The sequence below is a fragment of the Streptomyces sp. NPDC001941 genome, from assembly GCF_040296945.1.
In the GTDB taxonomy this organism is placed as follows: Bacteria; Actinomycetota; Actinomycetes; order Streptomycetales; family Streptomycetaceae; genus Streptomyces.
In genome coordinates this window covers 1-55,667 of sequence record NZ_JBEOYE010000029.1, presented here as the reverse complement: position 1 = coordinate 55,667, position 55,667 = coordinate 1, and the positions used below count along the sequence as shown (strand labels likewise).

56 protein-coding genes (1 of these 56 running past the window's edge) are annotated in these 55,667 nt (G+C 73.3%); 30 read left to right on the top strand and 26 right to left on the bottom strand.

The genetic code is table 11. The features are described from left to right. Nucleotides 1–124 carry the 5' end (the start) of a class I SAM-dependent methyltransferase gene (locus tag ABT160_RS20645; RefSeq protein WP_351649141.1) on the bottom strand. Its footprint begins 584 nt before the window's first position, so 124 of the gene's 708 nt are visible here — the first part of the coding sequence; the start codon lies at nt 122–124; the stop codon falls past the left edge of the window. Between the two features lie 318 nt (nt 125–442). Between ABT160_RS20645 and ABT160_RS20640 the strand changes: the two genes are divergently transcribed. From ABT160_RS20640 to ABT160_RS20630, 3 genes are all read left to right on the top strand, one after another. Beyond that, a complete protein-coding gene (locus ABT160_RS20640; RefSeq protein WP_351649140.1) occupies nt 443–691 on the top strand; it encodes a DUF5133 domain-containing protein in 249 nt (82 codons plus the stop codon). Nucleotides 692–871: 180 nt separating this feature from the next. Further along, nucleotides 872–1,876, top strand: a complete 1,005-nt coding sequence (locus tag ABT160_RS20635; RefSeq protein ID WP_351649139.1) for a DMT family transporter — start codon at nt 872–874, stop codon at nt 1,874–1,876. 97 nt (nt 1,877–1,973) lie between these two features. Beyond that, complete coding sequence (locus tag ABT160_RS20630) at nt 1,974–3,032, top strand: YihY/virulence factor BrkB family protein (RefSeq protein WP_351649138.1); 1,059 nt, start codon at nt 1,974–1,976, stop codon at nt 3,030–3,032. An 81-nt stretch (nt 3,033–3,113) separates the two neighbouring features. Here ABT160_RS20630 and ABT160_RS20625 read toward each other — a convergent pair whose 3' ends face one another. The 5 genes from ABT160_RS20625 to ABT160_RS20605 form a co-directional block, all read right to left on the bottom strand. Next, the gene (locus tag ABT160_RS20625; protein WP_351649137.1) at nt 3,114–4,565 is read right to left on the bottom strand and encodes a cellulose binding domain-containing protein; all 1,452 of its coding nucleotides are present in this window, start codon (nt 4,563–4,565) and stop codon (nt 3,114–3,116) included. 116 nt (nt 4,566–4,681) lie between these two features. After that, nucleotides 4,682–6,232, bottom strand: coding sequence for a beta-N-acetylhexosaminidase (locus ABT160_RS20620; protein ID WP_351649136.1), 1,551 nt, complete (start codon nt 6,230–6,232; stop codon nt 4,682–4,684). Nucleotides 6,233–6,342: 110 nt separating this feature from the next. After that, nucleotides 6,343–7,194: a carbohydrate ABC transporter permease gene (locus ABT160_RS20615; RefSeq protein ID WP_502984273.1), complete on the bottom strand. Its 852-nt coding sequence runs from the start codon at nt 7,192–7,194 to the stop codon at nt 6,343–6,345. Further along, on the bottom strand, nt 7,191–8,171 hold the full coding sequence (locus ABT160_RS20610; protein ID WP_351649135.1) for a carbohydrate ABC transporter permease: 981 nt from the start codon (nt 8,169–8,171) through the stop codon (nt 7,191–7,193). The genes ABT160_RS20615 and ABT160_RS20610 overlap by 4 nt, the downstream gene beginning before the upstream one ends. A 138-nt stretch (nt 8,172–8,309) precedes the next feature. Next, complete coding sequence (locus ABT160_RS20605) at nt 8,310–9,578, bottom strand: extracellular solute-binding protein (RefSeq protein ID WP_351649134.1); 1,269 nt, start codon at nt 9,576–9,578, stop codon at nt 8,310–8,312. Nucleotides 9,579–9,890: 312 nt separating this feature from the next. On the opposite strand from ABT160_RS20605, the gene ABT160_RS20600 reads away from it, so the two are divergent. Continuing rightward, complete coding sequence (locus ABT160_RS20600) at nt 9,891–10,736, top strand: GntR family transcriptional regulator (protein WP_351649133.1); 846 nt, start codon at nt 9,891–9,893, stop codon at nt 10,734–10,736. A gap of 144 nt (nt 10,737–10,880) precedes the next feature. On the opposite strand, the gene ABT160_RS20595 is transcribed toward ABT160_RS20600, so the two are convergent. Both ABT160_RS20595 and ABT160_RS20590 read right to left on the bottom strand, forming a co-directional pair. After that, nucleotides 10,881–11,006, bottom strand: a complete 126-nt coding sequence (locus ABT160_RS20595) for a hypothetical protein (RefSeq protein WP_351649132.1) — start codon at nt 11,004–11,006, stop codon at nt 10,881–10,883. A gap of 113 nt (nt 11,007–11,119) precedes the next feature. Next, nucleotides 11,120–11,770 carry an HAD family hydrolase gene (locus ABT160_RS20590; RefSeq protein ID WP_351649131.1) on the bottom strand — a complete coding sequence of 217 codons (651 nt, stop codon included), beginning with the start codon at nt 11,768–11,770 and terminating at the stop codon, nt 11,120–11,122. A gap of 142 nt (nt 11,771–11,912) precedes the next feature. Here ABT160_RS20590 and ABT160_RS20585 point away from each other — a divergent pair, with 142 nt between their 5' ends. The 11 genes from ABT160_RS20585 to ABT160_RS20535 all read left to right on the top strand — a co-directional run bounded on the left by ABT160_RS20585 (nt 11,913) and on the right by ABT160_RS20535 (nt 24,485). Next, nucleotides 11,913–13,163, top strand: coding sequence for an erythromycin esterase family protein (locus ABT160_RS20585; RefSeq protein ID WP_351649130.1), 1,251 nt, complete (start codon nt 11,913–11,915; stop codon nt 13,161–13,163). Between the two features lie 199 nt (nt 13,164–13,362). Next, a complete protein-coding gene (locus ABT160_RS20580; protein ID WP_351649129.1) occupies nt 13,363–14,394 on the top strand; it encodes a 2,5-dihydroxypyridine 5,6-dioxygenase NicX family protein in 1,032 nt (343 codons plus the stop codon). A 63-nt stretch (nt 14,395–14,457) separates the two neighbouring features. Then, nucleotides 14,458–15,729, top strand: coding sequence for an FAD-dependent monooxygenase (locus ABT160_RS20575; protein ID WP_351649128.1), 1,272 nt, complete (start codon nt 14,458–14,460; stop codon nt 15,727–15,729). 123 nt (nt 15,730–15,852) lie between these two features. Beyond that, nucleotides 15,853–17,295: an MFS transporter gene (locus ABT160_RS20570; protein ID WP_351649127.1), complete on the top strand. Its 1,443-nt coding sequence runs from the start codon at nt 15,853–15,855 to the stop codon at nt 17,293–17,295. Then, complete coding sequence (locus tag ABT160_RS20565) at nt 17,292–18,152, top strand: FAD binding domain-containing protein (RefSeq protein WP_351649126.1); 861 nt, start codon at nt 17,292–17,294, stop codon at nt 18,150–18,152. Before ABT160_RS20570 ends, ABT160_RS20565 begins: the two co-directional genes overlap by 4 nt. Continuing rightward, nucleotides 18,149–20,539 carry a xanthine dehydrogenase family protein molybdopterin-binding subunit gene (locus tag ABT160_RS20560; protein ID WP_351649125.1) on the top strand — a complete coding sequence of 797 codons (2,391 nt, stop codon included), beginning with the start codon at nt 18,149–18,151 and terminating at the stop codon, nt 20,537–20,539. The genes ABT160_RS20565 and ABT160_RS20560 overlap by 4 nt, the downstream gene beginning before the upstream one ends. Then, nucleotides 20,536–21,150, top strand: a complete 615-nt coding sequence (locus tag ABT160_RS20555; RefSeq protein WP_351649124.1) for a (2Fe-2S)-binding protein — start codon at nt 20,536–20,538, stop codon at nt 21,148–21,150. Before ABT160_RS20560 ends, ABT160_RS20555 begins: the two co-directional genes overlap by 4 nt. Further along, a complete protein-coding gene (locus ABT160_RS20550) occupies nt 21,141–21,887 on the top strand; it encodes an SRPBCC family protein (protein WP_351649123.1) in 747 nt (248 codons plus the stop codon). The genes ABT160_RS20555 and ABT160_RS20550 overlap by 10 nt, the downstream gene beginning before the upstream one ends. Further along, on the top strand, nt 21,884–22,570 hold the full coding sequence (locus tag ABT160_RS20545) for an isochorismatase family protein (RefSeq protein WP_351649122.1): 687 nt from the start codon (nt 21,884–21,886) through the stop codon (nt 22,568–22,570). Before ABT160_RS20550 ends, ABT160_RS20545 begins: the two co-directional genes overlap by 4 nt. A 39-nt stretch (nt 22,571–22,609) precedes the next feature. Beyond that, nucleotides 22,610–23,461 carry an alpha/beta fold hydrolase gene (locus ABT160_RS20540; RefSeq protein WP_351649121.1) on the top strand — a complete coding sequence of 284 codons (852 nt, stop codon included), beginning with the start codon at nt 22,610–22,612 and terminating at the stop codon, nt 23,459–23,461. 163 nt (nt 23,462–23,624) lie between these two features. After that, the gene (locus ABT160_RS20535; RefSeq protein WP_351649120.1) at nt 23,625–24,485 is read left to right on the top strand and encodes a maleate cis-trans isomerase family protein; all 861 of its coding nucleotides are present in this window, start codon (nt 23,625–23,627) and stop codon (nt 24,483–24,485) included. Here the strand turns inward: ABT160_RS20535 and ABT160_RS20530 are convergent. From ABT160_RS20530 to ABT160_RS20520, 3 genes are all read right to left on the bottom strand, one after another. Continuing rightward, nucleotides 24,437–24,919, bottom strand: coding sequence for a MarR family winged helix-turn-helix transcriptional regulator (locus ABT160_RS20530; protein WP_351649118.1), 483 nt, complete (start codon nt 24,917–24,919; stop codon nt 24,437–24,439). The genes ABT160_RS20535 and ABT160_RS20530 overlap by 49 nt on opposite strands. A 143-nt stretch (nt 24,920–25,062) precedes the next feature. Continuing rightward, nucleotides 25,063–25,317, bottom strand: a complete 255-nt coding sequence (locus tag ABT160_RS20525) for a twin-arginine translocase TatA/TatE family subunit (RefSeq protein WP_351649117.1) — start codon at nt 25,315–25,317, stop codon at nt 25,063–25,065. 201 nt (nt 25,318–25,518) lie between these two features. Continuing rightward, nucleotides 25,519–26,067: a hypothetical protein gene (locus ABT160_RS20520; protein WP_351649116.1), complete on the bottom strand. Its 549-nt coding sequence runs from the start codon at nt 26,065–26,067 to the stop codon at nt 25,519–25,521. Between the two features lie 339 nt (nt 26,068–26,406). Between ABT160_RS20520 and ABT160_RS20515 the strand changes: the two genes are divergently transcribed. Together ABT160_RS20515 and ABT160_RS20510 are read left to right on the top strand one after the other, a co-directional pair. Further along, nucleotides 26,407–27,678 (top strand): serine hydrolase domain-containing protein, encoded by a 1,272-nt coding sequence (locus ABT160_RS20515; protein WP_351649115.1) that lies wholly within the window; start codon nt 26,407–26,409, stop codon nt 27,676–27,678. 357 nt (nt 27,679–28,035) lie between these two features. After that, on the top strand, nt 28,036–29,646 hold the full coding sequence (locus ABT160_RS20510) for an alpha/beta hydrolase (protein ID WP_351649114.1): 1,611 nt from the start codon (nt 28,036–28,038) through the stop codon (nt 29,644–29,646). 127 nt (nt 29,647–29,773) lie between these two features. On the opposite strand, the gene ABT160_RS20505 is transcribed toward ABT160_RS20510, so the two are convergent. Beyond that, the gene (locus ABT160_RS20505) at nt 29,774–30,760 is read right to left on the bottom strand and encodes an alpha/beta hydrolase family protein (RefSeq protein ID WP_351649113.1); all 987 of its coding nucleotides are present in this window, start codon (nt 30,758–30,760) and stop codon (nt 29,774–29,776) included. Between the two features lie 234 nt (nt 30,761–30,994). Here ABT160_RS20505 and ABT160_RS20500 point away from each other — a divergent pair, with 234 nt between their 5' ends. Then, entirely contained in the window at nt 30,995–31,594 is a 600-nt protein-coding gene (locus ABT160_RS20500) for a TetR/AcrR family transcriptional regulator (RefSeq protein ID WP_351649112.1), read from the top strand. A gap of 192 nt (nt 31,595–31,786) precedes the next feature. Beyond that, nucleotides 31,787–33,463, top strand: coding sequence for a phospholipase D-like domain-containing protein (locus ABT160_RS20495; RefSeq protein ID WP_351649111.1), 1,677 nt, complete (start codon nt 31,787–31,789; stop codon nt 33,461–33,463). A gap of 153 nt (nt 33,464–33,616) precedes the next feature. Here ABT160_RS20495 and ABT160_RS20490 read toward each other — a convergent pair whose 3' ends face one another. After that, nucleotides 33,617–33,982, bottom strand: a complete 366-nt coding sequence (locus tag ABT160_RS20490) for an ArsR/SmtB family transcription factor (protein WP_502984272.1) — start codon at nt 33,980–33,982, stop codon at nt 33,617–33,619. Between the two features lie 214 nt (nt 33,983–34,196). On the opposite strand from ABT160_RS20490, the gene ABT160_RS20485 reads away from it, so the two are divergent. Continuing rightward, a complete protein-coding gene (locus tag ABT160_RS20485; protein WP_351649110.1) occupies nt 34,197–35,270 on the top strand; it encodes a sporulation protein in 1,074 nt (357 codons plus the stop codon). A 69-nt stretch (nt 35,271–35,339) separates the two neighbouring features. Here the strand turns inward: ABT160_RS20485 and ABT160_RS20480 are convergent, their stop codons facing one another. Continuing rightward, nucleotides 35,340–36,011: a hypothetical protein gene (locus tag ABT160_RS20480; protein ID WP_351649109.1), complete on the bottom strand. Its 672-nt coding sequence runs from the start codon at nt 36,009–36,011 to the stop codon at nt 35,340–35,342. A gap of 194 nt (nt 36,012–36,205) precedes the next feature. On the opposite strand from ABT160_RS20480, the gene ABT160_RS20475 reads away from it, so the two are divergent. Then, nucleotides 36,206–37,024 carry a putative adhesin gene (locus ABT160_RS20475; RefSeq protein WP_351649108.1) on the top strand — a complete coding sequence of 273 codons (819 nt, stop codon included), beginning with the start codon at nt 36,206–36,208 and terminating at the stop codon, nt 37,022–37,024. Nucleotides 37,025–37,035: 11 nt separating this feature from the next. Here ABT160_RS20475 and ABT160_RS20470 read toward each other — a convergent pair whose 3' ends face one another. From ABT160_RS20470 to ABT160_RS20460, 3 genes are all read right to left on the bottom strand, one after another. Beyond that, nucleotides 37,036–37,398 carry a cyclic-phosphate processing receiver domain-containing protein gene (locus ABT160_RS20470; protein ID WP_351649107.1) on the bottom strand — a complete coding sequence of 121 codons (363 nt, stop codon included), beginning with the start codon at nt 37,396–37,398 and terminating at the stop codon, nt 37,036–37,038. Nucleotides 37,399–37,465: 67 nt separating this feature from the next. Next, nucleotides 37,466–37,957 carry a MarR family winged helix-turn-helix transcriptional regulator gene (locus ABT160_RS20465; RefSeq protein WP_351649106.1) on the bottom strand — a complete coding sequence of 164 codons (492 nt, stop codon included), beginning with the start codon at nt 37,955–37,957 and terminating at the stop codon, nt 37,466–37,468. Further along, nucleotides 37,954–38,544, bottom strand: coding sequence for a DJ-1/PfpI family protein (locus tag ABT160_RS20460; protein WP_351649104.1), 591 nt, complete (start codon nt 38,542–38,544; stop codon nt 37,954–37,956). Before ABT160_RS20460 ends, ABT160_RS20465 begins: the two co-directional genes overlap by 4 nt. Before the next feature lie 262 nt (nt 38,545–38,806). Here ABT160_RS20460 and ABT160_RS20455 point away from each other — a divergent pair, with 262 nt between their 5' ends. Continuing rightward, nucleotides 38,807–39,478 (top strand): lysophospholipid acyltransferase family protein, encoded by a 672-nt coding sequence (locus ABT160_RS20455; RefSeq protein WP_351649103.1) that lies wholly within the window; start codon nt 38,807–38,809, stop codon nt 39,476–39,478. A 37-nt stretch (nt 39,479–39,515) separates the two neighbouring features. Beyond that, nucleotides 39,516–39,962 (top strand): hypothetical protein, encoded by a 447-nt coding sequence (locus ABT160_RS20450; protein ID WP_351649102.1) that lies wholly within the window; start codon nt 39,516–39,518, stop codon nt 39,960–39,962. An 81-nt stretch (nt 39,963–40,043) separates the two neighbouring features. Here ABT160_RS20450 and ABT160_RS20445 read toward each other — a convergent pair whose 3' ends face one another. Further along, on the bottom strand, nt 40,044–40,448 hold the full coding sequence (locus tag ABT160_RS20445) for a hypothetical protein (protein ID WP_351649101.1): 405 nt from the start codon (nt 40,446–40,448) through the stop codon (nt 40,044–40,046). A gap of 88 nt (nt 40,449–40,536) precedes the next feature. Continuing rightward, complete coding sequence (locus tag ABT160_RS20440) at nt 40,537–40,830, bottom strand: hypothetical protein (RefSeq protein WP_351649100.1); 294 nt, start codon at nt 40,828–40,830, stop codon at nt 40,537–40,539. 312 nt (nt 40,831–41,142) lie between these two features. Here ABT160_RS20440 and ABT160_RS20435 point away from each other — a divergent pair, with 312 nt between their 5' ends. The 3 genes from ABT160_RS20435 (at nt 41,143) to ABT160_RS20425 (ending at nt 43,475) form a co-directional block, all read left to right on the top strand. Then, the gene (locus ABT160_RS20435) at nt 41,143–41,442 is read left to right on the top strand and encodes a hypothetical protein (protein ID WP_351649099.1); all 300 of its coding nucleotides are present in this window, start codon (nt 41,143–41,145) and stop codon (nt 41,440–41,442) included. Nucleotides 41,443–41,622: 180 nt separating this feature from the next. Beyond that, the gene (locus tag ABT160_RS20430) at nt 41,623–42,288 is read left to right on the top strand and encodes a response regulator transcription factor (RefSeq protein WP_351649098.1); all 666 of its coding nucleotides are present in this window, start codon (nt 41,623–41,625) and stop codon (nt 42,286–42,288) included. Beyond that, a complete protein-coding gene (locus tag ABT160_RS20425) occupies nt 42,285–43,475 on the top strand; it encodes a sensor histidine kinase (RefSeq protein ID WP_351649097.1) in 1,191 nt (396 codons plus the stop codon). Before ABT160_RS20430 ends, ABT160_RS20425 begins: the two co-directional genes overlap by 4 nt. 97 nt (nt 43,476–43,572) lie before the next feature. Here the strand turns inward: ABT160_RS20425 and ABT160_RS20420 are convergent, their stop codons facing one another. From ABT160_RS20420 to ABT160_RS20405, 4 genes are all read right to left on the bottom strand, one after another. Further along, nucleotides 43,573–44,169 (bottom strand): hypothetical protein, encoded by a 597-nt coding sequence (locus tag ABT160_RS20420; RefSeq protein WP_351649096.1) that lies wholly within the window; start codon nt 44,167–44,169, stop codon nt 43,573–43,575. A 170-nt stretch (nt 44,170–44,339) separates the two neighbouring features. Further along, nucleotides 44,340–46,076: a CocE/NonD family hydrolase gene (locus tag ABT160_RS20415; protein ID WP_351649095.1), complete on the bottom strand. Its 1,737-nt coding sequence runs from the start codon at nt 46,074–46,076 to the stop codon at nt 44,340–44,342. Between the two features lie 397 nt (nt 46,077–46,473). After that, the gene (locus ABT160_RS20410; RefSeq protein ID WP_351649094.1) at nt 46,474–46,950 is read right to left on the bottom strand and encodes a DUF6924 domain-containing protein; all 477 of its coding nucleotides are present in this window, start codon (nt 46,948–46,950) and stop codon (nt 46,474–46,476) included. A gap of 92 nt (nt 46,951–47,042) precedes the next feature. Continuing rightward, on the bottom strand, nt 47,043–47,564 hold the full coding sequence (locus ABT160_RS20405) for a GNAT family N-acetyltransferase (RefSeq protein WP_351649093.1): 522 nt from the start codon (nt 47,562–47,564) through the stop codon (nt 47,043–47,045). Between the two features lie 155 nt (nt 47,565–47,719). On the opposite strand from ABT160_RS20405, the gene ABT160_RS20400 reads away from it, so the two are divergent. After that, nucleotides 47,720–48,820, top strand: coding sequence for a DUF5954 family protein (locus tag ABT160_RS20400; protein ID WP_351649092.1), 1,101 nt, complete (start codon nt 47,720–47,722; stop codon nt 48,818–48,820). Nucleotides 48,821–48,858: 38 nt separating this feature from the next. Here the strand turns inward: ABT160_RS20400 and ABT160_RS20395 are convergent, their stop codons facing one another. Together ABT160_RS20395 and ABT160_RS20390 are read right to left on the bottom strand one after the other, a co-directional pair. Further along, nucleotides 48,859–50,034 (bottom strand): glycosyltransferase family 4 protein, encoded by a 1,176-nt coding sequence (locus ABT160_RS20395; RefSeq protein WP_351649091.1) that lies wholly within the window; start codon nt 50,032–50,034, stop codon nt 48,859–48,861. A gap of 31 nt (nt 50,035–50,065) precedes the next feature. Further along, nucleotides 50,066–51,406 carry a hypothetical protein gene (locus ABT160_RS20390; RefSeq protein WP_351649090.1) on the bottom strand — a complete coding sequence of 447 codons (1,341 nt, stop codon included), beginning with the start codon at nt 51,404–51,406 and terminating at the stop codon, nt 50,066–50,068. A 143-nt stretch (nt 51,407–51,549) separates the two neighbouring features. On the opposite strand from ABT160_RS20390, the gene ABT160_RS20385 reads away from it, so the two are divergent. The 3 genes from ABT160_RS20385 to ABT160_RS20375 all read left to right on the top strand — a co-directional run bounded on the left by ABT160_RS20385 (nt 51,550) and on the right by ABT160_RS20375 (nt 55,408). Next, nucleotides 51,550–52,746 carry a sensor histidine kinase gene (locus ABT160_RS20385; protein ID WP_351649089.1) on the top strand — a complete coding sequence of 399 codons (1,197 nt, stop codon included), beginning with the start codon at nt 51,550–51,552 and terminating at the stop codon, nt 52,744–52,746. Then, nucleotides 52,743–53,444 carry a response regulator gene (locus ABT160_RS20380; protein WP_351649088.1) on the top strand — a complete coding sequence of 234 codons (702 nt, stop codon included), beginning with the start codon at nt 52,743–52,745 and terminating at the stop codon, nt 53,442–53,444. The genes ABT160_RS20385 and ABT160_RS20380 overlap by 4 nt, the downstream gene beginning before the upstream one ends. A 221-nt stretch (nt 53,445–53,665) precedes the next feature. Continuing rightward, the gene (locus ABT160_RS20375; RefSeq protein ID WP_351649087.1) at nt 53,666–55,408 is read left to right on the top strand and encodes a VanW family protein; all 1,743 of its coding nucleotides are present in this window, start codon (nt 53,666–53,668) and stop codon (nt 55,406–55,408) included. Nucleotides 55,409–55,438: 30 nt separating this feature from the next. On the opposite strand, the gene ABT160_RS20370 is transcribed toward ABT160_RS20375, so the two are convergent. After that, nucleotides 55,439–55,667, bottom strand: a 229-nt coding sequence (locus ABT160_RS20370; RefSeq protein WP_351649086.1) for a hypothetical protein, incomplete at its 5' end; no start/stop codon positions are given.

Here is a 55,667-nt window from a genome sequence, read left to right as displayed (position 1 = left end):
GGACGGTGCGGGCCTCGCCGAGGGCGTGCGCGACGAGGCGGGCGATGCGCTCGTCGGGGCGCCGGGCGCCGGGGAGGGCCGCCGCACGGTGGGCGGTTCTTCCGTCCTGGGTCCGCATGGCCATGGGTCTCCTCGCCTTCCGGGCCCGGGCCGGTGGCGGTGGCATCCGCTGCCGGGCGACCTCAACCGTCTCGCGTCCGCACCATCTTGCATCTGCGAGGCCGACTCTCCTAGTCCCCTCTGTGATGCTTGGCAGATCAGCCAAAAGCGACCGCAGGTGGGAGGGCCGGGTTGGAGGTTGTGTCGACCCGGACGGCCCCGGCGGGACGGTGTGGCCGAGAAGCCGCGCATACGAACCGGGCGGGCGGGCACACGGGCAGCGTCGCCCCCTCGTGAGCGTCCGGCCAAGGCGCGCTCCGCAGAACCGTTCCGGAGGTCCGTCATGCTCATGGCCCACCCTGCCGTCCTCACCAAGCTCCTGGCCCAGTACGACGCGCTCACCAGGCTGCACGCCCAGGACGGCGGCCCGGAGGCCCGTCAGCGCCTCGACGACGTCTCGTACACCCTGTGCGTGGCGACCGGCACCCGGGACGTCGACGCCGCCCTGATCGCCGCGCGGCACCAGCTGCCCGGCGCGCGTCCGCTGGACGACTCGGTGCTGGCCGTCGCGCAGACCGCCGACACGGTCTGACGCCCGCCGGGCCCGACCCCGTGGGCGGGCCCGCGCACGTCTCGTCATCCGGCCCGCCCCTGTCAGTGGGCGGGCCGATCGGCTAGAAAGGTGTACGTGCCCGGCAGTGGGTCGTGGTCCCGCGGGGTCGCGGCCGCGGGCGCGTCCCTGCCCGCCGTTCCCCTTCGAGGTCCTCCGCACATGCGCACCACCGCGGCCCCCTGGCTGCTGCTCGCCGTCTTCTCCGGCACCCTCATATCCCTGCAGTCCCGCATCACGGGCGAACTCGCGTCCGGGCTCGGCGGCGACGGGTTCACGGCCGCGCTGATCTCCTTCGGCTCCGGCTGCGCGGTGCTCACCCTCGGAATGCTGGCCCTGCGCGGGCCGCGCCGGGGCGCGGGCCTGGTCGTGGCGGCGGTGCGCGAGCGGCGGCTGAAGTGGTGGCAGGTGCTCGGCGGCTGCGGCGGCGCGGCGTTCGTGCTGGCCCAGGGGCTGACCGTGGGGGCCCTGGGCGTGGCGCTGTTCACCGTCGCCATCGTCGCGGGCCAGGTCTCCGGGGGGCTGGTCTTCGACCGGATGGGCCTGGGGCCGGCGGGCCCGCAGCGGCCGACGCGGCGCCGGGTGGTGGGCGCGGCCCTGGTCCTCGCGGCGGTGGGCCTGTCGATGGCGGACAAACTGGGCGGCGGCTTCCCGTACGCGATGCTGCTGCTCCCCCTGGCGGCGGGCGTCTGCGTGAGCTGGCAGCAGGCGGTGAACGGGCACGTCCGGGACGCCTCGGGGTCCGCGTACACGGGCACGTTCTTCAACTTCGTCGCCGGCACCGCCGCGCTGTGCGTGGCCTTCGTGGCGCACACGGCGGTGACGGGGCTGCCGGAGCGGCTGCCCTCGCAGCCGTACGTCTACCTCGGCGGCCTGGTCGGCATCGCGTTCATCTCCATCGCGGTCGCCACGGTCCGCAGGCTCGGCGTCCTCGTGCTCGGCCTGTGCACCATCTCGGGACAGCTGATCGGGTCCCTCGCGCTGGACCTGCTGCTGCCGCACGGCGGCGCCGAGGTCACGGCGGCGACGGTGGCGGGCGCCGCGCTCGCACTGGTGGCCATCGCGATCGCGACGCTGAGCGGCCGCCGTTCCTCGCGGGTGGTCACCTCCGGCGACCCGGCGCGCCAGGACGCGCCGTCGGACCGGAAGGGCGTCGTCCGGCGCTGAACCGTCCCCTCCAGCGGGCGTACACGCGGCATGGACGGACAGCTGAACCCTCCCTTCCGCCGGGCTTACACGCGCCGCGAGTGGATACCCGGGGACCATGGCGAGGCTGCATCTTTCCCGGCACGAGGCGGACGACGACGGCGAGGCACGGCGCGGGGCGCCGCCACCCGAGGCGGTCGGGCCCGGTCCCGACGTGGAGGCCAAGGCCCCGGACAGCCCGGCGCGGCTGCCCGCGCGGGCCTGGCGCGACGTGCTCAAGGGCACGCTGCGGGAGTTCCAGGACGACGAACTGGGCGACCGGGCCGCGACCCTGACGTACTACGGCGTGCTGTCGCTGTTCCCGGCGATCCTGGTGCTGGTGTCGCTGCTGGGCATCGCGGGCCGGTCGGCCACCGACACCGTGCTGACCAACCTCAAGCAGCTGACGCCGGGCTCGGTGCGGGACATCATCACGCAGGCGGTCCAGCAGCTCCAGGACCGGTCCGGGGTCGGCTCGGTCATGGCGGTCGTGGGCCTGGTGCTCGCGGTGTGGTCGGCGTCCGGGTACGTCGCGGCGTTCATCCGCGCGGCGAACCGGGTGTACGACATGCCGGAGGGCCGTCCGGTCTGGAAGGTCCTCCCGCTGCGGGTCGCGCTGACCGTCGTCCTGATGGTCCTGGCGGTGGCGAGCGCGCTGATCGTGGTCTTCACGGGCTCCCTGGCCGCGCAGGCGGGCAGGGCCCTGGGCATCGGCGACTCGGCGCTGACGGTGTGGGCGGTCGCGAAGTGGCCGGTGCTCGTCGTCCTGGTCACCATGATGATCGCGATCCTGTACTGGGCCAGCCCCAACGCCAAGGTGCGCGGCTTCCGCTGGATCACCCCGGGCAGCGTGCTCGCGCTGCTCATCTGGCTGGCGGCCTCCGCCGGGTTCGCGTTCTACGTGGCCGGGTTCGCCACGTACAACAAGACGTACGGCACGCTGGCCGGCGTCATCGTGTTCCTGGTGTGGCTCTGGCTCACCAACCTGGCCGTGCTCCTGGGCCTGGAGTTCGACGCGGAGACGGCGCGGCAGCGGGCGATCGCGGGCGGGCTGCCGCCGGAGGCCGAGCCCTACGCGGAGCCGCGCGACACCCGGGCCTGGGACGAGCGGGACCTGCGCAGGGTCGAAGGGGACTGACTCCCCCGCGCGGCCCCGCCCCGGACGGCAGGCACGTCCGGGGCGGGGCGTTCACGGGACCGTTCACGGGACGGGTGTCGGTCAGGACGCGGGGACCTCGTCGACGAAGGCGGTGCCCGCGGTGCGGTAGGCGGCGACCTTCGCCGCGACCTGGGCCGGTGTCAGGACCTTGTCCTTGACGTGCAGGACGTAGTCGACCTGCTGGTCGTAGGCGCGCGGCGAGGTGGAGGTCTGGCCGTTGAGGTCGATCAGCCACTGGTTGAAGTTGATCGACATCGGCCGCTCGGGCAGGTACGCGGCGTCGTGCGTGCCGAAGACCTGACCGTCGACGTAGTAGGTGATGGCCTGGTTGTCGATGGTGACCACCAGGTCGTGCCACCCGGCGAAGCTCTGGCGGCTCTCGCTGTGCTGGTTGACGGCCTGCCACGGGTCGGGGTTGTAGGTCTCCCAGGACGTCGTGTAGAGGATGTTGGACGGCTCGCCCCAGCCGCCGTTGGGCAGGTACTCGAAGTCGTACTCGGCGTAGTCGTCCGCCATCGGCGCCTTGAGGTCGTTGATGGTGAAGAAGGTCTGCACGAGGTGGTCCCCGTCGGGGCCCGACTTGGGGGCGTCGGAGAACTTCACCCGGGCCGCGTAGGTGCCGTTCTTGAACTTCGTGGACTTGGTGAGGACTTCGGTGTGCCTGGTCGACTCACCGGTCCCCGCGGTGGAGGTCTCCAGGTTCATCACCGTGTTGCCGCCCTGGGCGGCGAAGGTGACCTTGGACGGGTCCCAGGTGGCGCCGGGGACGCCCGGGCCGCCGGAGTTGGAGCGGACGTTCCAGCCGTGCGCCGAGAGCGCCGGGTCGCCGGAGGACGCGTAGGTGAAGTCGTCGAACAGGGTCTGGCCGCCACCGGGCGGGTCCGTCGGGTCCGTGGGGTCGGTCGGGTCGGTCGGCCCGTTGCCCTCGGGGGCGACGCCCCAGACGGAGGCCCCGGCGAGCTGGGCGGTGACCTTGTTCCAGTCGGCGTACGAGGTCTGGGCGCCGTTGAACGAGTAGTCGTCGCTCTGCCGCAGCGTCTGCCAGGACGACTGGTAGAAGCGCAGCTGCATGTCGCCGGTGTCGGCTCCGGGGGCGAGCGAGCCCGCGGCCGGGGTGAAGCCGATCTCCAGGTAGCGGTCGGCGGTGGCGGTGGGGTGGGCCAGCGTGCCGAACGTACCGGTGATCGCGGAACAGCCCTTGACCGCCCAGGAGCAGGCGAAGCGGTAGGCGGCACTCGCGGAGTCGGCCTTGAAGTAGTAGCGCACCTTCACCTGGCTCAACTGCACCGCCGAGGAGCCGGTGTTGCGGACCTTGAACCAGGGCTCGCTCTGGTCGGCGGTGGCTCCACTGGCGCTGGTGCGGTACTGCACGGCCAGGCCCTCGCCCGCCGCCGAGGCCTGGGTGACGGGGAGGGTGGCGAGCGCCGTGCTGCCCAGGAGCGCGGCGACCGCGAGGGCCGCGCGGGAGCGGCGCGAGGCGGAACGGGGGGTGGGGGTGGGGCGAGTACTCATCCGTGTCTTCCTTCGGTGTGGGTGGTGTGGTGCACGGCGGTTCTCAGGAGGGTGCTTCTCGGGGTCGCGGCCACGGGGGAAGGGGCCTTCGAGGGGTACGGGGTGGCAAACGGGGATCAGGCGCGGGTGGGCTCCGGAAGCGAGCTGGCCACGCCGAGCGCGTCCAGGCGGGCCGTGTGGCCGGCGAGCCGCTCGCGGAAGCCGGCCCAGTCGGCGGCGGGGTTCCAGACCCGCTCGGCCAGGGCGCACAGCCGGGGGTACGTCAGGTACTCGATGTGCTCGGGCGTGCTGACGAACTCGGTCCACAGCTGCGCCTGGGCGCCCAGGACGCGCCCCGCGAGCTCGGGTTCGGCGGCGGGCGGGGTGAGGTCGAGGCCGTGCACGGTGCGCAGGTCGACGACGTAACCGGGCTGGCCGGGCGGCTCCTGCGGTCCGGTGCCGCGCGGGTAGTCGAGGTAGGTGGCGCGGTGGTCGGCGTACACCACGTCGTGGCCGCGGCGGGCGGCCCGCCAGGCGTGCCCGGGTTCGAGCCAGCTCATCACCGTGCAGTCCACCGGGAGCCGGGTGTCGCGCTCGGCCCAGGCCACCGGGCGGCGTCCGGCGCGCAGGAGGTGGTCGGCGAGGCTCCCGAGCAGCCAGCCGTGCACGTCGCGCGGGCCGGAGAGCCCTTCGTGGGCGGCGCGGGCGGCGGCGGCCGGGCTGTTCTCCCACTCGGTGGTGGGGCACTCGTCGCCGCCGAGGTGGACGTACTGCCCGGGGAAGACGTCCATCACCTCGTCCAGGACGGTGCGGAAGAAGTCCAGGACGTGGTCACCGGTGCCGAGGACGTTCTCGCAGATCCCCCAGCGGGTCCAGACGTCGAGGTGCCGCTCGGGGTGGTTGCCGAGCTCGGGGTGGGCGGCGAGGGCGGCGCGGACGTGCCCGGGGACGCCGACCTCGGGCATCACCGTCACCCCGCGCTCGGCGGCGTACGAGACGAGTCCTTCGAGTTCGGCGCGGGTGTACGAGCCTCCGTGCGGGCGGCCGTCGAAGCGGGTGCTGCCGGCCGGGCCGACCATCGACTCGGCGCGGTGGCCGCCGACTTCGGTGAGCCGGGGGTAGGCGGCGACGGGCATCCGCCAGCCCTGGTCGTCGGTGAGGTGCAGGTGGAGGACGTTGAGCTTGTGCAGGGCGAGGAGGTCGACGTAGCGGTGCAGGTAGGAGACGGGCTGGAAGTGGCGGGCGACGTCGAGCATGGTGCCGCGCCAGGGGTGGGCGGGGACGTCGGTGATCTCGACGCCCGGCAGGTCCCATCCCGTACGGTGCCGATGCCCCGTCAGATGTGCTTGTGCGGGCAGCAGTTGACGGATCGTCTGGACCCCGCGCAGCAGTCCGGCGGTGCGGGCGGCGCGGAGCAGGACGCCGTGCGGGCCGACGGTGAGGCCGTAGCCCTCCTCGCCGAGTCCGGTGAGGGTGTCGTCGACGGCGAGGACGAACGCGCCGTCGGCGGAGTGCTTCAGGGGCCGGCCGAGCGCGGGCTCCAGGTAGGTGCGCAGCAGCGCGGCGGCCGGTTCGGCGCCGGGGGTGACGCGCAGCCGGGTGGTGGTGTCCACCCGGAAGCGGTCGTGGCGCACGGCGAGCCTGGTGGGCCGGGGCACGAGGGCGAGTTCGGGGCGTGGCGGTTCCACGGGAGCTGTCTCCTGGGGTCGTCGACAGGCGGGTGGGGCGCGGGGTGGGTGGGGCGCTGTCTGCGTGTGCGCGGGGTGGGTGGGGCGCCGGGTCTGCGGGCGGGGCGCGTTCAGCCCTTGACGCCGCCGGAGGCGAGCCCCGAGGTGACGTGGCGCTGCAGCGCCAGGAAGACGATCAGGGCGGGCAGGGCGAAGAGGGTCGCGGCGGCCATGGTCGCGCCCCAGTCGGTGCCGAAGGTGGACTGGAAGGAGGACAGCCACACCGGCAGGGTCCTGCTGTCCTGCTGCTTGATGATCAGGAAGTTGGCGTAGGTGAACTCGTTCCAGGCGGTGATGAAGCCGAACAGGGAGGTGGCCATCAGCCCGGGTGCGAGCAGCGGGAGTGCGACCCGGCGGAAGGCTCCGGTCCTGGTGCAGCCGTCGACCTGGGCGGCCTCCTCCAGCTCGGGCGGGATGGAGGCGATGAAGCCGCGCAGCACGACCACCGTGAACGGCAGGGTGATCATGAAGTAGACCAGGGTGAGGGCGGGCAGCCGGTCGAGCATCCCGGTGTCGCGCGAGATGATGTAGACCGGGATGACCAGGGACTCCCAGGGCGCCATCTGGGCGATGAAGACGGCGAGCATGAACTGCCTGCGGCCGCGCCAGCGCAGCCGGGCCACCGCGTAGGCCGCGCCGAGCGCCACGACCAGGGCGAGGAGTACGGCGCTGAGGGTGACCAGGGCGCTGTTGCGCCAGAAGAGCCCGAACCCGTCGGCGCCGACGGCCCGGCGGAAGTGGTCCAGGGTCCATGCGTCCGGGATGAGCCGGGGCTCGTACGACTGGATGTCGCGGGACGGTTTGAAGGCGGTGGCCACCATCCAGTACACGGGGAAGAGGCACAGGAGCACGGTGAGGGTGGCGGCGGCGTACAGCGGGAGCCTGCGCAGCCGGCGGCGTGGTGACGCGGACAGGGTGGTCACAGGTTCTCCCCCTCCTGACGGAACAGCTGGCGGAAGTAGAGGACGAGGACGCCGCTCATCAGCAGGACGGTGAGCATGGAGGCGGCCGAGCCCAGGTCGTAGCGCTGCTGGGAGAGCGCGGTCTGCACGGCGTAGACCGGCAGGATGGTGGTGGCGTCGCCCGGTCCGCCCCGGGTCATCACCCAGATCTGCACGAACGCCTTGAAGGTCCAGATGACTTCGAGCGAGAAGACCAGCATGAAGATCGGGCGGATCAGCGGGAGGGTGACCGAGCGGAAGATGCGGACGCCACCGGCGCCGTCCAGCCGCGCCGACTCGTACAGCTCGGCGGGGACGGTCGTGAGCGCCGAGTAGAGGGTGATGGCGGCGAACGGGACGGACTGCCAGACGATGAGCGTCACGACGATGGCGAAGGCGGCGCCGCCGTGGGCGAACCAGGGGTAGCCCTGGAAGGAGTCGAACCCCAGGCGTACGAGGGTGGCGTTGACGATGCCGAACTCGGAGTGGAACAGCCACTGGAAGACGGTGGTGGCGGCGACCACGGGCACCGCCCACACCAGGACCAGCGAGCTGAGGACCACGGCCCTGCCGGTCCTGCCGAGCCGTTCGACCATCAGGGCGACCAGGGTGGAGAGCACCATGATGAGGACGACGTTGACCGCCATGAAGACGAAGGTGCGGCGCACGACGTCCCAGAACCGGGGGTCGGCGAGCAGGGTCCGGTAGTTGCGCAGCCCCACGAACTCGGCGTTGCCCAGGATGAGTTGGCGCAGCCGGAAGTCCTGGAAGGAGATGAGCAGGGCGCGGGCGAGGGGGTAGAGCAGCAGGTAGAGCATGCCGAGCACGGCGGGGGCGATCAGCAGGTACGCCCAGCGGGAGCCCGGGTCGCGCGGCCGCGCCTCGCCGGGCCGGGGCCCCCGCCGCGCCGGGCGGCGCGGTGTGGTGCGGGGCAGGGCCCGCTCGCGCACGGTGGACACGGCGCCTCCTTGTTGTCTGGTCGTCATCACGTCGTCACGTCGTCACGTCGCCCCTGGTCGGGGTGGAGTCCCCGGTCGGGGTGGAGTCCCTGATCGGGCGGAGGGGCCGCCCGGACCCGAGCCGGGCGGACCCGGCCGTCAGGAGCCGCTGTTGAGCGTGGCGGTGATGGACCCGGACGCCTTGGCCGCCTCGGCCTTCGGGTCGCGGCCGGTGAGCACGGCGGTCATGTAGTCCTTGATCGGGTTCTTGCCCTCGACGGCCGCCCACTGCGGGGTGTTGGGGGTGGCGTGGCCGTTGGCCGCCCCGACGGCCATGGCGGCGGCTCCCGGGTCGGAGGAGACGGCACCCGCCAGGGTGGTGCGGTTGGGCACGTAGCTCATGGCGGTGGCGAGCTTCTTCTGCCAGGCGTCGCCGGTGAGTTCCTTGAGGAAGGTGAAGGCCTCGTCCTGGTGCTTGGCGACGGCGGGGACGACCAGGTCGGAGCCGCCGGTGAAGACGGCGCCGGGGGCGTCGGCGGTCTTGCCGGGGATGGGGAAGAAGGCCAGCTTGCCCTTGAGCGCGGGGTTGCTCTGGGCGACGACGTTGGCGCCGCCGGGGACGGCGATGATCTGGGCGACCTGGCCCTTGGCCATCACCTCGGCCTGCGGGGGCTGGGCCTCGTCGGAGTCCTTGGGCCCCTTGCCCAGGGCCTGGAGGCGCTGGTAGAAGGCCATGGCGCGCTGGGCCTCGGGGGTGTCGAGGGCACCCTTCCACCGCTCGCCGTCCTTGACGGCGAGGTCGCCGCCCTCGTCCCAGATGAATCCGGACAGGGCGTACCAGTTCTGTCCCGGCAGGTAAATGCCTTGCGTTCCGCCGGTGTTGAGCTTCTGGGTGGCGGCGATCCACTGGTCGCGCGTCTTGATCTGCTTCGGGTCGACGCCAGCCTTCTCGAAGAGGTCGGTGCGGTAGATGACGACGCGGTTGGCGGCGTAGTACGGGATGCCGTACTGCTTGCCGTCGTACGCGCCCGGCTCGGCGAGGCCCTTGAGCCAGCTCGCGCCGCCGAGTTCGCCGACCTTGCCCGAGAAGTCGGTGAGCCCGCCGCTCTGGGCGTACTGGGCGACCTGGGTGTTGCCGACCTCGATGACGTCGGGGGCGTCGTTGCCGGCGAGGGCGGCGGTGACCTTCTCGGTGATCCCGTTCCACTCCTGGACCTGGATCTTGACGTCGATGCCGGGGTGGGCCGCCTCGAAGCCGGCCTCGAACTCCTTCTGGAAGGCGGCGGAGACGCTGTCGCGCATCAGCCAGACGTCCAGGACCGTCTTGCCGTCGGCGGTCTTTCCGGAGCCCTCGTCCGGGGAGGAGCAGGCGACGAGCCCGGCGCTCAGCAACACGGCGCCGAGCAGGGCGGAGGAACGGTACTTCACGGTTCTCACCTCGGGGGACCAGAAGGGGGACAGCACGAAGGACGGCGGATGCCGGGAGAACTGCGGTTTACCAGTTGACCACTTGAGGCTTACCAGTGGTCGCGGGGATGAAGGTGGCATGGACCACTGGCGCCGTCAACCCTCCGTGAACCATGCATCGTTGGCCATGATCGCGGAAGGGTGGCGGATTACCACTCCCGAACCGGAGGCCCTACTCGCTTGACCAGCAGACCAGTTAGTATGACCAGTACGGGTTCACCCTCACCCGCCCGCACCCGCCACGCCCCGCCCCCGAGACGAACGAGGACCCGCATGGAGATCGACGCCGCAGCCTCTGGTGCGATGCTCAAGCGCGAGCGGGTGCGCGACGCGATCCTGGAGCTGATCGAGAACCGCAGCCCCGGCGACGCCATCCCCTCCGAGCGCGTGCTCTGCGCCGAACTCGGCGTGTCACGGCCGACGTTGCGGGCGGCGGTCGACGAACTGGTCGTCGCGGGACAGCTGGTGCGCGAGCACGGCCGGGGCATGTTCGTGGCCAAGGAGAAGATCACCCAGGAGCTGGTCTCCAGCCGCCACGCCTTCACGCTCCCGCAGGCGAGCGGGGCGTGGAGCAGTCGGCTGCTCGACTTCAGCACCCGCCCGGCCGGCGCGCGCGTCGGGCGCAAGCTGCACCTCTCCCCCGCCGCGAGCATCCTGTACGTCGCGCGGCTGCGGCTGGTCGACGGCTCCCCGATGGCCATCGAGCACCTGCACGTCCCGGCGGACCTGGTGCCCGACCTGACCAGCGACGAGCTGGAGCAGGGCGACCTGTACGAGCACCTGCGCGACCGGCACGGCATCCAGGTCAGCGAGGCCGTCCAGTCGATCGAGCCGACGGTGGTGACCCGGGCGGAGGCGGACCTCCTGGACGTGCCGGAGTTCTCCCCGGCACTGCTCTTCGAGCGGCTGACCACCGACACGCACAACCGGCCCGTGGAGTACGTGCACTCGCTGTACCGGGGCGACCGCTACCGCATCGTCTCCCGCCTCACCCTGAACCCGCGCTCCACGACCCCGACACCGCCCGAGGGCCACCACCCGGGGATCCCGCCGGGGGACCTGACGGTGGGCGACCCGGTGACGTTCTCGACGCGCGGGGTGGTGCAGGGGGGCCTGTGAGCCCGGTTCCCCCACCGCCCCGGCACCGCCACCTCGACCGCCACCAGCAGGTCCCCGCGGCGACCCACGCGCCCGTACGCCGAAGGGCCTGTGAACCCGGGTTCCTACGCGCCCGTACGCGGCAGGGCCGGTAAACCCGGGTTCCTACGCGCCCGTACGCCGCAGGGGCGCCGAACCCTCCAGCAGTGCCTTGGTGACCAGGTAGCCCGCCACCGCGAGCCCCGTCATCGCCAGCTTCACTCCGCCGGCCCACACACCGAGTGCCTTCATGCGCCCAGCCTCCCGCGCGCCCCCGGGCCGCGACAGGGCGCGGGTCAGCCATTGCGGGGCGGGGGGCGGGAGGCCTTGTGTGGCGCGGAATGAGCCCCGGTGAATGCGCCCCGCTACACGCCCGCGAGCAGTCCGGGCAGTTTGCGCATGTCGTCGAAGACCGTGGTCCCGGGACCTTCGAGGTTTCCGGCCGGGGTGATCCCGCCCGCGTACGCCAGGACCCGCATCCCGGCCGCGCGGGCCGCCCGCACCCCGGGCACGCTGTCCTCGACGACGACGCACACCCCGGGATCCACGCCCATCCGGCGGGCCGCGTGCAGGAACAGGTCGGGTGCGGGCTTGCCACGGGCCACCTCGGTGGCGCTGAAGATGCGCCCTTCGAAGCGCTCGTAGAGGCCCGTACGACCCAGGGTGTGCCGCATCTTCTCGTGCGATCCACCGGAGGCCACGCACGTCGGCAGCGTCAACGCGTCCAGCGCCTCGGGCAAGCCGTCCACCGCGCCCAGCTCGGTGTCCACGGCCACCCGGTGCCGCGCCTCGAACCGCTCGTGCCAGGTGTCGGCGACCTCCTCCCCCAGCCGCTCGGCGACGAGGTCACGGATCGCGGCGTGGCTGCGCCCGATGAACCGCTCGACGGCCTCCGCCTCGGACAGCGCCCACCCCAACTCCGCGCCCAGGGCGACCTGGAGGCGGACGGCGATGCGCTCGGTGTCGACGAGGACTCCGTCGCAGTCGAATATGACGAGTTCAACCGGCTTGATCATGCGCGCATCGTAGGCCCTCGCCGACGCACGTACGGCTCGCGTCGGCCAGCGGGCTTGAAGCCCTGTTTGAAGGTTTTCTCGGCTTTTCCCGAGGTGAGAGCGGGAAAGTCTCACTCGAATGTTCAACGATAGCGTTGAAGGCATGGCGACTGACATCAAGGAAACCATCCATCCCGTCGACGCTTCCGCCCTCCTGCGACTACTCCCCTCCCGACCGCCCGCGTCGTCCCGGCCTCCCCGCCCCCGCGTCCTCGCCCTGGGCGAGCCCACCCACACCGAGGACACCCTCCTGCACCTGCGCAACGAGCTCTTCCGGCACCTCGTCGAGGACGAGGGCTACCGGATCGTCGCGATCGAGAGCGACTGCCTCAAGGCCCTGGTCGTGGACGACTACGTGGCCACGGGGCGCGGCAGCCTCGACGCGGTGATGGCCGACGGGTTCAGCCATCCCGACCTCGGGCTCGGCGCCTCCGCCGCCAATCGGGAGCTCGTGCGGTGGATGCGCCGCCACAACGAGGGCAGGCCCGCGTCCGAGCGGGTCCGCTTCGCCGGGGTCGACGGGCCCCTGGAGATGGCCGCCGCCGCGAGTCCCCGTGCGGCCCTCGTGCCGTTGTACGCGAGCCTTGCCGCGCACGTGGACGCGGACCTGCTGCCCTGTGACGCCGGTACGCTCGACCAGTTGCTCGGCGCCGACGAGCGGTGGACCGATCCGGCGGCCATGTTCGAGCCCGGACGGTCCGTGGGGCGCTCGGACGACGCCGCACGACTGCGGCTCCTCGCCGATGAGCTGGTCGCGCTCCTCGACACGCAGGAGCCGTTGCTGCGGGCCGCCGTGGAGCCCGACGCGTGGCACCGGGCCCGGCTGTACGCGCGTACCGCCGTCGGCCTGCTCCGCTACCACTGGGCCATGGCCGACCCCTCGCCCTCCCGCATGGCACGCCTGTGCGCGCTGCGCGACGCGATGATGGCCGACAACCTGCTCGCCCTGGCCGACCGGGCGCCCGTCCTGGTGCACGCCCACAACGCCCACCTCCAGCGGGAGTTGAGCTCGATGGGGATGTGGGACGGGCCGGTGGAGTGGTGGAGCGCGGGGGCGCTGGCGAGCGTCCGCCTCGGCCCGGAGTACGCCTTCGTGGCCACCGCGCTCGGCACGCTCCCCCACCGCGGCGTGGACGCCCCGCCACCGGACACCCTCGAAGGGCTCCTGTACGCCCTGCCGGACGACCGCTGCCTCGTCGACGCCCGGCGCCTCGCGGGCCTCATCGGGGACCGGCTCCCCGCGCCGCGGGTGTCCCCCTGGTTCGGTTACGCGCCCTTCGACCCGGCCCACTTGGCGGGCAGCGACGGGATCGTCTTCCTCAAGGACGTGCCGCCGCACCCTTCGTCCCCGTAACAGCCCTTGGGCAACCACGATTTAACGCACCGCCCTTGCCATACCCAGATCGTACGTGCTCGGATAATACGTGTTCGGATCATCTGCGGCGGGCGGTGCGCGGCGCGGTGCTCCCGGGTACGGGGACCCTCCGCGCCCGGGCGGCCCCGCCCGGGCGCGGGTCCGGCGCAGCCAAGTCTCCCCAGACTAGGAGCGCGGCATGTTCGACCTGTCCTCCGTTGACCTCCTCGACGCGTTCACGCGCGAGCTGAGGCTCTGCAAGCTCCAGCCCGACGAGCACGTGGTCGTCCTCTCCGAACCGAGCAGCCGGGGCGACTACGTGGCCGCCGCGTTCGGCGCCGCCAAGGCCTGCGGCGCCCACGTCATCGCCGCCACCGTCCCCGGCGGAAACCCCTCGCCCGCCGACAGCACCCGCACCGGCGCCGGCCCCGGGCTCAGCGCCGTACTGCGCGACACCACGGCGCAGGACCTCCTCAAGTCGGCGGACCTGGTGGTCGACCTGACGCGCGAGGGGTTCATCCACGCGCCGCTCCAGCAGGACATCCTGCGCACCGGCACCCGGATCCTCTTCGTCTGCGACGCGCCCGACGTGCTGGTGCGCAACCTGCCGAAGCCCGAGGACAAGGACGAGGTCCTCGCGGGCGTCGAGCTGCTGCGCCGGGCCTCCACCATGCGCGTCACCTCCGAGGCCGGGACCGACCTCACCGTCGAACTGGCCGGTGCCCAGCCGGAGTTCCAGGTCGGATTCGCCGACGACCCCGGGCGCTGGGACCACTGGCCGAGCACGATGGTGCTGTGCTGGCCACGCCGCTCCGAGGGGCGGATCGTGCTGGCCGAGGGCGACATCCTGCTGCCCTTCAAGGAGTACGTGCGCGGACCGGTCTCCCTGGACGTCGCCGACGGCGACATAGTGAAGGTCTCCGGCGGCGCCGACGCGCGCCTGCTGGAGCAGTTCTTCGCGGACGCCGACGACCAGTGGGCGCGCAGCCTGTCCCACATGGGCTGGGGCCTGATGCGCACGGCCGACTGGTTCGCCACCGCGCTGTACGGCAAGGACGAGCTGATGGGCATGGACGCCCGGGCCTTCGCGGGCAACTTCCTCTGGTCCACCGGTCCGCACCCGGTGCTCGACCGCGAGTCGTACGCGCACCTCGACATCGCCATGCGCGGCTGCACCGTGCGCGTCGACGACCGCGCCGTCGTCACCGACGGCCGCCTCGCCGAGATCTGACGCCGCGTCACCCGAACCCGCCGTGAGCGGCCCCCTTCCGCACCGCGCCCGCTTGGAGCACCCATGACACCCACCCAGTCCTTCGAAGCCGTCGTCGTCGGCGGCGGGCTCGGCGGCATGACCGCCGCACTGGCCCTGCGCCAGCGCGGCCTGAGGGTCACCGTCCTCGAACAGGCCCCGGTCTTCGGCGAGATAGGCGCCGGGATCCAGACCGCGCCCAACGCCAGCCGCGTCCTGCTGCGCCTCGGGCTGCGGCGGCGGCTGGAGGCGATCCACACCGAGCCGCAGGACCAGGTGCGCCGCCGCTGGAAGGACGGCAGCGTCATCGGGCTCACCCCGCTGGGCGACACCGTCAAACGGCGCTACAACGCCCCGTACTGGCACTACCACCGCGCCGACCTGCACCGCGTCCTGCTCGACGCGTGCGTGGACCCCGCCGGTGCCGGCCCGGTGGTGCGCCTGCACACCGGCAGCCGGGTCGTCGCCCTGGACCTCGCCGACGCCGAGCGCCCCGCCGCCGTCACCGAGGACGGCCGGCGCGTGGCCGGCGACCTGCTGATCGGCGCCGACGGCATCCGCTCGCGGGTGCGGGACCTGATGGGCCTGGAGGACACCCTGGAGTTCTCCGGCGAGATGGCCTTCCGGGCGCTGGTACCGGGCGACCTCATCGCCGCCGACCCGGCCACCCGCTTCCTGGTGGACCGCTTCCAGAGCACCATCTGGTACGGCCCCGACCGGCACCTGGTGCACTACGTGATCCGGCGCGGCGAGTTCCTCAACGTCGTCGGCTGCGTTCCCTGCACCGACGAGGTGGCCGAGCGCTGGACGGCGACCGCCACCGCGAGCGACCTCGTCGAGGCCTACGCGGGCTGGGACGACCGGGTCGCCGCCATGCTCTCCAAGGCCAAGGACGACGTCCTCTGTTCCGCCCTGCACTACCGCAGGCGGGACCCGCTGTGGGTGGACGGACGGGTGGCGCTGCTCGGCGACGCCTGCCACGCGATGCTGCCCTACCAGGCCCAGGGCGCCTCCCAGGCGATGGAGGACGCGGCGGTGCTCGCCGAGGAGCTCGGCCGGGTCACGCTCGACGGCGTCGACCTGGCGCTGCGCCGCTACGCCGACCGCCGGGCCGCGCACGCGGGCCGCGTGCAGGAGGCCTCGCTGCAGAACAAGACCTTCTACCACTACCCCGACGGCCCCCTCCAGGAGGCCCGCGACGAGACGCTGCGGCGCGGCTTCGACGGGGAGTCCGACCTCTCCTACGACTGGCTCTGGAGCGGCACCCCGCTCAAGGACCCGGACCACGGGGCGTACGCGTACGCCTTCGCCCGCTGACCCCGTCCCCCGCAGCACCCGCCCGCCGGACCACCGCGTCCGGCCCGCAGTACCCGCACGGCTCCCCTCCCCCGGCCCCGGCGCCCGCCGCGCGGCCGCGTCCCCCTCGCACCCGGAGCCCCCGTGAAGACAGGCGACCAGATCGTTCAGGAACTCCCCTGGAAATGGGGGGTGCAAGGCAAGGTCTTCGTCATCGGTGGCCTCGGCTACCTCTTCGACGCGTACGACATCGCCCTCAACGGCTTCCTCATGCCGCTGCTCGGCGAGCACTTCTCCCTCTCGCTGTCCGAGCGCGGCCTGGTGGCCACCGCCAACCTCGTCGGCATGGCGGTCGGCGCGGTGGCCTGGGGCGCCGTCGCCGACCGGATCGGCCGCAAGCGCGCGTTCAGCGTCACCCTGCTGATCTTCGCCCTGTTCTCGGTGCTCGGCGCGTTCTCGCCCTCGTACGCCGTCTTCCTGCTGCTGCGGTTCCTGGCGGGGATCGGGCTCGGGGGCTGCATCCCGGTGGACTACGCGCTGGTGGCCGAGTTCTCGCCGAGCCGCTACCGGGGCCGGGTGCTGACCGGTCTGGACGCGTGGTGGCCCGTGGGGGTGACCCTGTGCGGGCTGACGTCGACGGTGCTGCTGCCCCTGGAGGGCAACTGGCGCTGGATGCTGGCCACGATGAGCCTTCCGGCGCTGCTGCTCTTCTGGGTGCGCCGGGGCGTGCCCGAGTCACCCGTGTACCTCACCCGCAAGGGCCGCGAGGCCGAGGCGCGCGCCGTCATCGACGACCTGGTGGCCCGCACCGGCGCGCCCCGGGTGCCGTACGAGATCCCCGCGCCGGCCGCCGACGGCGGGCCGCGCGGGGTGCGCGCGGCGGCCGAACAGCTGCGGCTGGTCTGGAAGTTCAGCCCGCGCGTCACCTCCGCCGCCTGGCTGCTGTTCGCCACGGTCATGCTGGTGTACTACGCGGCGCTGAGCTGGATGCCGTCCATCCTCAAGAAGGAGGGCCTGGGCGACACGGCCGCCTTCATGAGCACCACACTGATGAGCGCGGTGGGCATCGTCGCGGTCCTGGTGTCCACCGCGCTGGTGGACCTGACCGGCCGCAAGTGGCTGATCGGCGTGACCGCGCCGCTCGCCTCGCTGGCCCTGGTCGCCTTCGCGCTGACGATGCGGATGCCGACCGCGTCCCTGGTGACCATCGCCGTCTTCGGCTTCCTCGCCCAGCTGGCCATCCCCGCCATGTACGCGTACGTCTCCGAGCTGTACCCGACCCTGCTCAGGGCCAGCGGCTTCGGCTGGGCGTCCTCGTTCAGCCGGGTCCTGACCGGCTTCGCGCCGCTGCTGTTCGGCTCGGTGATGTGGCCGCTGCTCGGACTTCCGCTGACCTTCGCCGCCCTCGGGGCCTGTGTGTTCGGGGCCGTGCTGTGGATGGCGGTCGCGGCGCCCGAGACGGCGGGCCGCGAGCTGGACGAGACCGTCCCCGGCGACCCGTCCCCGGCTCCGGCCGCCGGCGAGCCGCACACACCCGTCGCGACCGCCGCCGGGCGCGCCGGGACCCGTACGACAGGAGGATCGTGAAACCCGCACCCTTCCGCTACCACCGCGCCCGCGACGTCGAGGGCGCCACGGCGCTGCTCGCCGAACTCGGCGACGACGCCAAGGCGATCGCCGGAGGGCAGAGCCTGGTGGCGATGATGAACTACCGCCTCGCCCGCCCGGCCCACCTGGTCGACATCGCCCGGCTGGGCGAACTGGACCACCTCTCCGTGGACTCCGAAGGCGCCCTGCGCATCGGTGCCCTGACGACGCATCACACCGTCGAGACGTCCCCGCGGCTCGGCCCGGAACACCGGGTGGTGCGGGACTCCATGGCCTGGATCGGGCACCTGCCGATCCGGACGCGCGGCACCGTCGGCGGGAGCATGGCGCACGCGGACGCGACCGCCGAGTGGTGCCTGCTCGCGGTCCTCCTCGACGCCGAGTTCACGCTGTACGGACCGCGCGGCGAACGGCGCGTTCCCGCCTCGGAGTTCTTCCTCGGCTACTACAGCACCGCCCTCGCGCCCGACGAACTCCTGGTCGAGGTCGTCTTCCCGCACCCCGCCCCGCACGCGGCGCTCACCGAGTTCGCCGAGCGCAAGGGCGACTTCGCGCTGGTGTCCGCCGCCGTGCGGCTGGATCCCGGGGGCGGCGGGCGGGTGGCCCTGGGCGGGGTGGCCGACCGCCCGGTGCGGGTGCCCGAGGCGGAGGCGGTGCTCGCGGCCGGCGGGTCGTGGCGCGACTGCGCGCACGCGGCGGCGGACGCCGTGGAGGTCCCGGACGACGGCTCGGGCGAAGGGGGCGAGGGAGGCGCGGAGGGCCAGGCGGGCTCCTACCGCCGCCACCTGGTCCGCACCCTGGTCGAGCGCGCCTGCGAGGAGGCGATGTCCCGGTGAAGCCCGTGGAGGGGACCCGCCTGGTCGGGCGTTCGGTGCGGCGGCGCGAGGACCCGCGCCTGCTGTCCGGGCGCGGCCGGTTCGTGGACGACATCGAACTGCCAGGCATGTTGCACGCCCAGTTCGTGCGCAGCACAGTGGCGCACGCCGAGCTCACCGCCGTGGACCTGACGGAGGTGCGCCGGGTGCCCGGGGTCGTCGCCGCGTTCGCGGCGGACGACCTGGCGCTGGGTGACATCACCGCACAATTGGCGCGCCCGCTCTCCGAGTTCGTACCGACCGCCATGCCCGTGCTCGCGCGCGACCGGGTGCGGTACGTGGGCGAGCCGATCGCGATCGTCGTGGCGCGCGACCCGTACACGGCCGAGGACGGCCTCGAAGCGGCGCGTGTGGCGTACGCGCCGCTGCCGCCGGTGACGAGCGAGGAGCAGGCGCTGGCGCCGGGGGCCGCCCTGGTGCACGCCGAGGCGGCGGCCAACACCCTGGTGGACGTCTCCCTGTTCGCCACCGAGGGCATCGACGAGGTGTTCGCCCAGGCCCCGTGCGTGGTGCGGGTGGACGCCCGGACCGGACGGCAGAACGCGCTGCCGCTGGAGACCAGGGGCGCGGTCGCCGCCTGGGACGACCGCGAGGAGCAGCTGGTCCTGCACACCTGCACCCAAGTGCCGCATCAAGTAAGGACGGTGGCCTCCCGGTGTCTGCGCCTCGACGAGCGCCAGGTGCGGGTGATCGTGCCGGACATGGGCGGCGGCTTCGGCATCAAGTGCGTCGTGGGCCGCGAGGAGATCGCGACCGGCGCCGCCGCGCTGCGGCTCGGGCGCCCGGTGAAGTGGATCGAGGACCGCAAGGACGCGCTCACCGCGTCGTTCCTGGCGCGCGAGCAGCACTACGAGGCGCGGGCCGCGTTCGACGCGGAGGGCAGGATCCTGGCGCTGGACGCGGACGTGGTGTGCGACATGGGCGCCTACTCCTGCTACCCGTTCACCGCGGGCATCGAGCCGCTGATGGCGTCCGCCGAGATGCCGAGCGTGTACAAGGTGCCCGCCTACCGGGTGCGCGGACGGGCGGTGACGACGAACAAGGCGCCCACCGCGCCGTACCGGGGCGTGAGCCGTCCGCAGTACGTGATGGTGGTGGAGCGCCTGATGGAGCGGGCAGCCCGCGAACTCGCCCTGGACCCGGTGGAGATCAGGCGCAGGAACCTGATCACCGAGTTCCCCTACACGGGCGTCAACCACATCACGTACGACCCCGGCTCCTACCTGGAGTCGCTCGACCTGTGCGAGCGGCTGCTGAAGGAGGAGGGCTGGTACGAGCGGCAGGCGGCGGCCCGCTCCGAGGGCCGGCACCTCGGCATCGGGTACAGCTGCTTCAGCGAGCGGACCGGGTACGGCTCGGCGGCCTTCGCGGCGCGCAAGATGGAGGTCGTACCCGGCTTCGACATGGCCGAGGTCCTCATGGACCCCAGCGGCTCGGTCACGGTGACCACCGGCACGCTCAGCCACGGCCAGAGCCACGAGACGACGATGGCGCAGATCGTCGCCGACACGCTCGGCGTGGACATCGCCCGGATCAAGCTGCACCAGGGCGACACCGACCGGATCCCGTACGGCTGGGGGACGTTCGCCAGTCGCTCGATCGTCGTCGGCGGCAGCGCGGTCCGGCTCGCGGCGGCCCGGCTCGCCGACAAGCTGCGGGCGCTGGCGGCGGCCGAGTGGGGGGTGGCGCCCGAGGACACGGAGGTCGACCGGGGCCGCATACGGCGCAGGGACGTCCCCGACGCCACCCTGGACCACGAACACCTCGCCGACACCGCCTACCTCAAGGCGCACCTGCTGCCCAAGGGCATCGAGCCGGGGCTGACCGCGAGCGCCGTGTACGACGTCTTCCACGACGGGACCTTCTCCAACGCGACGCACGGCGTCGTCGTCGAACTGGACGAGGGCACGGGCCAGGTGAGGATCCTGCGGTACGTCTGCGTCGAGGACTGCGGCGTCGCCATCAACCCGCAGGTCGTGGAGGGCCAGTGCCGGGGCGGGATCGCCCAGGGCATCGCGGGAGCGCTGTTCGAGCAGGTGACGTACGACGAGCGGGGCGAGCCGTCGGCCACCGGATTCCTGGACTACAAGGTGCCGACCGCGCACGAGATCCCGGAGATCGCCGTGCACCACCTGGAGACGCCGTGCGCCTTCACCGAGACCGGCGCCAAGGGCGCGGGCGAGGGCGGCACCATCGGCGCGCCCGCCGCCGTGCTCAACGCCGTGAACGACGCGCTGCGCCCCACCGGCGTCGAGCTGGACAGCACGCCGGTGACCCCGCAGGCCGTGCACCGCGCCCTGAGCACCCCCGTACCGCAACCGCACGCGACCCCGGAGCCCACCCGATGACCGACACCACCGACCGCACACCCGTCCGCCCCGGCGCCGCCGCCCGTACGGCGTGCGCGCACGTCGTCGCGCCGACGGCCGCCGACGCCGATGAACTGCTGCTGCTCGCGCTCGACGTCAACGGCACCACCCACGAGGTGCTCGCGCCCGCGCGCCGCACCCTGGTCGACGTCCTCCGGCACGACCTGGGCCTGACCGGCACGCACGTCGGCTGCGAGCACGGGATCTGCGGGGCCTGCACCGTGCTCGTGGACGGCGCCCCGGCCCGGGCCTGCCTGATGTTCGCCGCCCAGGCCGAGAGCTCGCGGATCTCCACCGTCGAGTCCCTGGCCGACCCGGAGACGGGTGAACTCAGCGACCTGCAGCAGGCGTTCACCGAACACCACGGGCTGCAGTGCGGGTTCTGCACCCCGGGGTTCCTGATGCTCGCCGAGGGCTTCCTGGCCCGCCGCCCCTCGGCGGACAAGGACGAGATCAGGGACGCCGTCTCCGCCAACCTGTGCCGGTGCACCGGCTACCAGTCCGTCGTCGAGGCGATCGACGCCTGCGCGGGCGCCCGCCGCGCCGCGGCGGTCCACCACGAGAGCGAGGGAGCACAGACGTGCGACTGATCAATTCCGTGTCCGTCGCGGCACCGCCCGACGCGGTGTTCGCGCTCCTGGGCGACGTGGAGCGGGTGGTGACCTGCATGCCGGGCGCCGCCCTCGAAGGGCGTGACGGCGACGGCTGGCGGGGCGGCGTGAAGGTGAAGGTGGGCCCGGTCTCGGCCGCGTACACCGGGACCGTGCGCTTCCTCGACGCCGAGCCCGACAAGCGGCACCTGCGCATCCACGCGCGCGGGCACGACGCGCACGGCAACGGGGACGCCGAGGCGGAGGTCCTCCTGGACGTCCTGCCTGCGGAGGACGGAGCCCAGCTCAGCCTGACCACGGACCTGCTCATCCGGGGGAAGCTGGCGCAGTTCGGCAAGGGGGCGATCGGGTCGGTCTCCGAGCGGATCCTCCAGCAGTTCGCCCGGAATCTGGGGGAGTTGATCGCCGAGGGTACGGCGGACGAGGGCGCGGGGGGCGCTGGTTCGGTCGCGGCGGCCCCGGCGTCCGCCGACGGGGCGGCCGGCGCATCAGGAGCGTCCGGGGCGCCCGTCCGTACTGCCGCGCCCACCGCGTCAGCCGCCCCGCTCGACGGACTCGACCTCGTCGCCGGTCCCCTGCTGCGTACGTACGGACCCGTCGCGGCCGGCTTCGCCGTGGGGCTACTCCACGGATGGTTGTGGGGTCGCGTGCGCGGTCAGTCCCGTCAACTGCGGCAACAGGCCGAGCTGTTGCGCGATCTGGGGAGGTTCCTGTGACCGCCGGGCTGCACGGTGCCGCGACCGACCTGACGTACGAGCGGGCGGGCTTCGGCGCGCCCGTGCGGCGCGGGGCGCGGCCCGCGATCGTCGTGGTGGACCTCACGCGGGGCTTCACCGAGGACGGCTACGCCTGCGGCGCCGACCTCTCGGAGGTCGTCGCGGCGACGGCCACCCTGATCGACGCGGCGCGGCCGGTCGGGGCGCCCGTGGTGTTCACCGCCATCGCCTACACACCGGCCGAGGCGTCGGGCGACCAGGTGGCCTGGCTGCGCAAGGCGCCCGGACTGCGCAGCCTGGTGGAGGGCAGCCCGGCGGTCGCGGTGGACCCGCGGCTGCCGAAGCGGCACGGGGAGGACCTGCTGGTCGTGAAGAAGGGCGCCTCGGCGTTCTTCGGGACGTCCCTGGCCGCCACGCTGACCGGCCTCGGCTGTGACACGGTCCTGGTCTGCGGGGCCACCACCAGCGGCTGCGTGCGCGCGAGCGCGGTCGACGCGGTGCAGTCGGGGTTCTCTGTGCTGGTCCCCCGGGCCTGCGTCGGCGACCGGGCCACGGGCCCCGCCGAGGCGGCTCTCTTCGACATCCAGGCCAAGTACGGGGACGTCGTCGAGCTGGACGACGCGCTCGGCTACCTGGCCTCGCTGCCCGTACAAGTGACCACATCGGACGGGGAGTTCGCGTGAACGACGAGGAGTCCGCATGAACGACGGGGAGTTCGACGTATGAACGAGCGCTGCCTTCCGCAGAGCACACTGGCCGATCTGTGCGACGTGCCCGCCACCAGCCGCTGGTTCCGCTCCGGGCCGCTGCGGCTGCACGCCCTGGACTACGGCGGCCCGCTGCCGCCGCTGGTGGTGCTGCCCGGCATCACCAGCCCGGCCGTCAGCATGGACTTCGTCGCGCGCGAACTCCTGGACCTGGTGAGGCCGGTGGTGCTCGACGTGCGAGGCCGTGGCCTGTCCGACGGCGGTGAGGCGTACGGAGAGACGTACGACCTGGCGGCCTACGCGGGCGACACCGAGGCCCTGGTCAGCAACCTGGGGCTGGACCGCCCGCTGCTGCTCGGGCACTCGATGGGGGCGCGGATCGCGGCGGCCGTGGCGGTGCGCGCCCGGGTGCCGGTGCGCGGTTCCGTACTCGTCGACCCGCCCCTGAGCGGGCCGGGGCGCGGCACCTACCCGACCACGCTGGCCACGTTCCTGGACCAGCTGGGCCAGGCCCGGCGCGGCACCACCGCCGACGAGGTGGCGCTGTCGTGGCCGTCCTGGCCGCGCCGGGAGCAGGAACTGCGGGCCCGCTGGCTGTCCAGCTGCGCCGAGGAGGCCGTCGCGGCGACCCACCACGGTTTCGAGTCCGAGGACTTCTTCCACTGGTGGCCGCGCGTGCCCGAACCGGTCCACCTGCTGTACGGGGCGACCAGCGCGGTCGTCACGGCCGAGGGCGCCAAGGAGGCGGCCGCCAGCCGCCCGGTGGCCGTCCTGGACGAGATCCCGGGCGCGGGCCACATGGTCTTCTGGGACAACCCGGCGGACTCCCTGGCGCGGTTGCGCGCGGCGCTGGAGGCGATGTTGTGACGCCGTGGGGCGTCGCTGACTGTGGCCGTGGGCGGCCTCACCGAGGGCGGTTGGAAGCCCACTTCATCCGTGCAGACTCCATGCGCACCGACTCGATGCGGTCTGACTCGACGCGGTCTGACTCCGTGCGCACCGACTCCATTCGTACCGAAGGACAGGCAAAGTGACGGACCATCACATCGGCATGATCGTGCCCAGCTCCAACCTCACGATGGAGACGGAGCTGCCGCGCATGCTGGCCGCCCGCGAGGCGCTGATCCCCGAGGACCGCTTCGTGTTCCACAGCAGCCGCATGCGCATGAAGCACGTGACGCCCGAGGAGTTGCGGGCGATGAACGCGCAAACCGGCCGCGCCGCAACGGAGTTGGCGGACGGACGGCCCGACGTGGTCGCCACGGCGTGCCTGGTCGCCATCATGGCGCAGGGTCCCGGCTACCACTGCACGGCGGAGGCGGAGATCACCGACGCGCTGCGGGCGGAAGGTTCCGTGGCCCCGGTGGTGTCCAGCGCCGGGGCCCTGCTCAGCGGCATCGAGGCCCTGGGGGCGCGGAAGGTCGCGCTGATCACCCCGTACATGAAGCCCCTCACCGAGCGCGTGGTGGAGTACATCGAGGACGGCGGCGTGGAGGTGGTGGACGCGCTCAGCCTGGAGGTGCCCGACAACCTCGCCGTGGCGCGCCTGGACCCCGAGGACCTGCGTACGCACTGGCGGAAGCTGGACCTGCGCCGCGCCGATGCCCTCGTCCTGTCCGCGTGCGTCCAGATGCCGTCCCTGGCGGCGGTGCAGCCGGTGGAGGACGAGGTCGGCCTGCCCGTCCTCTCGGCGGCGACCGCGACCGCGTACCGCATCCTCACCGAGCTGGGGCTGCCGCCGGTCGTCCCGTGCGCGGGGAGCCTGCTGGCCAAGGGGGCCCTCAACCCGGCTTCCGGGGAACCCACTTGGAGCTACCCCGGCCCCCGGACGCCCCCGTGGAACTACTCGGCGCCCTCCGTCAGCGCTTCCCACCGGTCCGCCAGCGCCTGAAGCGTCGACACCAGCGACTCGCCGCCGTCGGCCCCGAACGACTCCAGGAGCAGCTTGTCCAGGGTGCGGGCCCGCTGGTTGGCCTCCCGCAGGGCGGCGCGTCCGGCGTCCGTGAGGTGCAGGAGCTTGCGCCGTCCGTCGGCGGCGGCCGTGTGGCGGGCGAGCAGGCCGCGGTTCTCCAGGCGCCGCGCCACGTCGGCCATCGTGGAGGTGTCCAGCGACACGGCCGCGGCCATCGACCGCTGGTCGCGGCCGGGGTTGCCCTCCACGGCCTGGAGCACGGCGAACTGGGGCCCGGTCAGCACCGGGTCCACCTCGCGCGCCCACAGGGCGAGGTACGCCTGGTAGAGCCGGCGCACCTGGTACCCGGGCGCGGCCGTCAGGGCGGCGGGGATCTCCGGGGTGGCGTCGGTGGAGGGGGTCTGACCAGTCATGAGCCCACTTAAGCACGGTGCCGGGTACGGGGCGAGGCCGAGGTCCGTACGGATGGACCCGCGGGCCAGCGAGGTGGTGAGGGGACTCCGTACGGGAACGGTCGCCCGGCTCCGTACGGAAGCCGTCACCGGCCTCCTCGCCGTCAGCGGCCCGTGGTGTCCGTGCCGGGGTGGGGCGCGGCTGCCGGGCCGGGCTGGGGCGGGGCCGCCGGGGTGGGCTGGACCCGGGTGACCTGGTAGACGGCCTGCGGCTCGCCCTCGTCCTTGGCGGCCTTGGCCTCGCTCTTGAGGATGCGGGCGGCCTTGCCCGCGCTGCGGGTGAGCTCGGGGAGCTTCTTGATCCCGAGCAGCACGATGACGACGACCAGGAGGATCGCGATCTCGCTCAAGCCGAACATGCACTCTCCAGGGCGGGCGGGGCCGGGACGACACCTCAATCTACAGGGGCGTAGAAGTTCAGGGGAACGGGAGGCTCGAAGTCCGGTCGCGCGCACGGGGCTTGCGGTCGGATGTTCACCGGCACGCCACGCTCGCGCCACCGGACCGGGAGCTTCCGGACCGCCGCCGCCACCCGGGCCGCCCACCGATGTGGGCCACCCTCAGAGCCAGCTCACCCGCATGCTCGTCACCGGCTCCGCGCCCCCGTCCGTCGCGTCGTGCCGCAGGTCGCCCGACCAGACGCGTGCCAGCAACCTGCGCACGGTGTCCGCGATCTCGGGCGCCGCCCTGCGCAGTGCGTCCGCGTCGGCCTCGGGGACCTCCCCGGCCGGGATGCCCGACTCCTTCAGCAGGGCGGGCACGTCGCTGAGCTTGCTGGTCAGCCAGAGCAGCGGGTCGCGGGACAGCTCCTCGACGAAGACGCGCGGACCGGGGTCCCACGCGTCGAAGCGCGGGTGGTGGTGGGTGCGGTCGAAGGTGTGGGGCGGAGCGTCGGCGTCCTGCAGGAGGTCGACCCGCCAGAGCGGGCGGCCGATCGTGATGGGGCGCGCCGAGTAGATGGTCCCGGGGAGCTCGCCGCGTTCGAGGAGCCGCAGTTCGACGCGTACGCCGCTCTCGGGGGTCTCCTGTCCGGGGAGCGGATCCGGGTCGCGGAAGTGCAGGTCGGCCACCGCGATACCGACCCGCTCGAAGCCGAATGCGTACAACACGCCAACCCCCAGGACCGCCGGTGGGACACGGACACGGATATGAACACGGGCACGGGCGCAGGCGCGAACACGCGCACGGGCACGAACACGGGCATGAAATCCGACACGGGCATGGAATCGGACACGATGAGCTTACGGAAGGCGGCGCGTCCACCACAGGGGGGCGAACCGGCCAAGGGGTCGTGTCGCACTCGACGTTGGGGCGCGAAGCTGCTCGGGGACGCGCCCCCGAGACGGTCTCGGGGAGGAGTGGGGGTCCGCTCGGGGATCTTCCCGATGGGACGCGGGACCGGCGAGGAGAAGACTTGGATCACGACGCGCCACCGTGAGGAGATCTTCGTGAACCACCCTGCCCGACTCGCCCGCTGGACCCGGCTCACCGGTGCCTGTGCCCTGTTGGGCACCCTGGTGGCGGGTGCCGCCATACCGGCCACCGGCGCGTTCGCCGCCTCGCCAGGGGTGCGGCAGAGCCCGGCGGCGGTCTCCGCCGCGACGGGACGCCTGCCCGTGCTGGACCCCGCCGCGCTACGGGCGTCGATCGCGGGGCTGCCGGACGGGGACGTCACGGGCGCGCTGTTGAGGGTGACCGGTTCCGCCGGTGCGTGGACGGGGACGTCCGGCGTCGGCGACCTGACCACCGGCGCCCCGGTGCCGGCCGACGGGCACGTCCGCATCGGCAGCGTCTCCAAGGTCTTCACGGCGGCGGTCGTCCTGCAGCTCGCCGCCGAGCGCCGTGTCGACCTGGACGCTCCCGTCCAGCGGTATCTGCCGCGCGTCCTGCCGACCGGTCTGAAGCCGATGACGGTGCGCCAGTTGCTGAACCACACCAGTGGGATGCCGCGCCCGGCCGCGAGTCCCGAGTTCGGTGACGGGAGTGCCGAGTGGTTCGCCGTCAACCGGTCGGCGTCGTTCACGCCGCAGCGCGTGGTCGACCTGGTGAAGGGGCAGCCGATGGCGTTCGAGCCGGGGACCGCCCAGCAGTACAACGGCATCAACTACTTCGTGGCCGGGATGCTGGTGGAGAGGGTCACCGGCCACTCCTTCGCCCATGAGGTACGGGCCCGCCTCACCGGCCCGCTCGGCCTGCGGGACACCCAGGTGCCCGACGCCCACGACACGCGGCTGCCCGCCCCGTACTCGCACGGCTATCTGACGGTGACGGGCGCCGACGGGACCCCCGCGCCGGTGGATGTCAGCAGGCAGAGCCCCTGGCCCTGGTCCGAGGGAGGCATGATCTCGACGCCGTCCGACCTCGACCGCTTCCTGGGCGCGCTGATCGGCGGTCGGCTGCTGCCGCCCGCGCAGCAGGCCGAGCTGTTCGCCGTCCCCGACGTGCCCAGCTACCGCAACAGCCAGTGCCGGACGGCCACGGACGCGGGACGGGCGTGCATGAGCGCCGGGCTGATGCGGGTGAAGACGGAGGAGGGGGTGGTGGTCTGGGGGAAGACCGGCTCACGCCCCGGCTACACCAGCGGGATGTTCGCCACCAGGGACCTCTCGCGCAGGGTGGTGTACGCACTGAATCCCCGCACGCTGACGGGTTCGGAGTTCCGCCTGATACCCGCGATGGTCGCCGCCGCCTTCGGCACCATCACCCCGACGGCCAACTGACACCGACCCTCGACTGACACCGACGCTCAACTGGCCGCGGCCCTCAACTGGCCCCGACGCTCAACTGGCCCTGGGGCGCCCGGCAGCCGTCGACACGCCCAGTCGGCCCCCGCCAGCCACGGGACCCACGCGACCCGGACACTCCACCCCAAGACGCCCAACTGCCGCCGCCGACGGGCCCTTCGGCCCGGACGCGAAAACCACCCGTCGCGTTGTCCACCTGCGGAACCATTCGCGGGCGGGACCGCTCCCCCTGGGGTCGGAGCCGACCCGGCCCCCGGGGCGGATTCGCCCAACCCGGCACTGCGACAAGGTAAGTGTCGACCAGTCACTCATCCACCAAGGACTTCCATCACTGTGCGAAGCAGACGAATAGCTCCCGTCCTGGCCGTCGGTGCCGCAGCGGCACTCGTGTCCGGGCTCACGCCCGGCCTCGCCGTCGCCGCCGCACCCGCCGCCGGCAAGCCTGCCGCCGCCGACCCCCTGAAGCCCTACACCCAGCAGAAGCCCGTCTGGAAGCGCTGCGACGCGCAGCTCCCCGCGACCTTCCAGTGCGCCACCGTCAAGGTGCCGCTCGACTACGCGCACCCGGGCGGCAAGAAGCTCCAGCTCGCGGTGTCGCGCATCAAGGCCGCCAGCGCCAAGGAGCGGCGTGGTGCGCTGCTCATCAACCCCGGCGGCCCCGGGGGCCCGGGGCTCGACATGCCGCTGTACCTGGCGAGCGAGCTGCCGACGGCGGTGAAGCGGCAGTACGACCTGATCGGCTTCGACCCGCGCGGCGTGGGGGTGAGCTCGCCGGTCAGCTGCGGGCTCAACGACACCGACCGGAACTGGGAGCACCCGTACAAGCCCGCGACGTTCGCCAAGGACGTGAAGTGGGCGCGGACGGTGGCGAGCAAGTGCCAGGCCAAGGCCGGGGCCGTGCTGCCCCACATGACGACCCGCAACACCGCGCGCGACATGGACGTCATCCGTGCCGTGCTCGGTGAGAAGAAGATCTCGTACCTCGGCTACTCGTACGGTACGTACCTGGGCGCCGTGTACACGCAGATGTTCCCGCAGCGCACGGACCGGTTCGTCCTGGACAGCGCCGTCGACCCGGGGCGGATCTGGCGCGGCATGATCCAGGTGTGGGCGGAGGGCGCCGAGCCCGCGTTCAAGCGCTGGACCGAGTGGACGGCCCTGCACCACGCGCAGTACCGCCTGGGCGACACCCCGGCGAAGGTCTCCAGGACCTTCTGGGACCTGGTGGCCAGGGCCGACCGGAAGCCGATCGTGGTCGACGGGGTACCCCTGCGCGGCGACGACATCCGGGCGCAGCGCGCGATGTTCTTCGACGCGGACTACGCGGCGCAGGCGGTGGCGGACCTGAAGAAGGCCGCCGAGGGCAAGTCGGTGCGCCGGGAAGGGCGTTCGGCGCAGAGTCCGGCGGCGCCGTCCTTCGCCAGGAGTGCCGCCTCGGCCGCGGCCGTCCCGCAGGACAACTCGGACGCGGCCTTCTGGGCGGTCGTCTGCGCGGACACCCGGGCCTGGCCGCGCGACCCGGAGCAGTACCGCAAGGACTCGGTCCGGGACAAGGCGCGGTACCCGCTGTACGGGGACTTCGTGTCGAACATCATGCCGTGCGCGTTCTGGAAGAACGGCGCGGAGCCGGCGACGAAGGTGGACAACAAGGTCGGTGCCCTGATCCTGCAGAACCAGTGGGACTCGCAGACGCCCCTGGTCAGCGGGCAGGGACTGCGCAGGACCATGAAGGGCGCCAGGATGGTGACCGTGCTCGACGGCGAGGGCCACGGGATCTACGGCTCGAAGTCGTGCGCCGACAAGACGGCCACGGCGTACCTGACCACGGGCAAGCTGCCGTCGAAGGACCTGACGTGCCGTACGCCGGCGTCGACGGCCAAGAACCAGCTGCGGCTCCCGCTGCCGACGCCGCCGGGGCTCTCGGCCGCGAACGGGCGCTTCTGATCCGGGGGGGCGAGGTACGAGGTGTGAGGTGACCGCCCCGACGGGGTGGTCGCGGGGCGGGGCCTCCCGGTACGTGCGGGAGGCCCCGTCGCCGTCGGTGCGGCGGTGCGGCCGAGGGCTCGGGAGGTCAGGCGCTCGGGCGGACCCCCGGCTCGGCGGGCTTGGTCTCGACGGTGCCGAAGGCGTGTGTCCCGGTGGCCAGTTCCGCCCGGGCGGCGGGCCAGGCCTCGTCGTCGATGCCGAAGGCGGTGCGCAGGTAGGCGGCGGTGAGCCGGGCCAGCGCGGCGACCCGGGCGGGGTTCTCGTCGGTGGTCTCCTCGGCGTCGTGGCCCGCGATGCCGCCGAGTCCGTGTTCGGCCTCGAAGAGCGTGAGCAGTGTCTTGGGGCCGGGTGCGAGGCGGTAGGGGTCGGCGTGCCAGTCGGGGCCGACGTCGGTGAAGTGCCGGGAGTCGTCCTTGTCCCCCGCGACGACCAGCGCGGGTGTGGTCATCCCCGAGAAGTCGACGGTGTGCAGGAAGGGGACCCGGTCGGCCATCCAGCCGTTCAGCACGTCGCCGCCCCGCCCGGGGGCGGCGAGCAGCACGCCCTGGGTGATGCGGGGGTCGCGCAGGTCGGGCGCCGCTCCGGCCCCGGTCTCGGTGGCGCGCGCGCCGAGGAGCAGTGCGGCCGTGAAGCCGCCCAGGGAGTGTCCGGCGACGGCGACGTGCTCGCGGTCCACCCGTCCGGCGAGCAGCGGGACCGTCCGCTCGATGGTGTCGAGGCGGTCCAGGACGTACGACATGTCCTGGGCGCGGGAGCGCCAGAAGAGGGGCGCGCCGGGCTCGTCCGCGACGGTGCCGCTCAGTGTCGCGGAGCTGAGGTGGGTGGGCTGGACGACGACGAACCCGAGGCGGGCCCACCGCTCGGCGAGCGGGGCGTAGCCGTGGAGCGAGGAGAGGTGGTGGGAGCTGCCGTGCCCGTGGGAGAGGAGGATCACCGGCAGTCCGGTGCCTTCGGCGGGCGCGGTGACGCGGACCTGGAGGTCGACGGGGCGTCCGGGGACGGACAGCACGACGGGACCGTACGAGAGGACGGGTACGGGACTGCCCAGGACGTCGGGGGCGGAAGTGTTCATGAGGGGCCTCTTCCTGGAGGTCGGGAGGCGTGGGCGCGCGTCGGCCCAGGCGTTAAGCTGAAGCGGAACGTCGCTCCGATTACGATACGGAACAGCGTTCCGCTTAGCAAGGGGCCCCGTCGGACCCCGCATCACCGCCGTGAACCACCGCCCCGGATCACCACCCGGGCGCACCCGACCGCGACCGCCCACACGGACCGCGCGAGTGGGGCGCCACGAACGCGAGGAGACCCCGTGCCCCCTGCCAGCCGCCCCGGAGACGCGGCGCGCCCGCCCGCCCCCGCGGGCAAGCGCGCCGACGCGGTGCGCAACCAGCAGAAGCTGCTCGACGCGGCGGCGGAGGTGTTCGTGAGCTCCGGCGTCGACGCCCCGATCCGTGAGATCGCCGCCCGGGCCGGGGTCGGCATGGGCACCATCTACCGGCACTTCCCCACCCGCGCCGAGCTCGTCGCCGCCGTCTTCCGGCACCAGGTGGAGGAGTGCGCCCAGGCGGGCCCCGACCTCCTCGCCCGGTCCGGCTCGCCCTTCGACGCACTGCGCGCGTGGACCGACGGTTTCGTGGACCTCCTCGTCACCAAGCACGGCCTGGCCGAGGCCCTCCAGTCCGACGACACGCGGTTCGCCACGCTCCACACGTACTTCCTGGACCACCTGCTGCCGGTGGTCGAGGAACTCCTGGACGCGGCGACGGCCGCGGGCGAGATCCGGCCGGGCACGCGCCCGTACGAACTGCTCCGCGGCATCGGCAACCTGTGCATCGGCCGGGACGACGACGAGCGTTACGACCCGCGCCGCCTGGTCGCCCTGCTCCTGCGGGGTCTGCGCGACGCGTGACGGAGGGTCCGCGCCGCCCGCCGGACAACCGGGGGCCGGAGCCACGGACAGCGGGCGCCGCACGCCCGAACTACCGCTCCTTCTCGGCCAATTCTTCCCAGCGAGGTACAAAGCATCCGTAAGGGGTTGCTAGTCTCGCGAAGTTGATCTTGAAGGCGCGCCCCTCGGCGCCTATCGGAATGCGAAGTGAACGTGACCCACCGGAACCACCCCCCACACCCCCGAGCCCGACGCACCGCGATACGCCTCGGCAGCCGCGCGGTCGCCTGCTCGGCCGTCCTCACCGCCCTCGTCGCGGCGCCCGCCACCGCGGACTCCCCCACCACTCCGGGCTCCCCCGCCACCTCCACCCCCCACCTCGACGCCGTCGAGCGGTCCCTGCGCGGGGTCTCCCCCGGGCTCGAAGGCAGCGTCTGGGAGCGGACCTCGGGCAACCGGCTCGACTCCTCCGCCGACGACCCCTCGGACTGGCTCCTCCAGACGCCCGGGTGCTGGGGCGACGACACGTGCGGCGACCGCCCGGGCACCCGGCGGCTGCTCGCCAAGGTGACCGAGAACATCGCCCGGGCGACGCACAGCGTCGACATCTCGACCCTCGCGCCGTTCCCCGACGGCGCCTTCCAGGAAGCGATCGCGGCGGGCCTCAAGGCCTCGGTAGCCAAGGGCAACAAGCTCAAGGTCCGGGTCATGGTCGGCGCGGCGCCGGTCTACCACCTCAACGTGCTCCCCTCGAAGTACCGCGACGACCTGGTGGCGCGGCTCGGCGGGGCGGCGGGCAGCGTCGAGCTGAACGTGGCCTCGATGACGACGTCCAAGACCGCCTTCTCCTGGAACCACTCCAAGCTGCTCGTCGTCGACAACGCCTCGGTCGTCACCGGCGGGATCAACAGCTGGAAGGGCGACTACCTCGACACCGCGCACCCGGTGACCGACGTCGACCTGGCGCTGACCGGTCCCGCGGCCCGTTCCGCGGGCAAGTACCTGGACGTCCTGTGGTCCTGGACCTGCGAGAACAAGGCGAACATCGCCAGCGTCTGGTTCGCCGCGTCCAAGGGCGCCACCTGTCTGCCGTCCCTGGCCGGCGGCGGCGCGGACACCGGGGCGACGGGCACCGCCGGGGCCGTGGGAGACGTCCCCGTCATCGCCGTCGGCGGGCTCGGCGTCGGCATCCGCACGAGCGACCCCGCGTCCCCGTACCGGCCCGTGCTCCCCACCGCCCCCGACACCAAGTGCGTCGTCGGTCTGCACGACAACACCAACGCCGACCGCGACTACGACACCGTCAACCCCGAGGAGAGCGCCCTGCGCGCCCTCGTCGCGAGCGCCCGCGACCACGTCGAGATCTCGCAGCAGGACCTCAACGCGACCTGCCCGCCGCTCCCGCGCTACGACATCCGGCTGTACGACACCCTGGCGGCGAAGCTCGCCGCGGGCGTGAAGGTGCGCATCGTGGTGAGCGACCCCGCCAACCGCGGCGCGGTCGGCAGCGGCGGCTACTCGCAGATCAAGTCGCTCGACGAGATCAGCGACACCCTGCGCGCCCGTCTGGCGCGGCTCACCGGTGACGGGCCGGGGGCCCGCGCCGCGATGTGCTCGAACCTCCAACTGGCCACCTTCCGGAGCTCGGACAGCCCGAAGTGGGCCGACGGGCACCCCTACGCACAGCACCACAAGCTGGTCTCGGTCGACGACTCGGCGTTCTACATCGGCTCCAAGAACCTCTACCCGTCGTGGCTCCAGGACTTCGGCTACGTGGTGGAGAGCCCGGCCGCCGCGGCCCAGTTGAAGGACGGCCTGCTGGCACCCCAGTGGACGTACTCGCGCGCGACGGCGACGTACGACTACGAGCGGGGCGTCTGCAAGGGCTGACCGCGCCGCCTCGGGCCACCCTCGAAAGGACGCCCCACTCGAATCGACGGCCCCTCGCACCGCACGGCGGGTGCCCCCGGCCCTCCCGGAGGCACCCGCCGTCACGCGTATTCCGGAGCACCCGCCGTCACGCCGCTTCCGGAGCACCCCTTCTCATGCGTCCCCGCGCCCCGGGCCCCGGGCCAGGTCCGGGCGCAACTCGGCCCGCAGGGCCAGCTGTCCGACCATCACCTGCACCACCTCGACCACGCCCGGATCCTCCAGGAAGTACACCTGGCGCCTGCCCTCGCGGCGGGCGCCCACCAGCCCCGAGAGCCGCAGGGCCGACAGGTGCTGACTGACCGTCGACATCGCCCCGCCCACGCGCTCGGCGATGTGCGCGACGCTGCTCTCACCGCGCGCCAGGACCTGGAGGATGCGCAGCCGTACCGGCGAGCCCAGCAGTCCGAAGACGGCCGCGGCTTCCTCGAGCGCCGCGCGGGACGTGCCGTCCAGGCCCTCCTCGTATCCCGTCACCACTGGTGGTCGCCCCCTTCGACGAAGACCGTCCCGCTGTTCGAGCCGCGACGCCACGACCGGCCCCGGCTGACACGGGGGCGGGCCTTTCGGCCCTATGCTTCTACACGCCTGTAGATTCAGAGAAGGTGTGGGCGCCCGAAGTGCTCAAGCCCACACGTCAGATGAACCACGCGTCAGATGAACCCCGCATGCCAGATGAAGGAGTGGACGCCAGATGGTGTTCAAACGACTGCTCGGCTCGCTCGGCGTTGGCGGCCCTTCCGTGGACACCGTGCTCGACCCCGGGCCGGCCGTCCCGGGCGGGACGCTGAGCGGCCAGGTGCACCTCCACGGCGGCAAGGCCGACTTCACCGTGGAGCACCTCACGCTGGAACTGGTCGCCCGGGTGGAGGCCGAGCACGAGGACGGCGAGTCCGAGGGCTTCGTCGTCTTCCACCGGCACACCGTCGGCGGGGGCTTCCGGCTGGCCCAGGAGGAGCGGCACAGCGTGCCGTTCTCCTTCCCGCTGCCGTGGGAGACCCCGATCACCGAGCTGCACGGACAGGGCCTGGGCATCACGCTCGGCGTGCGCACCGAACTGGGCGTCGCCGGGGCCAGGGACAAGGGCGACCTCGACCCGCTGGCCGTGCGTCCGCTGCCCGCGCAGGAGGCGGTACTCGAAGCGCTGGGCCAGCTGGGCTTCGGGTTCCGGTCGGCCGACCTGGAGCTGGGGCGCATCAGCGGGACGGGGCAGCAACTCCCCTTCTACCAGGAGGTGGAGCTGACCCCAGCGCCGCGGTACGCGGGGCGGGTGAACGAGGTCGAGGTGACCTTCCTGGCCGGTCCCGCGGGACTCGACGTGGTGATCGAGGCCGACAAGCGCAGCGGGTTCTTCTCCGGCGGCCAGGACGCGCTGGCCCGCTTCACCGTGAGCCACGACGAGGTCGCACAGGTGGACTGGAACGCCGAGGTGGACGGCTGGATGCGGCAGTTGGTCGAAGACCGGGCCGCGTACGGGACCCCGACGGGACACGGCGGGCACGACACCCACGGGGGCGCGCTCTTCGCCCAGGGAGGCCAGGGCGGCCACGGCGGGTACGGCGATCACGGCGGCCATCCCCACAAGGACGACCACGGTCACCACGGAGGCGGTCACCACGCGGGCCCCGGCCTGGGCACGGCGGTCGCCGCCGGTGCCGCGGGGCTCGCGGTCGGCGTCGTCGGGGGCATGGTCGCCGCGGAAGTCGTCGACGAGGTGGGCGACTTCTTCGAGGGGGACGAGGACGACGACGGGGGCGACGAGGGCTGACCTCGTCGCCGCCGGGGCCCGCGGCCTCTCCCCGCCGCGGGTCCCGGCCGCGATCCGGAGCGCGGGCGGTCAGTGACCCGTCGGCGGCTCGAAGCAGCCCGTCTCCAGGTAGGGGCCGTTGACGCTCACCTGGTAGTTGGTGGGCTGCACGAACGCGGTGACGCAGGCGTCGGGGCGCACGTAGAGGCCGACGCGGGCGCCGGGCGGGGTCACGTAGTGGTCCGTCTCGAAGCGCGGGGCCATCGGCTCCACGACCAGCTTGCCGCCCAGCACCTTTCCCCCGGGGCCGGTGCGCCGCTCCTGGTACCCCAGCCCGAGCAGGGCCGTGCGCACACCGGCCGCGTCCCACTCCTTGCGCTGCCAGAGCTTCTTGAGGACCGGTTCGACGCGCCGGGCCTCGGCCCGCGCCTGCTCCTCGCTCGCGGCGGACATCGCGCGGGGACGGCGGAAGCCGTTGTTCTCCTGGTAGTGGGGCGCGCCGTCGCCCGCGCCCGGTTCGGCGTACGGCGACGCGGGCGCGGCGGTGGTCGTACGCGGCGACGGCGTCCCGGTCGCGACTCCCCCGACCCCGGCGCCTCCCGCGTCCGCGCGACCGGCACCGGACCCGGCGCCCTGGCCGTCCGCGCGTACCGTGCCGCACGCCGTCGCGCCGAGCGCGGCGCCCATCAGGAGCGCGGCGACGGCGAGGGAGCGGCGGTGCCTCCGGGCGGGTGCGGCGGGCCGGGCGTACGGGGTCATCATGGGCATGACTGTGCCACAGCCGGTCCCGGCTCCGGCCGTGGACCCCGGGGACACCACGGCTTCCCCCGAACGTGCCCCCGCCGCCCTGCCCGGGCGCCGACGGCCGCCCTAGCCTTGCCCGTTCGGGGCAGTACGCAGTGACGAAGTACGCAGTGACACAGTTCCAAGATCGTCCGGGGGCGAGGAGAGTCCGCATGCGCAAGCAGAAGAACGAGGAGCTGCTGGAGGACGCCCGCGCGGGCGGCACCCGCCGCTCCCCCTCGCCCGTCGCCGCCCCCCTGCTCGCGATGCAGGGGAGCGTGGGCAACGACGTGGTCAGCCGCATGGTCGCCCACCAGGCGCCGCTCCCCGTCCAGCGCATGCCGGGCACTCCCACCCAGGACGTCGAGGAGGACGCGGAGGAGCAGGCGCAGGATCCCAACACCCGGGTGCTCAGCGGGCACGGGCGGTTCGGCGACCCCCAGCGCCTGCCGAAGTTCCCCGGCACCCGCAGCCGTGAGCTGAAGGCCACCTTCACCGTGCCGGACGGCATCGAGCTCATCGTGTACGCACCGCCCGGCGCCTGGCTGGAGAACGAGGTCGCCAAGCTCGTGGAGTCGGGCAACCCTCCGGGCTCGGACGAGCTGGAGATGGTGGGCCCGAACAACAAGCGCAGGGACATGCCGGCCGACTACCCGAAGACGTTCGGCGCGGGCGAAGAGGTCATCAACTACAAGCTGATGCCCCTGGACGCCAAGCACCTGGCGGAGGGCGCGACCTCGGTCGACATGGGGACGCTCCAGCAGAAGGTGGCCGAGCTGGCCGCGGAACAGGAGGACCGGGCCGAGGACGACCCGCCGCTCACGGTCCACTACGCGTGCTGCGGCGTCGGTTCCTCCAGCAACCCGGCCATCGACAAGCTCTTCGAGCACCGCAACTACACGGTGATGATGCGCACCACGCCGAGGACGCCGACCCCGGATCCGGAGCCGAGGAAGCGCCGCCGCAAGAAGCAGGAGCAGGACGACGAGTAGCCCGGCACCCGTCAGGCGCTCGCCCGCCGGACCCGGTAGTTCCAACGGGCGAGCGAGCGGACCATCGTCTCGGCACCACTGGGGTTGGCGCTGTGCACGAACACGGTGCCGATCCGGTACGGCCGCCCCTGGAAGGCCGCCTCCTCCAGGAGGGTCACCACGGGCATGATGCTGTCCTCGCCGCCGAGGTCGTGGTCGAGCCACAGCTCGTCGACGTACGTGTCCCGGTGCTCCTGGAGGAGCGCGACACCCTCGGCGCTGGTGCGGGCGAGGCGGGTGGCCCTGGGCAGGGGGCGGAGGTCGTCGATGCCGAGGATGACCGGACCGCCGCCCGACGGACGGTCCGGGGCGGGCACGGTCTCGTAGGCGTACATGTGGGTATTTTCGCAGGTGGACGGGGTGGGGGCGTACCGGTTTTTCCTGGGTGCCCTGTCGCTCCGGCTACCGCTCACCAGACGCGTCCGCGTGCCGGGCTCCCGTCTCCCCCTCGGCCGTGACCGCGTCCAGTGCCGCGCTCAGCCGTCCCAGCACCCGTACCGTCTCGTCGAACGCGTCCTGGCCGCCCAGTTCGCGCAGCAGCCGTGCCGCGAGGTCCGCGTGGCCCGGCTCGATGCCGCTGATCGAGGCGCGGCCCTCGGCGGTGGGGCACAAGAGCTTGGCGCGGCGGTGGGCCGGGTTGGGGGCGTACGCGGCGAGGCCCTGCTGGACCAGGAGGTCGGCGATGCGCTGGACGCTCTGGCGGGTGATGCCCATGGCCCGGGCGATCCCGGCGACCGGCAGCGGTTCGGGGAGGACGGCGCCCAGCACCTGCCACCAGGCGGCGGTGAGGCCGGCGGGCGCGGCCAGTTCCTCGGAGACGGCGAGGAACTGGCCGTTGAGCCGGAAGACCGACAGCGCGGTGCTCGACAGGGCGTCCTGTGCGGCCCGGCTCACGCGTTGAGCTCCGCGTACGCGGCCGGGTCGGAGTGGTGGAAGAGCCGGTACCAGGCGTCGAGCGCGGCGCCCTCGAACGCGCCGAGCCTCCCGAGGACTTCGCGGGCGAAGGCGACCGGCTCGGTCGGCCCCGCGGTGATGAGGTCGCCCGCGGTGACGGCGTCGGCGTCCGCGTAGTGGGCGGCACCCCGGTAGCCGGTCGCGGCGAGGTACTCGGGCGCGGCGCTGGTGTGGGCGCGGTCGTCGAGGAGCCCCTCGCGGGCGAGGCCCGCGGTGGCTCCGCAGATGGCGGCGACGGGGGTGCCCGCGTCCAGGAAGGACCGGGCGGCCTTGGCGAAGGCGGCCAGGTCGTCGCCCGCGTCCCAGAGGTCGGCGCCGGGCAGCAGGAGCAGGGCGCTGTCCTCGGGCCGCAGGTCGCCGAGCGCGAGGTCGGGGGTGATGCGGAGGCCGCCGATGCTGCGCACCGGGTCCGTGGAGAGGCCGACGGTGCGCACTTCGTGGCCGGTGCGGGCCAGCCAGGCGGTGGCGTGTCCGGTCTCCCAGTCGGCGAGGGTGTCGTAGACGGCGAGGTGCACGGTGCGGGTCATGGGTCCTCCACGTCGCTGCTGGCCTGTTGCCTTATGGCAGCATCCTGTCAATTCGACAGCTCACTGTCAATGTATTTCCCGGAGCCTGGAGCCTGGAGCCCGGCGTCGGGAGTACGCACGCGTACCTGTTCTCGGAGTACGCACGCGCACGCGTACCTGGGTGCAACGGCCCGCCGGGATGAGCACGATCGCTCACGACGGGGCGCCGGCAGCGGCCGGACGATGGTGGCCACACACCGCGTCCCGAGGCCCGGAGGCCGTCTTGCTCAGCCGTACCGCCGCGTCGCTGCTCCCCGTGTTCGGCAGGCTGTCCGTCACGGGGACGGCCGCGCCCGCAGGAGGGCCGGGCACGGTCCTGGTCGCCAACCACACCTCGCTCACCGATCCGGCCGTGGTGCTCGCCGCACTGCACCGGCTCGGGGTCCGTCCGGTCGTCATGGCGACCTCGGGCCTGTGGCGCGTGCCGCTGCTCGGCCGCGCGCTCACGCGGGAGGGGTACGTCCCGGTCGCCCGTGGCACCAGCCGCGCCTCGGCCGCGCTCGACGCGGCCTGCGACGCGCTCGCGCGGGGGCGGGTGCTGCTGATGTACGCGGAGGGGTGCCTGCCCGCGCGCACGGACGCGGCGGAGTCGGCCCCCGGCCCGTTCCGGAGCGGACTGGCCCGGCTCACCGAGCGCACGGGCGCGCTCGTCGTGCCGGTCGGCCAGGCGGGCTCGCGCCGGCTCTCGTCCGGGAGCACCGCCAAGCAGCTGGCGGGAGTGGTCACCGCGCCGCTGCGCCGCCCCGCGCTGCACGTGCACGTGGGCGCGCCGGTGGAGCTGACCGGCGACGTCACGGCGCGCACGGCCCAGGCTCGCGCGGCGGTGACCGACGCCTGGCGCACGGCGGCGGGGCTGGTACGGGAGCCGGGGCGCCGCTCGACCGTGAGCGCCTGACGGGCCGTTGTCAGTGGCGGGTGCGAGGATCCGGTCCATGACGATGTGCGACTACTTCTCGGCCCGGGACGACGCCACCGCGCTGCTGGTCCTCGACGAGCCCGGCGGTCCGGACCCGTCGGTCCTCGACGTGGTGCCGCTGAAGGGCGTCGACCCCGTCGTGGTCCTCGCACAGCTGGAGGCGGTCCTGACGGGTTGCTCGTACGCGGAGGCGGCGACCCGCCCGCGCAGCGGCGAGCTGGTCTCCTCGCCGGAGGACGAAGGGGCGTTCGTGATCGCGGTGTCGGACAGCCTGCAGCGGGCGCTGGCGCAGGCCGACCCGGCGGCGCTCCGCGCGGCCGCGGCCCCGTGGGCGCTGACGGACGAACTCCGCGCGGCCGGGGTCACGCCGGAGACGGCGGCCGAGACAGTGACGCTGCTGTCGGGCCTCGCCAGCCGGGCGACGGGCTCGGGCGACAGGCTGTACTGCTGGTGGGCGGTATAGGCACCAGGGCCCGCCCTCACACGACTTCCTCGCGTTCCGCGCAGCCCTGACAGGGGCACCGCGCGGGGTGCGGCGGGCCCGTCAGCGCGTCCAGTCCCTGCGCAGCGCCTCGCGCACGTGCTCCGCGTCCTCCGGCATCACCGCGAGCAGCAGTTCGCCCTCGCCCGACGCGCATTCCAGGACGCGGCAGCGCGGGTTGAACTTGATCGCTTCCCGGAGCGTCGGACGGCGTTCCCCGACCTTCCGCAGACCCTCCGGCAGCGCGAGGCCCGCCCCGGCCTTCGTGTGCGCCGTCCAGGTCGTGGTCCCGGGGGTGACGTCGAGGCGGCCCCACAACCAGCGGTTCGGCCTCGCGGGGTGCTTGAGGAAGCAGGAGACGGCGAGCCCCTCGCCCTGGGCCGCCGCGGCGGCACGACGCTTCGCCCGCGCTCCGAACAGCATCGCGAAGAACAGCCCGAGGAGCGCGAAGAGCGCCAGATCGATCATGCGCGCATTCAAGCAAACGCCCCGGTCCAAACCGCTTCCGGCCCCGGACCGGGGCGCCGGGCCTCCGCCCTGCCGCGCCGCGCGGGCCCTACTGCACCGCACCGTCCGGAATGCACACGTACCCCGGGCCCCACGCGTTCGGCTCGACGTGGCTGGGCTCCGTGGAGCGCAGGCAGTTCAGCCACGCCTCGCGGTACGCGGGGTTCGTCATGATCAGCAGCTGCTCGTCGTCGTCCGCGCGCACGTAGGTCTCGTACGCCTCGTTCGACAGGACGACCGTGCCGGTACCCGGCTCGGGGCAGGCGGCCAGGGCCGGTGCGGCCCAGGCGACGGTGGCGGTCAGGGCCAGGGCCGCTGCGCCGGTGGCGGTGCGGATGCGCATGGGGTTCTCCGTAGGTCGGGTGGCCCGGGTGGGCCGGGTCGCGTCCACGGCGACGCGACGGTCGCCTGCTCAACCCCTGGGGGCCGCCATGGTCACGCTCCGGGCCGCTCCCTCCCGTACCTCACCCGCCCATTCGTGTGATTGTCGCCCCGCAGTGCTGCGCCATGCGGGGCACAGCCCCTCCGCATGGCGTGTCCAGGCCAAGTCGGGTCAACACATCGCATGACCGCGCCCGCCACCGGGACACCAGTCGCCGGGCGGGCCCTCCCCCGCGCCGGCCTCCCGCCGGCGCTCCCGAAAGGATCCCGGTTCATGCGCAAGCTCCGTGCCGTACTCGTCGCCGCCGTCCTGGGCGCCGCCACCCTCTCCGCCGCCCCGGTGGCCTTCGCGGCCCCGGTCGCCTCCGCCGTCCCGCAGCCGGGTGACTGCCCCGGCTGCGGCGGCTTCGCCGGGCTGCCCTGCCCCGAAGGGTTCGTGTGCGTCGACGACCCGCGCGACAGCTGCGACCCGAAGAAGGGCGGGGCGGACTGCGGCGGCATCTGCGTGCCCGAGGGCCTGTTCGACGACGGCCCGGCCGTTGCGCGCAAGGACGCGCTGATCACCGTCTCGTAGCGGCCCGCCACGGGATGTACGGGTCCCCGTGCGCCGACGCGGCGCGCGGGGACCCGCCCGGGGGCGGCCCGCCTCCACTGCCCCGCACGGTCCGACGAGGACCAAACACCGTTCAAATGCGACCTCTGGTACAGATGGGACGAGGGGGGCTCGGTATTCCCGCGGAACACATGGACGGCAATGCGCGTACTGATCGTCGAGGACGAGGAATTCATGGCCGAGGTCATCGAGATGGGGCTGCGCCGCGAGGGCATCTCCGTCGACGTGGCCCACGACGGGGCGGTGGCCCTGGAGAAGGCCGCCGTCAACGACTACGACATCGTCGTCCTGGACCGCGACCTCCCCGAGGTGCACGGCGACGAGGTGTGCCGTCGGCTGGTCGCCGACTGCCCGGACGTACGGATCCTGATGCTGACCGCCGCCGGGCGGCTCGGCGACAAGGTGACGGGGCTCGGCCTGGGCGCGGACGACTACCTCCCCAAGCCCTTCGACTTCCCCGAGCTGGTGGCCCGGCTGCGCGCCCTGTACCGGCGTACGACCCCGGCCCACGCGCCGATGCTGCGGTACGCCGACCTGACCTTCGACACGCACCGGCGCCGGGTGGAGCGCGCGGGCCGCGAGGTCAGGCTCACCCCGAAGGAGCTGGCCGTCCTCGAGCTGCTGATCCGCGCGGACGGCGGGGTCATCAGCTCGGAGGAACTGCTGGAGAAGGCGTGGGACGAGGCGGCCGACCCGTTCACCAACGCGGTGCGCCTGGTGATCCACACCCTGCGCAAGAAGCTCGGGGAGCCGGCGCTGCTGCACACCGCCGTGAGCGCCGGCTACTACCTGGCCGAACAGCCGTGAGGCACCCCCGCAGACTGAGCATCCACACCCGGCTGGTCGCGGGGTTCGCGGTGGTGCTGCTCGTCACCGGGGTGCTGATGGTAACGGCCGTGTACCTCGGCGTGCGGTACCTGCCCACGTACGACCTGTCCGTCCCACTGTCGTCCGTCACACCGCAGGCGGTTCCCGGACTGCCTCGCGAGCACGTCCCCCCGGGCACGGACCTGGACCCGCGGCAGGGCGAGCGCTACGCGCGCACGGCGGTCGTCCGGACCAAGGAGGACGTCTGGTCCACCGTGCTGATGGTGTCGGTGGGCGGCTCGGCGATCGCCGCGGGGCTCGGCCTGCTCGGCGGCTGGTACTGGTCGCGGCGGCTGCTCGCACCGCTGCACACCATCAACCGGGCCGCCTCCCGCGCGGGCGAGGGGGACCTGGCGTACCGCATCAACGCCGAGGGCCCGGACGACGAGCTGAAGCAGCTTGCCGACACCTTCGACGACACGCTGGCCCGCCTGGAGCGCTCCTTCGAGGCGCACCAGCGGTTCGCGGCGAACGCCTCCCACGAGCTGCTCACCCCGCTCGCGACCACGCGCACGGCACTGCAGATCGCCGCGCAGGACCCCGAGGGGCGCGAGTTCGCCCGGCTCCTGCCGAAGCTCCAGGCGACGAACGACCGCAGCATCGACATCGTGCACGGGCTGCTCCAGCTCGCGGGCGCCGAGCACTCCAGGCCCGAGTTCGGGACCGTCGACCTGACGGAGCTCGCCGGACGGGCCTGCCGGGAGTCCGCCGCCACCGCGCGGGCGCGCGGGCTGCGCCTGGAGTCCGACCTCGACGGGGACCTGCTGGTGACCGGAAACCCGGTCCTGCTGGGCCAGTTGCTGCGCAACCTGCTCGACAACGCGCTGACGTACAACGTGACGGACGGCTGGGTGCGCGTCGCAGCCTTCGCCTCGGACGGCACGACCCTCGAAGTGTCGAACTCCGGGGCCCGGTTGGAGGCCGAGCACGTGGACCGCATGTTCGAGCCGTTCTACCGGCGCGCCTCACGGGTGCACAGCGACCGCAGCGGCCACGGCCTGGGCCTGGCCATCGCCGAGGGCATCGTGCGCGCGCACCACGGGACCATCACGGCGACGGCGAACGCCGACGGCGGGGTGACGATCCGGGTGGTCCTGCCCACCGCCGAGGACCTGTTCGCCCCATAGGACCTGTCGGCCCCGTAGGACCCTGTCTGCCCTTGAGGGCCCGTACCGGCCCGTAGGACCTGTACCGGCCCGTGGTCACCGGCGCCGGGCCACACACTCACGGGCCGGGGAAGTCCGGGTCCGAGGCGAGCAAGACCCTTGCGCGGTCGGTGAGTTCGCCCCCGGACTTACCGGTGAGCGCCGTCATGAGGCCGTCGCGGCGGGCGGCCTTGAGGTGGTCGCGGACCGTCTGCGGGCTGCGGCCGATCCGTTCGGCGAGCCAGGGCACGGGCGCGCGGACGCCCCGGCGGGCGAGGTCGTCGTACAGCCCGCACAGCCGCGCGAGGTAGCGGTCGGAGACGCCCTCGGCCGCGAGGACGTCGCCGGTGCGGGTGGCGAGGTCCTCCAGGCGTTCGGAGGCGATCCGCCACGGCGGGGCCTGCGGGGCGAGCGCCTGGGCGCGCCGGACCGCGCCCGCGATGTCCAGGCGGCGCAGGACGGTCGAGGAGATGCCTCGCCGGACCTCTCCCGGTGGCGCGTCCTCGACGGCCGTGACGGTGAGCCGCTGGGGGCCGCCCGCGATCGCGCCCTCCGGCCACCACATCCGGACCAGCCAGTTGCCCTGGAAGACACCCACCTCGACGCCGTCACCGGGCGACTCCCGCTCCCGTACGCCGTTCGCCGCTTCGGTCGTCGTCTCTCCTGTGCGTCCCATGGCGCGAACCTATGCCCGTCCCCCCAGGGTGGTCAACTGGGTGGACGCTACGACCGGGACCGGCGGTGCCATGATGGGAACGCCCCGTGGGGCGCGCCCGCTACCATCGGGCGCGCCCCACGGACGCGTTCGGCACGCCGCCGGTGCTGTCGGGCCGGCGGCTCCACGGATCAGCCCAGCGGCAGGTCCAGGAACGAGCCGTCGCCGCGCGGCGAGCTGACCTCGATGCCGCCGCCCTCACCGTTGGCGTCGGTGTAGAACTGGTCCTTGGTGTCGATCGCCAGCATCACGCGGTGCCCCTTGGGCACGTCGTAGCCCGTGAACTGGAGCTTCACATTGGCCTTCACCGGCTTGCCCGCCTCACCCCGGTGCGTGAACGGGGCGTGCGTGATCATCTTCGCCGTGCCGTCGGGGGCGACGTCGAGCAGGTGGGCGACGAACGAGGAGTCGTCGGTCTTCGGCGTGTACGTCAGGTGCAGGCGCGGGGTGCCCCGCAGCCGGGTCTTCAGCAGCATCGGGCCGCTGGTCCACACGCCCGCGTCGGCGCGGTTGACCTCACCGGTCGGATAGGTCATGGGCTTGCCGGCCATCTCGTCGTAGCCGCCGACGATGATGCCCTTGGCCACGGCCAGCGGGGTGTCCGTGCCCGTCTTGAAGCCGATGGACCAGCCGGTGTCGGGCAGCAGGCCGAGGCCGCCGTCCGTACCGCCGTTCTTGCCGCGCAGGTGCATCCGCATCCCGCCCGTCGTGAACTGCTTGAACTTGGCCTTCTCCTCCGGCTTCCGGGACTTCCACATGGCCTTGCTGGAGATCTCGGACTTCTCGATGCCGTTGTCGACGCCCTTGAGGAAGTGCGCGAACCACTGGTGCGCGTCGCCCCAGACCCGGTTGGGCAGGCCGAGCAGGCCCGACATCTCCGGGCTGGAGTGGTCGCCGACGGACATGTCGATGCGCTTGGGCCCGGTGAGCTTGTCGAACGTCTCGGTCGCCTGGTTGCCGGGGAACAGGGTCTCGTGCCAGGCCTGGGCGTAGAAGACCGCCACGCCACGGGCGTTGAGCTTGTCCACGTGGGTGCGCGGGGAGCGCTCGCGCGCCCACTCCAGGGTGGCCGGGATGTTGCGACCGGCGAGCACGTCGTCGAAGGCCTGCCGGGTGCGCGGGCTCAGCCGGGCGTTCTTGGCGGCGCCCAGCAGGGCCTGCACGGAGGCGGTGTGGATCGTGCCGTTCTCGAGGAACGCCTCGCCGAGGTCGCCCCAGGTGCTCAGCGACGCGACGGCGTTGACGCGGGTGTCGTGCGCCGCGACCAGCTGGCTGATGCCGGAGCCGTACGAGTCGCCCAGGAAGCCCACCTTCTGCGGCTGGCGTCCGGTCTTGGCGATCAGGAAGTCGAGGGCCTTGGAGCCGTCCTGGACGTCGAGGGGGCCGGCCACCTCGACCATCCCCTCGGACTTGGCGAAGCCGCGCGGGGCGTACGCGAGGACGTCGTAGCCCTCCAGGGCGAACTTGGTGGCCTGGGCGACGTACGCGGTCCAGCCCATGTCCGCCCAGGGAGCGGGCATCACGATGGCGGGCCGGCGCTTGTTGCCGCCGTGCGTCCAGGCGAACCCGTCGAGCATGTCGCCCTGGGCGCCCGGGACCCGTACCCGCCCCATGAAGCCCAACTTGGCCTTGGCTTCCGCAATTTCGCGCGCCAGGTCGCCGGACAGGCCGGCGGTGTCACCGGACTCCAGCGCGGCCGCGAAGCGCTCCAGCATCGCCTGGTCGGCCTTGCCGGGGAGCCAGGAGGCGACGGCGGAGTCGTCGGCCGCGGGCTGGGCCGCCTGGGCGCCGGGGGTGACGGCGCCGAGCAGCAGGGCGGTGGAAGCGGTCAGGGCGGCGGCGCCGACCAGCTTGTGACGGAGGGACAAGACCTTCTCCTCAGGGAGTGGGTGGGGAAGTCGCCCCTCCCTGGCCGGACATCGTTGTCAGCCTGCGGTGAGGAGCGGGAACGGGAATGATCATGCACACTCCTACCTGCGGTAACGCGGGGACCAAAGTCCCATAACGGAACGACCAACGGCCCCTGTCGCGGTGGAAATCGCCGTGGGTGACAGGGGCCGTCGGCTCCGACATGGCTGGTTTCAGGGCGTTCTGGCGCTCCCTCAGGGGACCTTCGGCCCTGGGCGACGGTGTCCGGTCGTACACCCCCCGGCACGAGAGCGACCCTTGCGGCGACTGGGGCATGGCTCGATGCACGACCAGGACGGGGTGCGGCGCTTTCCGGCCACTACATATCTGTGATCGACAGGGTGGCGCAATCGCGCCTCAGACGGACCGGTAGATGCCCTCGGGGTCCTCGCCTGCGGACTCCGCGAACTCCTCGAATCCGATGTTGCCGGTGCTCAGGTTGGCGTGGACGTCGTGCACCCCGGCGGGCGTGGTACGGAACTCGCGCCCGAACCGGACGAGTTGTTCGTAGTCCTCCTCGTCCACGCACTCCTCCCGGGTCAGCGTCGTGACCGCGAGCAGCGGGTGGTGGTCGCCGTCCATGCTGGCGCGGTCGGCGAGGAAGACCACCGGCAGCTCCTCGTCGTCGGAGAGCGCCGTGACCACCTCGTCGGCCGTCGCCCCCGACCAGACGGGGTCGTCGACGAGGTGGACGCACGCCTCGAACAGGCCGTCGCCCCAGGGTTGCGCCAGCGCCTCCGTGATGTCCCGCCAGGCCTGTTCGTCCCCGTACGACGTCCTGACCACCAGGGCGTCGAACTCCTCGCGTCCCGTGACCTCGGGCAGCGCGCTCATGCCTTCTCCTCTTTCCTCACCGTGCGTCGTCCTTCCCCACCGCGACCGGCCGTCGGCCGGGGGCCTGCTCGCCCTGCGGGGCCCGGAGGCCGTCACCCGCGCAGCACGCGCCGCGCGAGCAACTGGCCCGGCCACGCGTCCTCACCGACCGTGAAGGACTCGGTGCGGTCGAAGCCGTTGCGCTCGTAGTAGCCGACCAGCTTCCCGTCGTCGCCCGCGTAGCAGTCCACGCGCAACAGGTCCACGCCCGCCCGCCGGGTCTCCTCGGCGGCGTGGGCGAGCAGCGCGGACCCGGCGCCGAGCCCCTTGAAGCGGCGGTCGGTCGCGAGCAGGTGGACGTAGCGCTCGGGCTCGTCCGCGGGCGCCAGGTAGCCGCCGGGCCCGTCGGTCAGCGTGAGCGTGGCCGCCGGGACGCCGTCCACCTCGGCGAAGTACGGAGTGCCCTCGGTGGCGTACTTGCGCACCATGGCCACGGCCTTCTCGCTCCGCGACCACGGCTCGGTGCCCCACTGACGGGTGCGCCCCCGCGAGACCAGCCACTCCACCGCACTGTCGAGCAGGGAGAGGATCAGGGGCGCGTCCCCGGGGCCGCCGGCGCGGATCGTGATCGTCATGACCCCATCATGCACACCGGCGTTCGCCCCTCCGCAACCCCGTTCGGAAGGGCTCTCTACCAGGTGCGCCGCCCCCGTGGGGGCGCAATACACCTAATGACGGCGAATCACGGATTGGTCCCTGCCGCGGGCGCCGCGCTCGTCAGGATGGGCGCATGGACCAGGAGCACGCGGGACCCGAGGCCTCACGCCCGTTGGTGGTGCGGCTGCCGGTGGAGCCGGTGGAAGCGGCCGTGGAGGCGGACGCGCTCGACGCGGCCGCGCGCACCCACGCGGTGGCGGTACGCGGCCCCGTCTTCGGGGTGGCCGCGCGGCGCGGGGGCGGGACCCGGTGGCGGGTGGTGGTGCCGCTGACCGCCGCCTGCGGGCAGGAGGCCCGCGACAGCCTCAACTCGCACCTGTGGTTCCGTGCCAAGGACGAGGCCCGGGACCGCGCGGAGCGGGCCGCGCTGCTCGCGGCGGTCGCCCGGCTCGAATCGGAGCGGATCGACGAACTCACCGTGGAAGGGCGCGTGTTCAGGGTCGTACGGGCCGAGGAGTACGCGGCCACGGGCGCGTTCGGCATCGAGCTGCCCCGTCCGACCGACCCCGAGCCGCTGCGCCCCGACTGGGCGCGCTCCACCACGTCCCGTGACGTCGACCAGGGGCTCGTCCTGGACATGGACGCCCCGGTGCGCCCGTCGCAGGCGGCCGAGATGCTGGCGCTGCGCGACCTCTGCTACAGCGGGGCGCGCTTCCCCGCCGATGTGCTCGACGACTCGCGCGCGGCGGTGGACACGCACCCCGACGTGCTGCTGCTCCCGGCGACGTTCGCGGTGATGGAGCAGGACGGCGAGGGGTGGAAGCCGTACAGCGGTCCGCACCCCAGCGCCCACGAGGCCCGCAAGTCGCTGGACTTCGCCCTGACCTGGATGCAGCCGCGGCTGCACGGCCTGATCCCCGTGTCGGGCGACCCGGGCGCCGACGCCCGGACGTTCACCGCGGGCGACCGCGCGGCGGCGGTGCGGCTGGCGGCGTACGCGCAGGCCGCCGACCGGTTGCGCGCGGGGCGGGTCAACCAGCTGGACTTCCAGGGGACGGTGTACCGCGTCGCGCGCACCCGCAGGCTGGTGCGCTGGGGCCCGGACGGCCCCGAGGGGCCGCGCCGCTCGGACCCGGACAGCCACGAGCCCTGCCGGTTGCACCCGCCGATGGACGAGGACGGGAAGGTGCTGCCGGAGCCCGAGGCAGGAGAAGGGGAAGGGGAAGGCGACTGAGGCAGGGCACTCTTCCTGGCGCGGAGAACCCTGCCGCCTCAGGGGTGCCCCGCCCGGCTCCGGCCGGCCAGGAGGCCGTCCAGGGTCGTGTACGTGTGCTCCCAGGACCACGCCTCGCGGACCCAGGCCCGCCCCGCGGCGCCCATCGCGCGGGCCCGGCCCGGGTCGAGCAGCAGCCGCGTGAGGCGGTCGGCCACCGCCGCCACCGAGGTGCCGTCGACGACGTGGCCGGTCACGCCCTCCCGTACCGTGTCCGGCGCGCCGCCCGAGTCGCCCGCCACCACCGGGAGCCCGGCCGCGGCGGCCTCCAGGTAGACGATCCCGAGCCCTTCGACCTCCAGGCCCTTCCTGCGCGTCCGGCACGGCATGGCGAAGGCGTCGGCGGCGGCGTAGAACGGCGGCATCCGGCCGTGCGGGTGGCCGCCCGCGAAGAACACCGCGTCCAGGACGTCCTCCTGCGCCGCGAGCCGCCGCAGCTCCGGCGCGTACGGCCCGTCGCCGACCAGCAGCAGCGCCGCGTCCGGAACCACCCTGCGGATCCAGGGCAGGGCCCTGATCAGGGTGTCCTGGCCCTTGCGCGGCACCAGCCGGGCCGCGCAGAGCACCACGGGCCGTTCCCCGAGGCCGTACCGGGCGCGGATCCCGGCGGCCTCCGGCCCGAGGGAGCGCGCGCCGAACGCGTCGGCGTCCACGCCGGGGGCGAGCCGGGCGAGACGCGTGCCGGGGGCCAGCGCGGACCGCAGCGGGCGGGCGGTGCCCTCCCCCAGGCAGGTGACGACGTCCGCCCCCGCGCCGATCCTGCGCAGCAGCGCGCGCGTCCCGGGCGTGCGGGCCCACCACACCTCGTGGCCGTGCGTGGTGGCGACGACGGTACGGACGTCCGCTTCCCGCCGCAGCCGGCCGGCCATGAGCCCGAGCGGCGCGGCGGCGCCGAACCACACCCGGTCGCAGCCGAAGCGCCGCGCGGTGGCGACGGCGAGGGCGGTGGCGGCGGGGGTGGGGAGCAGGGTGCGGGCGGTGTGGCGGACCACAGGGTAGGGCAGTGCGGCGTCCGACTCCGGGGCCCCGGGTTCCGCCGAGGTGAGGACGACGACCCGGTCGGGCGGGAAACGGTCGGCGACCTCGCGGACGAAGGTCTCGATGCCGCCCTGCCGGGGCGGGAAGTCGTTGGTGACGACGAGGGTACGGGGCGGGAAGTCGGTCGGGCGGGTCACGCGGGGGTCCTCTCGGGATCGGTCGGGCGGGTCACGCGGGGGTCCTCTCGGGAGCCGGGGGGCATGCGCGGGGCGCGATGGGTTTCGGTGCGGGGAGGCGGGGGCGGCCAGGGCGCGCGGTCGGCCCCGGGAGTTCTCGTACGTACGCGACGGGTACAGCACCCGGCCGCAGCGTCGTCGCCCACAGCACGAACGGGTAGACCAGGTAGCCGAAGCGGGTGGCGGGCATCAGACACATCGCCAGGCCGAGTCCGAGCGCGAGGCGCCGGGACGCGGCGGCGCCCGTCGCGGGTGGCCGCAGGACCAGGGAGAGCCCGACCACCAGCGCCGACCCGGCCAGCAGGGCGAGGGCGAGGGTGCGGCCGCCGGGGAGCCAGGTGGCCAGCAGGTACCCGGGCAGCGGGCTGGCCGCGGGCGAGGTGGTGCCGGTCAGGCCGAGGGGGAAGGCGACGGCGTTCGCGTAGAAGCTCCCGGGGTGGGCCAGGGCCACGGGCAGCACCACCGCCAGTGGCGGCACCAGGGCGACCAGCGCGCAGCGCAGGGCCGGTCGCGCTCCCCCGCGTACGGCGACCAGGGCGACCGCCACCGGAAGCGCGGGCCAGGCCGTCCACTTGAGCGCGCAGGCGGCGCCGAGCGCGAGCCCCGCGAGGCCGGGCCCGCGGCGGTCGGCGAGGGTGAGGCCGAGGCAGAGCAGTCCGGCCACCGGCAGGTCGACCCCGCCGACGGCGAGCGACAGGGCGACCAGGGGGCAGGCGAGGACGTACGGCACGAGTCCCGGACGGCCGCTCGCCCCGGCGCCCACCCGGCCGTTCGCCCCGGCGCCCACCCGGACCGTCATCAGCAGCGTCACCGCGAACACCCCGCCCGTCCACCAGCGGGCGTCCCCGGGCAGCGCGCCGAAGAGGGCCATCCCGGGCAGGTAGGGGTTGAACTCGGCTACGGCGCGCGGCACTTCGACGTACGGGCTCGCGGTGCTCAGCAACAGGTCCCCGGAGCGTTCGACGACCTCCACCTCCAGCTGCCCCTTGCCGAGGACCACCAGGACGAGGAGGGGCAGCACCGCCGATCCCAGCAGGGCCAGGAGGACGGGCGTGGCCGGGAGCAGCCGACCCTCGGGTACGCCCTCTCGCGCCCGCGCCCCTCTTCGGGCCACCAGCGCGGCGGCCGCGTACCCGGTGGCCGCGCACCACCCCCAGATCCGGTGCGGCGCCAGGTCGGTGAGCACCGCCAGGCCCGCGGCGGCGACGGCGCAACCGGCCCACGCCCGGGGTTCCCAGCGGTGCGGTGCGGAGGTCGCGGAGGTCACGTCCATCGCCGTCGCGCTCATCGAGGTAGTCGAGGTCGTCGCGCTCGTCACGCTCATCGAGGTCATGCTCACCGAGGCTAGGAATCCGCAGCTCAGCGGGCGTCAACCGACGGTTCGCAGCTCCGGCTCAACCCGTGGTACGACAAGCGCCCGGGATCTCCGCCCGTGCGGTGACGCGCGCCGCCCGTGCGCCCCGCACCATGGAGGACATGCGCACGACCGCCTCCCAGTTCGCCCAGCGACTACGCCGCCTGACCGCCGCCCCCGCCTATCCGTGGGTCACCGGCGCCGCCCTCACCCTGGGCGCGGGTGTCGAACTCGTCTTCTTCCCCGAGTCCGTGACCACGGCGGTGGGCGTGCTGCTGTCCTCGGCGTCGCTCATGTGGCGGCGGGCCTGCCCGCCGGTGGCGGTGCTGACGGTGGCGGCGGCGATGGTGGGGTTCGCGGCCGACCTCAACCTGTCGGTGTCGAGCATTGTCAGCGGGCTGATGGGCCTGTACGCGCTGGGGCGCTACCGGGTGCACCACCCGGCCGTGGTGGTGGCGGGCGGTGTGCTCGCCTCCGTCGCGGTCAACCTGGTGCACATCAACGCCTGGTCGGAGCTGGACCTGCCGGTGCCGGTGATGGGCGAGAACGGGTCGCTCGGGCTGTTCGCCGAGGCCTTCGTCCTGGGGGTCACGGTCCTGGGGGCGGTCCTCATGGGGGACGCGGTGCGGGCCCGCGAGGAGACCCGGCGCGAACGCGACCTGGCCCAGGCGCGGTTGATAGCGATGGAGCGACAGCGCGCGGCACAGTCCGAACGGGCCGCGATCGCCCGGGAGTTGCATGACATCGTGGCGCACTCGGTGTCGATGATCGCGGTGCAGGCGGAGAGCGCCACCTACACCGTCAAGGGCCTGACGCCGGACGCCCGCGAGGGGTTCCAGCAGATCGCGGGGACGGCACGGTCGTCGATGGCCGAGCTGCGCCGGCTGCTCGGGGTGCTGCGCGCGCCGCAGGGCGAGGAGGGCGCCGCGCTCACCGCGCCACAGCCGACCCTGGAGCACCTGCCCGAACTCCTGGGCCAGCACCGGGCGGTGGGCGGGGACGCGGAGGTGCGGGTGTCCGGGGAGCCGGTCGCGCTGCCCGCGGCCTGGGAGCTGTCGGCGTACCGGATCGTGCAGGAGGCGCTGACCAACGTGCGCAAGCACGCGCCGGGAGCCCGTACGGTGGTGAAGATCGATTACGGGGCCGGGCAGCTGCTCTCGCTGCGGATCGCCGATGACGGGCCGGGGCCCGCGCACCCCCCGGGCACGGGCCACGGGCTCGCGGGGATGCGCGAGCGGGCGGCCCTGGTGGGCGGGCGGCTGAGCGCGGGCCCGGGCGAGGACGGAGGATTCGTGGTGGAGGCCGAGCTGCCGTGGTGAGCGCCGAGCACGTCGACGGGGGACGGACAATCAGGGCCCTGGTGGCGGACGACCAGGCGGTGGTGCGGACCGGGTTCGTGAACCTGCTCTCCACGCAGGACGACATCGAGGTCGTCGGGGAGGCCGCGGACGGGGCCGAGGCGGTGGAGGTGGCCGCGCGCACCCGCCCCGACCTGGCACTCCTCGACATCCGGATGCCGCGCAAGAACGGCATCGAGGCGGCCCGCGAGATCCTCGCCGCCTCGGACGGGCGGACGCGGGTGCTGATGCTCACCACCTTCGACCTCGACGAGTACGTGTACGACGCGCTGGCGGCCGGGGCGGGCGGCTTCCTGCTGAAGGACGCCACGTTCCCCGAACTCCTGCACGCGGTGCGGGTGGTGGCCGCCGGGAGCGCGCTGCTGGCGCCCGACGTGACGAAGCGGCTGATCGCGCGCTTCGTGCGCACCAGGCCCGTACCGCTGCCGGCGCCGGACGTGGACGGCCTCACCGCGCGCGAGGCGCAGGTGCTCACGCTGATCGCGCAGGGGCTCTCGAACGCGGAGATCTCCGAGCGGCTGACCATCACCGACCACACGGTGAAGACCCACATCAACCGGCTGTTCGCCAAGTGCGGCGTGCGCGACCGGGCACAGGCCGTGATCCTGGCGTACGAGACGGGGCTGGTCCGGGCGGGCACCGGCCCGTCGGGTGTGTGAAGGCCCACCCCGCGAAGGGCCGCGGGGTGGAGTCCGGACGGGTCCGGACGGGTCCGGGCAGACTGGTGACACGTGCAATCCATACACAAACCGGCCACCGAGAGTGACCGAAAGGGCCGTTTCCGACTTCACAAGGTGACCGAATTCTGCACCTTATTGCTCAGTTATGCGCAAGTTGCTACCTTCGCAACATCCTGCACCGCCACGACCCGGGGAGATCCATGCGCCGAATACATCCCGCCGCCGCCACGGGCGGCGTGGTGGCCCTGGGAGTGGGCGGCCTGTACGTGGCCGGTCTGCTCTTCGCCGGTGACGAGATACCCGCGGGCACGCACGTCCGCGGCGTCGACATCGGCGGACTGAGCCAGGCCGAGGCCCGCACGAAGCTGGAGCAGGAGCACGGGACGGCCTCGGGACGGCCCCTGAAGGTGGACATCGGCGGGCGTGACGCCCAGGTCGACCCCGCCGAGGCGGGCCTGGCCCTCGACGCGGCCGGCACCGCCGAGCGCGCCGCCCGCGACACCGCGAACCCCCTCACCGTGATCGGTGGGCTCTTCGCCTCCGGCGGCGAGGTCGAGCCCGTCGTCCGCGTCGACGAGGCCAAGGCCAAGAGCGCCCTGGAGGACCTGGCCGGGAAGCACCAGCAGAAGGTCCGCGACGGGGGCGTCAGCTTCAAGGGCGGCAAGGCCTCCGAGGTCGAGGCCCGCACCGGGCGCACCCTGGACGTCGACGCCGCGCTCACCACCCTGCGCACCGCCTTCCCGGCCGCTGCGGACCGGGCGAAGACCCCCCTCGCCCTGCCGGTCAAGGAGACGAAGCCGAAGGTCGGCGCGGACGAGGCGCGCCGCGCGCTGAAGGAGTTCGGCGACCCCGCGATGTCCGGGCCGGTCACGCTGACCACCGGCGGCAAGAGCCTCACCCTCTCCCCCGGCGTGCTGGCCAGGCACCTGAGCATGGCCCCCGGTGCCGACGGCACGCTGGAGCCGAAGCTGGACTCCAAGGGGCTGCTGGCCGACCCGGCCCTCGCCGGGCAGCTCTCCGGGATCTCCACCAAGGCGACCAACGCCCGGCTCCGTCTGGACGAGGGCAAGGTCAGCGTCGTGGCCGACGGCAAGCCGGGGCAGGAGATCACCGACAAGGCGCTCGGCAAGGCGGTGCTGCCGCTGCTCACCAGGACCGGGGCCACCGCCCGTACCGCCGCGGTCGCCACCGAGCGCACCGAGCCGAAGGTGACCCGGGAGAACGCGGCCTCGCTGGGCCTCAAGGAGCAGATGTCGACCTTCACGGTCAACTTCGAGCCCGCCGAGTACCGCCGCATCAACATCGGCCGGGCGGCCGAGCTGATCAACGGCTCCGTCGTGCTGCCCGACGAGACCTGGAGCTACAACAAGACGGTCGGCGAGCGCACCAAGGCGAACGGCTTCGTCGACGGGACGATGATCCTCAACGGCCAGTACACCAAGGCCGCGGGCGGCGGTGTCTCGGCGGTCGCGACGACCATGTTCAACGCGATGTTCTTCGCCGGCGTGAAGCCGGTGGAGTACGGCGCGCACTCCTTCTACATCGAGCGCTACCCCGAGGGCCGCGAGGCCACCGTGGCGTGGGGCAGCCTGGACCTGAAGTTCAAGAACGACTCGGGCAAGGCCATTTACGTGGAGGCCAAGGCCACCGACCGCTCGGTGACGATCAGTTTCATCGGCACCAAGAAGTACGACTCGGTCGAGGCCACCAAGGGGCCGCGCACCAACGTCAAGAAGCCGTCGGAGCGGACCAACTCCAGCCCGCAGTGCGAGCCGCAGACCCCGGCCGAGGGCTTCGACGTCACGGTGCAGCGGATCTTCAAGAACGACGGCGAGGAAGTGAAGCGGGAGCCGTTCCGCACCCACTACACGCCCCGCGACAAGGTGACGTGCGAGACCCCGAAGGCCGGGGAGCAGGAGAAGCCGCCCGCCGCCCAGGAGTGAGCGGACCGGCGGGGGTGTGAGGGCCCGGCGTCAGGTCGCGACGGCCGCACCGTCCGGCACGGTGGAGGCGGTGGCGGTGGCGTCCAGGGCCGCCGCGGTCCGCTCGGCCCGCCGGACGGCCTCCCGGTAGCCCAGGCGCCGGGCCTCGGCGAGCGCCTCGCGGGTGCAGGCCCGGGCCGCCGCGGGCCCGCCGAGGGCCAGCAGTGCCTCGCCCCGGGTCAGCCGCAGCATCACGCGGCGCATGGCGGCGAGGCCGCCG

Bases quoted from the DNA above. Each gene is read 5' to 3' on its own strand.
- ABT160_RS20475 (WP_351649108.1), top strand. From the start codon at position 36,206: ATGCGCAAGCAGAAGAACGAGGAGCTGCTGGAGGACGCCCGCGCGGGC.
- ABT160_RS20640 (WP_351649140.1), top strand. From the start codon at position 443: ATGCTCATGGCCCACCCTGCCGTCCTCACCAAGCTCCTGGCCCAGTAC.
- ABT160_RS20470 (WP_351649107.1), bottom strand. From the start codon at position 37,398: ATGTACGCCTACGAGACCGTGCCCGCCCCGGACCGTCCGTCGGGCGGC.
- ABT160_RS20445 (WP_351649101.1), bottom strand. From the start codon at position 40,448: ATGATCGATCTGGCGCTCTTCGCGCTCCTCGGGCTGTTCTTCGCGATG.
- ABT160_RS20525 (WP_351649117.1), bottom strand. From the start codon at position 25,317: ATGTTCGGCTTGAGCGAGATCGCGATCCTCCTGGTCGTCGTCATCGTG.
- ABT160_RS20530 (WP_351649118.1), bottom strand. From the start codon at position 24,919: ATGACTGGTCAGACCCCCTCCACCGACGCCACCCCGGAGATCCCCGCC.
- ABT160_RS20555 (WP_351649124.1), top strand. From the start codon at position 20,536: ATGACCGACACCACCGACCGCACACCCGTCCGCCCCGGCGCCGCCGCC.
- ABT160_RS20375 (WP_351649087.1), top strand. From the start codon at position 53,666: ATGCGCCGAATACATCCCGCCGCCGCCACGGGCGGCGTGGTGGCCCTG.
- ABT160_RS20390 (WP_351649090.1), bottom strand. From the start codon at position 51,406: ATGACCTCGATGAGCGTGACGAGCGCGACGACCTCGACTACCTCGATG.
- ABT160_RS20405 (WP_351649093.1), bottom strand. From the start codon at position 47,564: ATGACGATCACGATCCGCGCCGGCGGCCCCGGGGACGCGCCCCTGATC.
- ABT160_RS20585 (WP_351649130.1), top strand. From the start codon at position 11,913: ATGGCGACTGACATCAAGGAAACCATCCATCCCGTCGACGCTTCCGCC.
- ABT160_RS20505 (WP_351649113.1), bottom strand. From the start codon at position 30,760: ATGAACACTTCCGCCCCCGACGTCCTGGGCAGTCCCGTACCCGTCCTC.
- ABT160_RS20400 (WP_351649092.1), top strand. From the start codon at position 47,720: ATGGACCAGGAGCACGCGGGACCCGAGGCCTCACGCCCGTTGGTGGTG.
- ABT160_RS20630 (WP_351649138.1), top strand. From the start codon at position 1,974: ATGGCGAGGCTGCATCTTTCCCGGCACGAGGCGGACGACGACGGCGAG.
- ABT160_RS20635 (WP_351649139.1), top strand. From the start codon at position 872: ATGCGCACCACCGCGGCCCCCTGGCTGCTGCTCGCCGTCTTCTCCGGC.
- ABT160_RS20590 (WP_351649131.1), bottom strand. From the start codon at position 11,770: ATGATCAAGCCGGTTGAACTCGTCATATTCGACTGCGACGGAGTCCTC.
- ABT160_RS20440 (WP_351649100.1), bottom strand. From the start codon at position 40,830: ATGCGCATCCGCACCGCCACCGGCGCAGCGGCCCTGGCCCTGACCGCC.
- ABT160_RS20540 (WP_351649121.1), top strand. From the start codon at position 22,610: ATGAACGAGCGCTGCCTTCCGCAGAGCACACTGGCCGATCTGTGCGAC.
- ABT160_RS20430 (WP_351649098.1), top strand. From the start codon at position 41,623: ATGCGCGTACTGATCGTCGAGGACGAGGAATTCATGGCCGAGGTCATC.
- ABT160_RS20460 (WP_351649104.1), bottom strand. From the start codon at position 38,544: ATGACCCGCACCGTGCACCTCGCCGTCTACGACACCCTCGCCGACTGG.
- ABT160_RS20385 (WP_351649089.1), top strand. From the start codon at position 51,550: ATGCGCACGACCGCCTCCCAGTTCGCCCAGCGACTACGCCGCCTGACC.
- ABT160_RS20420 (WP_351649096.1), bottom strand. From the start codon at position 44,169: ATGGGACGCACAGGAGAGACGACGACCGAAGCGGCGAACGGCGTACGG.
- ABT160_RS20435 (WP_351649099.1), top strand. From the start codon at position 41,143: ATGCGCAAGCTCCGTGCCGTACTCGTCGCCGCCGTCCTGGGCGCCGCC.
- ABT160_RS20485 (WP_351649110.1), top strand. From the start codon at position 34,197: ATGGTGTTCAAACGACTGCTCGGCTCGCTCGGCGTTGGCGGCCCTTCC.
- ABT160_RS20600 (WP_351649133.1), top strand. From the start codon at position 9,891: ATGGAGATCGACGCCGCAGCCTCTGGTGCGATGCTCAAGCGCGAGCGG.
- ABT160_RS20625 (WP_351649137.1), bottom strand. From the start codon at position 4,565: ATGAGTACTCGCCCCACCCCCACCCCCCGTTCCGCCTCGCGCCGCTCC.
- ABT160_RS20450 (WP_351649102.1), top strand. From the start codon at position 39,516: ATGACGATGTGCGACTACTTCTCGGCCCGGGACGACGCCACCGCGCTG.
- ABT160_RS20410 (WP_351649094.1), bottom strand. From the start codon at position 46,950: ATGAGCGCGCTGCCCGAGGTCACGGGACGCGAGGAGTTCGACGCCCTG.
- ABT160_RS20595 (WP_351649132.1), bottom strand. From the start codon at position 11,006: ATGAAGGCACTCGGTGTGTGGGCCGGCGGAGTGAAGCTGGCGATGACG.
- ABT160_RS20480 (WP_351649109.1), bottom strand. From the start codon at position 36,011: ATGATGACCCCGTACGCCCGGCCCGCCGCACCCGCCCGGAGGCACCGC.
- ABT160_RS20580 (WP_351649129.1), top strand. From the start codon at position 13,363: ATGTTCGACCTGTCCTCCGTTGACCTCCTCGACGCGTTCACGCGCGAG.
- ABT160_RS20575 (WP_351649128.1), top strand. From the start codon at position 14,458: ATGACACCCACCCAGTCCTTCGAAGCCGTCGTCGTCGGCGGCGGGCTC.